At 68.2% G+C, this 57047-nt stretch carries 50 protein-coding genes (2 of these 50 only partly in view); 28 read left to right on the top strand and 22 right to left on the bottom strand.

Annotated features, from left to right (window positions below; translation table 11 throughout):
• Both IPF36_RS07690 and IPF36_RS07685 read right to left on the bottom strand, forming a co-directional pair.
• Window positions 1-1787, bottom strand: the 5' portion of a protein-coding gene (locus tag IPF36_RS07690) for a monovalent cation/H+ antiporter subunit A (RefSeq protein WP_135705265.1). It extends 1018 nt beyond the left edge of the window; 1787 of the gene's 2805 nt are visible here — the first part of the coding sequence; the start codon lies at window positions 1785-1787; the stop codon falls past the left edge of the window.
• Between the two features lie 10 nt (window positions 1788-1797).
• On the bottom strand, window positions 1798-1977 hold the full coding sequence (locus IPF36_RS07685) for a hypothetical protein (protein WP_135705266.1): 180 nt from the start codon (window positions 1975-1977) through the stop codon (window positions 1798-1800).
• Window positions 1978-2247: 270 nt separating this feature from the next.
• On the opposite strand from IPF36_RS07685, the gene IPF36_RS07680 reads away from it, so the two are divergent.
• Window positions 2248-3045: a crotonase/enoyl-CoA hydratase family protein gene (locus IPF36_RS07680; protein WP_135705267.1), complete on the top strand. Its 798-nt coding sequence runs from the start codon at window positions 2248-2250 to the stop codon at window positions 3043-3045.
• Window positions 3046-3069: 24 nt separating this feature from the next.
• Here the strand turns inward: IPF36_RS07680 and IPF36_RS07675 are convergent, their stop codons facing one another.
• The 3 genes from IPF36_RS07675 to IPF36_RS07665 form a co-directional block, all read right to left on the bottom strand.
• Window positions 3070-4557: an acyl-CoA-binding protein gene (locus IPF36_RS07675; RefSeq protein ID WP_195427682.1), complete on the bottom strand. Its 1488-nt coding sequence runs from the start codon at window positions 4555-4557 to the stop codon at window positions 3070-3072.
• On the bottom strand, window positions 4550-5824 hold the full coding sequence (locus tag IPF36_RS07670; RefSeq protein WP_195427681.1) for an MASE1 domain-containing protein: 1275 nt from the start codon (window positions 5822-5824) through the stop codon (window positions 4550-4552). The genes IPF36_RS07675 and IPF36_RS07670 overlap by 8 nt, the downstream gene beginning before the upstream one ends.
• Before the next feature lie 119 nt (window positions 5825-5943).
• A complete protein-coding gene (locus IPF36_RS07665; RefSeq protein WP_195427680.1) occupies window positions 5944-6759 on the bottom strand; it encodes an IclR family transcriptional regulator in 816 nt (271 codons plus the stop codon).
• A 226-nt stretch (window positions 6760-6985) separates the two neighbouring features.
• Here IPF36_RS07665 and IPF36_RS07660 point away from each other — a divergent pair, with 226 nt between their 5' ends.
• The 4 genes from IPF36_RS07660 to IPF36_RS07645 all read left to right on the top strand — a co-directional run bounded on the left by IPF36_RS07660 (window position 6986) and on the right by IPF36_RS07645 (window position 11290).
• Window positions 6986-8164, top strand: coding sequence for a thiolase family protein (locus IPF36_RS07660; RefSeq protein WP_133096166.1), 1179 nt, complete (start codon window positions 6986-6988; stop codon window positions 8162-8164).
• Window positions 8165-8222: 58 nt separating this feature from the next.
• Window positions 8223-8987, top strand: coding sequence for an SDR family NAD(P)-dependent oxidoreductase (locus IPF36_RS07655; protein WP_133096167.1), 765 nt, complete (start codon window positions 8223-8225; stop codon window positions 8985-8987).
• A 40-nt stretch (window positions 8988-9027) separates the two neighbouring features.
• A complete protein-coding gene (locus IPF36_RS07650) occupies window positions 9028-9792 on the top strand; it encodes a crotonase/enoyl-CoA hydratase family protein (RefSeq protein ID WP_135705273.1) in 765 nt (254 codons plus the stop codon).
• 253 nt (window positions 9793-10045) lie between these two features.
• Window positions 10046-11290 (top strand): MFS transporter, encoded by a 1245-nt coding sequence (locus tag IPF36_RS07645; protein WP_195427679.1) that lies wholly within the window; start codon window positions 10046-10048, stop codon window positions 11288-11290.
• A 257-nt stretch (window positions 11291-11547) separates the two neighbouring features.
• Here the strand turns inward: IPF36_RS07645 and IPF36_RS07640 are convergent, their stop codons facing one another.
• Complete coding sequence (locus tag IPF36_RS07640) at window positions 11548-12528, bottom strand: SDR family oxidoreductase (protein ID WP_195427678.1); 981 nt, start codon at window positions 12526-12528, stop codon at window positions 11548-11550.
• A 172-nt stretch (window positions 12529-12700) separates the two neighbouring features.
• Here IPF36_RS07640 and IPF36_RS07635 point away from each other — a divergent pair, with 172 nt between their 5' ends.
• Window positions 12701-13180, top strand: coding sequence for a hypothetical protein (locus IPF36_RS07635; RefSeq protein ID WP_133096172.1), 480 nt, complete (start codon window positions 12701-12703; stop codon window positions 13178-13180).
• A 72-nt stretch (window positions 13181-13252) separates the two neighbouring features.
• Window positions 13253-14458: a formate-dependent phosphoribosylglycinamide formyltransferase gene (gene purT, locus IPF36_RS07630; protein WP_133096173.1), complete on the top strand. Its 1206-nt coding sequence runs from the start codon at window positions 13253-13255 to the stop codon at window positions 14456-14458.
• Between the two features lie 21 nt (window positions 14459-14479).
• On the opposite strand, the gene IPF36_RS07625 is transcribed toward purT, so the two are convergent.
• Together IPF36_RS07625 and IPF36_RS07620 are read right to left on the bottom strand one after the other, a co-directional pair.
• Window positions 14480-15805: a mechanosensitive ion channel family protein gene (locus tag IPF36_RS07625; RefSeq protein WP_133096174.1), complete on the bottom strand. Its 1326-nt coding sequence runs from the start codon at window positions 15803-15805 to the stop codon at window positions 14480-14482.
• 130 nt (window positions 15806-15935) lie between these two features.
• Complete coding sequence (locus tag IPF36_RS07620; protein WP_029045934.1) at window positions 15936-16253, bottom strand: multidrug efflux SMR transporter; 318 nt, start codon at window positions 16251-16253, stop codon at window positions 15936-15938.
• 116 nt (window positions 16254-16369) lie between these two features.
• Between IPF36_RS07620 and IPF36_RS07615 the strand changes: the two genes are divergently transcribed.
• Window positions 16370-17287 carry a LysR family transcriptional regulator gene (locus IPF36_RS07615; protein WP_195427677.1) on the top strand — a complete coding sequence of 306 codons (918 nt, stop codon included), beginning with the start codon at window positions 16370-16372 and terminating at the stop codon, window positions 17285-17287.
• Here the strand turns inward: IPF36_RS07615 and IPF36_RS07610 are convergent.
• Window positions 17282-18505 (bottom strand): HD-GYP domain-containing protein, encoded by a 1224-nt coding sequence (locus tag IPF36_RS07610; RefSeq protein ID WP_133096176.1) that lies wholly within the window; start codon window positions 18503-18505, stop codon window positions 17282-17284. The genes IPF36_RS07615 and IPF36_RS07610 overlap by 6 nt on opposite strands.
• Before the next feature lie 223 nt (window positions 18506-18728).
• On the opposite strand from IPF36_RS07610, the gene IPF36_RS07605 reads away from it, so the two are divergent.
• Both IPF36_RS07605 and IPF36_RS07600 read left to right on the top strand, forming a co-directional pair.
• Window positions 18729-19022 carry a putative quinol monooxygenase gene (locus tag IPF36_RS07605; RefSeq protein ID WP_133096177.1) on the top strand — a complete coding sequence of 98 codons (294 nt, stop codon included), beginning with the start codon at window positions 18729-18731 and terminating at the stop codon, window positions 19020-19022.
• A 185-nt stretch (window positions 19023-19207) separates the two neighbouring features.
• On the top strand, window positions 19208-20209 hold the full coding sequence (locus IPF36_RS07600) for a cysteine synthase A (protein ID WP_133096178.1): 1002 nt from the start codon (window positions 19208-19210) through the stop codon (window positions 20207-20209).
• 13 nt (window positions 20210-20222) lie between these two features.
• On the opposite strand, the gene prpR is transcribed toward IPF36_RS07600, so the two are convergent.
• Window positions 20223-22202 (bottom strand): propionate catabolism operon regulatory protein PrpR, encoded by a 1980-nt coding sequence (gene prpR / locus IPF36_RS07595; protein WP_135705278.1) that lies wholly within the window; start codon window positions 22200-22202, stop codon window positions 20223-20225.
• A gap of 285 nt (window positions 22203-22487) precedes the next feature.
• Here prpR and prpB point away from each other — a divergent pair, with 285 nt between their 5' ends.
• The 6 genes from prpB (at window position 22488) to IPF36_RS07565 (ending at window position 31520) form a co-directional block, all read left to right on the top strand.
• Complete coding sequence (prpB, locus tag IPF36_RS07590; protein WP_135705279.1) at window positions 22488-23396, top strand: methylisocitrate lyase; 909 nt, start codon at window positions 22488-22490, stop codon at window positions 23394-23396.
• Between the two features lie 101 nt (window positions 23397-23497).
• Window positions 23498-24655: a 2-methylcitrate synthase gene (gene prpC, locus IPF36_RS07585; protein ID WP_195427676.1), complete on the top strand. Its 1158-nt coding sequence runs from the start codon at window positions 23498-23500 to the stop codon at window positions 24653-24655.
• Window positions 24656-24778: 123 nt separating this feature from the next.
• On the top strand, window positions 24779-27391 hold the full coding sequence (gene acnD, locus IPF36_RS07580; protein WP_195427675.1) for a Fe/S-dependent 2-methylisocitrate dehydratase AcnD: 2613 nt from the start codon (window positions 24779-24781) through the stop codon (window positions 27389-27391).
• 131 nt (window positions 27392-27522) lie between these two features.
• Window positions 27523-28713: a 2-methylaconitate cis-trans isomerase PrpF gene (prpF, locus tag IPF36_RS07575; protein WP_135705282.1), complete on the top strand. Its 1191-nt coding sequence runs from the start codon at window positions 27523-27525 to the stop codon at window positions 28711-28713.
• Between the two features lie 26 nt (window positions 28714-28739).
• Window positions 28740-30194 carry a bifunctional 2-methylcitrate dehydratase/aconitate hydratase gene (locus IPF36_RS07570; RefSeq protein WP_195427674.1) on the top strand — a complete coding sequence of 485 codons (1455 nt, stop codon included), beginning with the start codon at window positions 28740-28742 and terminating at the stop codon, window positions 30192-30194.
• Between the two features lie 213 nt (window positions 30195-30407).
• Entirely contained in the window at window positions 30408-31520 is a 1113-nt protein-coding gene (locus IPF36_RS07565; RefSeq protein ID WP_135705284.1) for an asparaginase, read from the top strand.
• Between the two features lie 232 nt (window positions 31521-31752).
• Here IPF36_RS07565 and IPF36_RS07560 read toward each other — a convergent pair whose 3' ends face one another.
• Window positions 31753-32220 carry a PaaI family thioesterase gene (locus IPF36_RS07560; protein WP_133096186.1) on the bottom strand — a complete coding sequence of 156 codons (468 nt, stop codon included), beginning with the start codon at window positions 32218-32220 and terminating at the stop codon, window positions 31753-31755.
• 328 nt (window positions 32221-32548) lie between these two features.
• On the opposite strand from IPF36_RS07560, the gene IPF36_RS07555 reads away from it, so the two are divergent.
• Window positions 32549-33475 carry a transcriptional regulator GcvA gene (locus tag IPF36_RS07555; protein WP_133096187.1) on the top strand — a complete coding sequence of 309 codons (927 nt, stop codon included), beginning with the start codon at window positions 32549-32551 and terminating at the stop codon, window positions 33473-33475.
• Between the two features lie 52 nt (window positions 33476-33527).
• Here the strand turns inward: IPF36_RS07555 and IPF36_RS07550 are convergent, their stop codons facing one another.
• The 5 genes from IPF36_RS07550 to IPF36_RS07530 form a co-directional block, all read right to left on the bottom strand.
• A complete protein-coding gene (locus tag IPF36_RS07550) occupies window positions 33528-33938 on the bottom strand; it encodes a thioesterase family protein (RefSeq protein WP_195427673.1) in 411 nt (136 codons plus the stop codon).
• Between the two features lie 85 nt (window positions 33939-34023).
• Complete coding sequence (locus IPF36_RS07545) at window positions 34024-34950, bottom strand: amidohydrolase (protein WP_195427672.1); 927 nt, start codon at window positions 34948-34950, stop codon at window positions 34024-34026.
• Window positions 34951-34954: 4 nt separating this feature from the next.
• A complete protein-coding gene (locus IPF36_RS07540) occupies window positions 34955-35944 on the bottom strand; it encodes a tripartite tricarboxylate transporter substrate binding protein (protein WP_135705287.1) in 990 nt (329 codons plus the stop codon).
• Window positions 35945-36003: 59 nt separating this feature from the next.
• Complete coding sequence (locus IPF36_RS07535) at window positions 36004-37236, bottom strand: CaiB/BaiF CoA-transferase family protein (protein WP_133096191.1); 1233 nt, start codon at window positions 37234-37236, stop codon at window positions 36004-36006.
• A 69-nt stretch (window positions 37237-37305) separates the two neighbouring features.
• On the bottom strand, window positions 37306-38085 hold the full coding sequence (locus tag IPF36_RS07530; protein ID WP_133096192.1) for an enoyl-CoA hydratase-related protein: 780 nt from the start codon (window positions 38083-38085) through the stop codon (window positions 37306-37308).
• 275 nt (window positions 38086-38360) lie between these two features.
• Here IPF36_RS07530 and IPF36_RS07525 point away from each other — a divergent pair, with 275 nt between their 5' ends.
• The 10 genes from IPF36_RS07525 (at window position 38361) to IPF36_RS07480 (ending at window position 47757) form a co-directional block, all read left to right on the top strand.
• Entirely contained in the window at window positions 38361-39500 is a 1140-nt protein-coding gene (locus IPF36_RS07525) for an iron-containing alcohol dehydrogenase (RefSeq protein WP_135705289.1), read from the top strand.
• A 46-nt stretch (window positions 39501-39546) separates the two neighbouring features.
• Window positions 39547-40512 carry a tripartite tricarboxylate transporter substrate binding protein gene (locus IPF36_RS07520; RefSeq protein WP_195427671.1) on the top strand — a complete coding sequence of 322 codons (966 nt, stop codon included), beginning with the start codon at window positions 39547-39549 and terminating at the stop codon, window positions 40510-40512.
• A 1-nt stretch (window position 40513) separates the two neighbouring features.
• On the top strand, window positions 40514-41704 hold the full coding sequence (locus IPF36_RS07515; protein ID WP_195427670.1) for a fumarylacetoacetate hydrolase family protein: 1191 nt from the start codon (window positions 40514-40516) through the stop codon (window positions 41702-41704).
• Between the two features lie 90 nt (window positions 41705-41794).
• On the top strand, window positions 41795-42787 hold the full coding sequence (locus IPF36_RS07510; protein WP_133096196.1) for a DctP family TRAP transporter solute-binding subunit: 993 nt from the start codon (window positions 41795-41797) through the stop codon (window positions 42785-42787).
• Window positions 42788-42797: 10 nt separating this feature from the next.
• Window positions 42798-43730, top strand: a complete 933-nt coding sequence (locus tag IPF36_RS07505; RefSeq protein WP_195427669.1) for an amidohydrolase — start codon at window positions 42798-42800, stop codon at window positions 43728-43730.
• Between the two features lie 27 nt (window positions 43731-43757).
• Complete coding sequence (locus IPF36_RS07500; RefSeq protein WP_116312639.1) at window positions 43758-44258, top strand: TRAP transporter small permease; 501 nt, start codon at window positions 43758-43760, stop codon at window positions 44256-44258.
• Window positions 44259-44274: 16 nt separating this feature from the next.
• Window positions 44275-45552 carry a TRAP transporter large permease gene (locus tag IPF36_RS07495; RefSeq protein ID WP_135705293.1) on the top strand — a complete coding sequence of 426 codons (1278 nt, stop codon included), beginning with the start codon at window positions 44275-44277 and terminating at the stop codon, window positions 45550-45552.
• 40 nt (window positions 45553-45592) lie between these two features.
• Complete coding sequence (locus IPF36_RS07490) at window positions 45593-46750, top strand: alpha-hydroxy acid oxidase (RefSeq protein ID WP_195427668.1); 1158 nt, start codon at window positions 45593-45595, stop codon at window positions 46748-46750.
• Between the two features lie 58 nt (window positions 46751-46808).
• Entirely contained in the window at window positions 46809-47417 is a 609-nt protein-coding gene (locus IPF36_RS07485) for a PPC domain-containing DNA-binding protein (protein ID WP_195427710.1), read from the top strand.
• A gap of 88 nt (window positions 47418-47505) precedes the next feature.
• The gene (locus tag IPF36_RS07480) at window positions 47506-47757 is read left to right on the top strand and encodes a DUF1289 domain-containing protein (RefSeq protein ID WP_255519699.1); all 252 of its coding nucleotides are present in this window, start codon (window positions 47506-47508) and stop codon (window positions 47755-47757) included.
• An 89-nt stretch (window positions 47758-47846) separates the two neighbouring features.
• Here IPF36_RS07480 and IPF36_RS07475 read toward each other — a convergent pair whose 3' ends face one another.
• From IPF36_RS07475 to IPF36_RS07465, 3 genes are all read right to left on the bottom strand, one after another.
• Window positions 47847-48554: a glutamine amidotransferase gene (locus IPF36_RS07475; protein ID WP_133096201.1), complete on the bottom strand. Its 708-nt coding sequence runs from the start codon at window positions 48552-48554 to the stop codon at window positions 47847-47849.
• 122 nt (window positions 48555-48676) lie between these two features.
• A complete protein-coding gene (locus IPF36_RS07470) occupies window positions 48677-51124 on the bottom strand; it encodes a penicillin acylase family protein (protein ID WP_135705298.1) in 2448 nt (815 codons plus the stop codon).
• A 93-nt stretch (window positions 51125-51217) separates the two neighbouring features.
• Window positions 51218-52648, bottom strand: coding sequence for an aldehyde dehydrogenase family protein (locus IPF36_RS07465; protein WP_133096203.1), 1431 nt, complete (start codon window positions 52646-52648; stop codon window positions 51218-51220).
• 215 nt (window positions 52649-52863) lie between these two features.
• Between IPF36_RS07465 and IPF36_RS07460 the strand changes: the two genes are divergently transcribed.
• Window positions 52864-53478, top strand: a complete 615-nt coding sequence (locus IPF36_RS07460; protein ID WP_195427667.1) for a hypothetical protein — start codon at window positions 52864-52866, stop codon at window positions 53476-53478.
• 73 nt (window positions 53479-53551) lie between these two features.
• Here the strand turns inward: IPF36_RS07460 and IPF36_RS07455 are convergent, their stop codons facing one another.
• The 3 genes from IPF36_RS07455 to tadA form a co-directional block, all read right to left on the bottom strand.
• On the bottom strand, window positions 53552-55174 hold the full coding sequence (locus IPF36_RS07455; RefSeq protein WP_195427666.1) for an ABC-F family ATPase: 1623 nt from the start codon (window positions 55172-55174) through the stop codon (window positions 53552-53554).
• 302 nt (window positions 55175-55476) lie between these two features.
• Window positions 55477-56436 (bottom strand): muramoyltetrapeptide carboxypeptidase, encoded by a 960-nt coding sequence (gene ldcA / locus IPF36_RS07450; RefSeq protein ID WP_195427665.1) that lies wholly within the window; start codon window positions 56434-56436, stop codon window positions 55477-55479.
• Window positions 56433-57047, bottom strand: the 3' portion of a protein-coding gene (gene tadA, locus IPF36_RS07445; protein WP_195427664.1) for a tRNA adenosine(34) deaminase TadA. It continues 48 nt past the right edge of the window; 615 of the gene's 663 nt are visible here — the last part of the coding sequence; its start codon lies off the right edge, out of view; its stop codon occupies window positions 56433-56435. Before tadA ends, ldcA begins: the two co-directional genes overlap by 4 nt.

Genomic DNA, 57047 nt, shown 5'->3' with positions numbered 1-57047 from the left:
CCGGCGAGCGTGTCGAGATCGGCCAGGAACCACGCCGGAATCGCCAGCAGCGCCAGCAGCATCCAGGCGATATAGCCCGGCAACGAGCCGCTCTCCAGCGCGCGCGTGATCGCGGTGGCAATGCGCTCCAGCGCGCGCATGCCGCTCTCGAACGAGCGGCGCGCGTTCAGGTGCTCGAGCGACTGCTGCCAGCGGCGCAGCGCATCGCGGCGCAGGAAGAACAGCGCCGCGCCGCCGGTCATGGACAGCAGGCTCATCAGCAGCGGCAGGTTGACGCCATGCCACAGGTTCAGGCTGTACGGCGGCAGCGGCGCGCGCAGCGTGGCCAGCGACGCCGCCGCCAGCAGGGTGCCTACCGTGTAGGCCGGCACCAGTCCCACCACCAGGCAGATCACGACCAGGAACTCCACCGGCACCTTCATGAAGCGCGGCGGCTCGTGCGGCGGATAGTTGGGAACGTCGGGCTGCCTGCCGCCAAAGAACACGCCGTAGATAAAGCGCAGCGAATACGCCATCGTCAGCGCGCCGGCCATGGTCGCCGCCGCCGGGATGACCCAGTTGAATTCGCCCAGCAGGCCCTGCGCCAGCGTCTCGCCAAAGAACATTTCCTTGCTGAGGAAGCCGTTGAACAGCGGCACGCCCGCCATTGACAGCGACGCCACGATCGCCAGCACCGCCGTATGCGGCATGTAGCGCGCCAGCCCGTGCAGCCGTTCCAGGTCGCGCGTGCCGGTCTCGTGGTCGATGATGCCGGCGGCCATGAACAGCGACGCCTTGAACACCGCGTGGTTGATGATGTGGAAGATCGCCGCCACCGTGCTCAGCTGGGTATCGAGCCCGAACAGCAGCGTGATCAGTCCCAGGTGGCTGATGGTGGAATACGCCAGCAGCCCCTTGAGGTCGCGCTGCAGCAGCGCCATCGCCGCGCCGAAGATCAGTGTGGCCAGCCCCGTCATGCTGACCAGGTAGAACCAGCCGTTGGTCCCGTCCAGCACCGGGTACAGCCGCGCCAGCAGGAACACGCCGGCCTTGACCATGGTGGCGGAGTGCAGGTACGCGGATACCGGCGTGGGCGCGGCCATCGCCTGCGGCAGCCAGAAGCTGAACGGGAACTGCGCCGACTTGGTAAAGACCGCCAGCAGGATCAGCACCAGCATCGGCATGTAGAGCGGGTGGCGCTGCACGTTGCCTGCCTGCGCCAGCACCACCGACAGTTCGAAGCTGCCGCAGATATGGCCCAGCAGCAGCACCGCGGCCAGCAGCGCCAGCCCGCCGCCGCCGGTGACGGCCAGCGCCATGCGGGCGCCCTGGCGGGCATCGCCGCGCCACGACCAGAAGCCGATCAGCAGGAACGACAGGATGCTGGTCAGCTCCCAGAACACCACCAGCAACAGCAGGTTGCCGGCCAGCACCACGCCCAGCATGGCCGCCATGAACAGCAGCAGCAGGCAGAAGAAGCGCACCGCCGATTCATTGCGCGCCAGATAGTAGCGCGCGTACAGGATCACCAGCAGGCCCACGCCGACCACCAGCAGCGCAAACAGGTAGGCCAGGCCGTCCAGGCGCAGCGACAGGTCGAGTCCCAGCGCGGGCAGCCAGCCCACGCGCCAGGCAAGGCCGTCCTCTGGCTGGTCGAAGACCGCGCCGCGCAGCTGCAGCAGCAGTACCAGCGCGACCAGCGGCAGGCCGACGATGACGGGCGCCACCAGCCGCGGCGCGCGCATGCCGATCACCCAGGTCAGTCCGGCGGCCAGCAGCGGCAGCGCGAGCAGCAGCGGCAGTTCCATGGGCGCCGCCTCAGGCCCGGGCCGGCGCGCGCGCCTGCGCGGCCCGGGACAGGCCGGGGCTGCCCGGCACCGGCGAGACATGGGCAACATGCACGGACAAGGGCCCGGCCAGCAGCGGGCGGCTGGCCAGGCGGCGGGCGGCGGCAACGCTGTCGGGCGATCCGTCCATCGCGAGTACGACGACTGTCATGGGCAGGGATCCAGGATTAACAAGGCAGCGGGCAGGCTGCCCCCTACTTTCCGGATTCTGGGGGTATTGCGCAAGTCATGCGTGGCCTGCTACCGGCTGCACGAAAGAATTCATCGCCCTGCATAACATACTGAAGTCCCGAGAATCGCCCCGGCAATCGATACATGCCCGCTATCGCCCGCCAACAAATGAATATTGGACGCGGCCGCCCCGGCTGACTTAGCCTTGGCGGCAGCAACTGAACCCGATGCCCCCCCGGAGACACCCACCATGAGCAACTTCCTCCTCTACGCACAGGACGGCCACATCGTCACGCTGACGATGAACGAGCCCGAGCGCCGCAACCCGCTGACCGGCAACACCGCGGTGGCTGAGTTCCTGGCCGCGATCGAGCGCATCCATGCCGACCGCAGCGTGCGCGCCGTGGTCATCACCGGCGCCGGCACGGCGTTCTCGTCGGGCGGCAACATCAAGGACATGGAACGCCAGGCCTCGGGCCAGGTGCCGGGCATGGAGATCCGGCAGGACTACCGCTGCGGCATCCAGCGCCTGCCGCTGGCGCTGTTCAACCTGGAAGTGCCGGTGATCGCCGCCGTCAACGGCGCCGCCATGGGCGCGGGCCTGGACCTGACCTGCATGTGCGATATCCGCATCGCTTCGGAGCGCGCGCAGTTCGCCGAATCCTTCGTCAAGCTGGGCATCATCCCCGGCGATGGCGGCGCCTGGCTGCTGCCGCGCGTGATCGGGCTGTCGCGTGCCGCCGAGATGACCTTTACCGGGCAGGCGATCGACGCGCAGACCGCGCTGGAATGGAACCTGGTGTCGCGCGTGGTGGCGCCCGAGGCGCTGCTGCCGACCGCATACGAGCTGGCCGGCCGCATCGCTGCCAACCCGCCGCACGCGGTGCGGCTGGCCAAGCGGCTGATGCGCGAGGCCATGCACACCCGCCTCGACACGCTGCTGGAATTGTCGGCCGGCTTCCAGGCCCTGTCGCACCAGACTGCGGACCACCGCGAGGCGGTGCAGGCTTTCCTGGACAAGCGCACGCCGGTGTTCAGCGGAAACTGATCGCGGCAGCTACGCAACCCGGCTTCAGGCGGATTGCGTTTCCGCCGCCTTGAGCTGGTTGACCAGCGCCACATAGTCGCGCATGGCCTGCTCGCGCTGCAAGCCGCGCCGGGCGGCCCAGGCGTCGTACTTGGCGCGCCCGACCATGTCCATCATGCCCGGGCGGTCGCCGCTGACGTCGCCGACGCTGCCCTGCTTGTAGAGCGCATAGAGCGACAGCAGGGTGTCGTTGTCGGGCGCCTGGCGCAGCGTCTTCGACAACGCGGCGGCAGCCTCGAAGGCCTTTTCGGCCGGGCTTGGCCCTTGCAGCGCCGGCGTGCCGCCGAAGTACGCACCTTCCAGCACCACTTCGTCCGGGAACCACCGTCCCTCCAGCAGCTTGCCGTCGCGCAGCGCAAACGCCAGCACGCCCTGCGAGGCCAGCGTGCCGCTGCGCAAGGTCGCAGCCACCACGGCCATGCCGGTGTTGAGCACCGGCGCGCCGAACGCGGTGAACGCCAGCCCCGCATCCGCCCACTCGCGCAGCCGCGCCAGGCCACGATCGCCACGATAGACCCCGCTGGTCCGGTTGGCGCCCGGCTGGAACCACGCAAAATCGCCCTTGCCGCGCGCATACAGCGCGGCCAGGTCGCCCTGCTCCAGGTCCGCGCGCGCCGCCGCCAGCAGCCCGGTCATCTGGTCCGGCGTCATGCGCGCATCGTCGCGCTCCGCACCCGCCATGCCAAGCGACGTGCCCACGCTGGCCTCGAAGAATTCCAGCACGTTGCGCGCCACCAGCTCGCGGTCATTGTCGACGCAGACCATGTGGTAGCTGTCTTCCAGCACCAGCATGCGCGCCTGCCCGGCACGCTTGCCCTGCCCGATCTGCTCGACCAGGAAGTTGGCGGAGCGCAGGCTGGTCAGCTCGTCCAGCCGCGCGTGGACCACCAGCGTGGGGCAGGCAATGCGCTGCAGCCCCTTGCGCACGTAGCCGCGCAAGCGATCGACTTCGCGGATGCACGCCAGCGGCACCCACTGGTAGTGGAAGTTCTCGCCGCGCGCGAACTTGGCCTTGACGATCTCGCGCAGCTGTTCGTTCTTGATGCCGAACGGCTCTTCCTCTTCCACCTTCATCCGGTTGGGAACGCCTGGAATCCGGTACAGCAGCGGACGCAGGCCGCGATACCACGGCGTGGCCCAGCCGTCGATATAGACCGGCGGCGCCAGCGCCACCAGCCGGCCCCTGGTGTGCTGCTCGCGCTTGACCGTTTCCACCGCCAGGAGCGCGCCCATGCACATGCCCATCACGTGCAGCGTTTCATGCTGGTCGATGATCTCGCGGTATTTGGCGCGCACCGCCTCGAGCCAGTCCTCGGCGCGCACGCCGCACAGGTCTTCGGGTTGCGTGCCGTGTCCCGGCAGCGTCAGGGAGTGCGTGACAAAGCCGGCGCGCTTGAGGCGCTTGTGCATCGAGCCCAGGTCATACTGCGTGCCGCCCAGGCCGTGGATCAGGAACACGCCCGGGTCAGACATGCGCGGGCTCCGCGCCGGCGCGGCGCAGCAGTGCCGCCACCTGCTCTACCTTGCCGTCCGCGCCGCGGATGCCGGCCAGCCGCTCATGCACGTGCAGGCGGCCGCTGCCCGGCAGCGTCACGGCGTATTCCTGCACGCTGTCGGGCGCATCGCCGCGCGCCACGGCGGACCAGGTGGCCTGCACCAGCCCGCGGTCGGTGGCGTCGATATGGTCCAGCCATTCGTCGACGCTGTTGACGTCGCGGATCGTGTCGCCGAGCAACGCCGCCGCGCCCTCGCTCCATGTAGCGCGGCCGGTGACCGCGTCATACTCGACGCTGGCCACGCCCACCGCCTGCAGCGTGCGCGCATAGCGCAGGCGCCAGGCACGCGCTTCCTCCAGCGCGGTGCGGCGGCCCTCGGACAATGCGCGGCCGAGCAGCATCACCAGCGCCCAGACAATGACAAAGCCTTGCACCTCGACCACCGCTTCGCCCGGAAAGCCTTCGATGACGTTGAACGGGCCGGCGCCGGCCGCGGTGCGGTGGATGATCAGCAGGCAGCCCAGCAGCGTGGCAATGGCACCGCCGCGCTGTCCCCACAGCAGCGCGGTGGCAAGCAGCAGCGGCATCGGCACGTAGGCCAGCGTGGGCGCAAGGCCGCCGAAGCGCTGCGCGGCGTTGTCCGAAAACACCGCCAGCACCGCCACGATAAAGACCACGAAGGCCAGCCCGCCGGCCGCGAACTGCTGCATCGGCATGCCGCCCGAGCGCCGCACGCGGAAGCCGCGGAACGCCACCGCCAGCGGCCCCACCAGCAGCAGCCCGGCCGCGGTGGAAAAGGCCCAGGCGCGCCATTCGACCGGCAGGTCCAGACCGGGCCGCTGCCAGCGCCACAGCTCGACCGCCAGCGAAGCGCCCAGCGCCGAGCCGACCAGCGCCCCCGCGATCAGCAGCGTGGCTCCCGGCGGGCTTTGCGGATCGCGCCGGCCATAGGTGGCGATCCAGCCGGCGGTGCCCAGGCTGATGACCTCGATCAGGCCGAAGGCGACCGCTCCGCGCAGCGGCAGGCCGTGCGTGGCCATGCCCCACCCTGCCAGCGCCAGCCCGGCCCCGGCCAGCACCGCTGGCCATGACCAGCGCGCACAGACCAGCAGCGCGGCAAACGTGACGCCGCTGCCGAGCCAGACCGGCACGGCCTCGGTCGACGCATGCGCCAGCGAGCGCGACACCACGCCGGCGACGAGTACCAGCACGGCGACGATTGCCGCCAGGCGTATCTGCTGCATGGCACACCCCCAGGAGGCTGGCTGCGACGGGTTCCCGACGTCCTTGTTTGTGACTCAGGATAGTCGCCAGCCCGCCCGGGGCCAAGACAAGTCACCCCGCCTGGCGGGGCGCCGGAACGTCAGCCTGACACCCCGATGGCCCCCTCCACGTTGCGCACCAGGCTGACCAGCCGCGGGCCGATGTCTTCCTCGATCTGCTTGCTCTGCGGGCTGAACACCGGCACCGACGCGGCAAAGATCCACGCTTCGCCATCGCGCCGTGCGCGCATCGGCACGGCAACGGATTCCACCTCGCGATGCAGGTCGCGATGGCCGCGGCAGAAGCCGTGCTCCTGGAGGTCGCGCGCGGCATCCTTTAGGCGCTGCTGCAGCCAGTCAGCGCGGGCCGGATCGGCGGCGCGCAGCTGGGCCAGATACGCCTCGCGCTCGGGCTCGGGCATCAGCAACAGGTAGCCGCGGCCCGAACCGGTGCGCGAGATCGAGACCCGGGTACCGACCTCGGGCCGGAACACATGGCTGCCCACGCCCTGGGCGATCTCGACGTAGGTCATGGCGTTGCCGTTGCCGACGATCAGCTCGACCTGTCCGGCGATGTGGTCGGCCAGCTCCTGCATGGCCGGCCGCGCCAGCTGGCGCACCGTCATTCGCGCCAGCGCGGGCGCGGCCAGGTTGACCAGCCCGACCCCCGGCACGTAGCGCGACAGGCGCTCCGAATAGTGCAGCAGGCCCAGTTCGCACAGGGTGTCGAGCAGGCGGAACAGCGTCGGCTTGGCCAGCCCGGTGCGCTCCATCAGCTCGCGGCTGCTCAGCTCCTGCACCGTTGGCGAGAAGCAGTTGAGGATCGAAACGCCCCGCGCCAGCGCGCTGACGAGGCGCGACTCGCCATCGGCATCGGCGGCCGGCGGGGTCAGGGAGGCATGTGCTTCATTGGTCATAACCGGGCCTTCGTCTGGATTTTTTTGATACCAGCGTCTCAAAACCTGGATGTTGCCCTTCGTTGATTCCGAAGTCAAACACAGGATTTTGAGTTTACATGGCGAATTTCCGACGCGAGAATTCCGATTCATCGTATTGGACGATCACTTTTTGAAACCGACGTCTCAATATCCCAACTCAACGATTCATCAACGACTCGCAACCGCTGCACCAGGAGACACCCTCATGCAACAAGCCGTCATCGTCGACGCCATCCGCAGCCCGATGGGCCGCTCCAAGCCGGGATCGGCCTTTACCGAGCTGCATGCCACCGAACTGCTGGCCCAGGTGCTCAGGGGCCTGGTCGAACGCAACCAGCTCGATCCCGGCCTGGTGGACGACGTCATCACCGGTTGCGTGACGCAGGCGGGCGAGCAGTCAGCCGGGCCGGGCCGCGTGGCCTGGCTGGCGGCCGGCTTCCCCGACCACGTGCCTGCCACCACCATCGACCGCAAGTGCGGTTCGAGCCAGCAGGCGGTGCACTTTGCCGCGCAGGGCATCATGGCCGGCGCCTACGACATCGTCATCGCCTGCGGCATCGAGTCGATGAGCCGGGTGCCGATGGGCTCGGCGCGCATCGGCCAGAACCCATATGGCCCGTCGATGGAAGCGCGCTACGCGCCGGGTCTGGTGTCGCAGGGCGTTGCTGCGGAGCTGGTCGCGGCCAAGTACGAGCTGTCGCGCCAGGACATGGACAGCTACTCGGCCCGCTCGCACGAACTGGCTGCCGCGGCCCGCGAGAGCGGCGCCTTCCGCCGCGAGATCCTGCCGATCAGCACGCCCAACGGCGTGGTCGAGCATGACGAAACCATCCGCCCCGGCACCTCGGTGGAAAAACTCGGCACGCTGCAGGCCTCGTTCCGCAACGACGAACTGAGCGAGCGCTTCCCGCAGATCGGCTGGAATGTCACCGCGGGCAATGCCTCGCAGATCAGTGACGGCGCCTCGGCCATGCTGCTGATGAGCGAAGCCATGGCGCAGCGCCTGGGCCTGAAGCCGCGCGCGCGCTTTGTCGCGTTCGACGTCTGCGGCGACGATCCGGTGATGATGCTGACTGCCCCGATCGCGGCCAGCCAGCGCGCCATCAGGAAGAGCGGCCTGGCGCTGGACCAGATCGACCACTACGAAATCAACGAAGCCTTCGCCTGCGTGCCGCTCGCCTGGCAGAAGGCGCTGGGCGCCGACCCGGCGCGCCTGAACCCGCGCGGTGGCGCGATCGCGCTGGGCCATCCGCTGGGTGCGTCGGGCGTGCGCCTGATGACCACCATGCTGCATGCGCTGGAAGACAGCGGCCAGCGCTACGGCCTGCAGTCGATGTGCGAGGCAGGCGGCATGGCCAACGCCACCATCATCGAACGCCTGTAACCGCCTGCGTCGTTCCCGCGCAGGCGGGAACCCAGTGACTTTTTCCTAGGAGACACCCATGAAACTCGAAAACATGTCCGCCGTCGTCACCGGCGGTGCTTCCGGCCTGGGCCTGGCCTGCACCCGCCGCCTGGTGGAGCGCGGCGTCGGCGTGGTCATCGCCGACCTGAACGAAGAGCGCGGCAACGCGGTGGTGGACGAGTTCGGCGGCAAGGTCCGCTTCGTCAAGGCCGACGTCACCGACACAGAGCAGATGAACGCGGTCTACGACGCCGCCGAGGCCATCGCCCCGCTGCGCGCGCTGATCCACTGCGCCGGCCTGGGCGCGCCGGTGCGCGTGGTCGAAAAGGACGGCTCGCCGGGCTCGCTGGAAAAGTACGAGTCGGTGGTGCGCATCAACCTGATCGGCACCTTCAACGCGCTGCGTTTGGGTGCCGCGCGCATGGCAAAGAACGAAATGGTGGACGGCGAACGCGGCGCCTGCGTGCTGACCGCCTCGGTGGCCGCCTATGAAGGCCAGATCGGCCAGATCCCCTACAGCTCGGCCAAGGCCGGCATCGTCGGCATGACGCTGGTGGCCGCGCGCGACCTGGCGCAGCGCGCCATCCGCGTCTGCACCATCGCCCCGGGCCTGTTCGACACGCCACTGCTGGCGAAGCTGCCGGAGAACGTGCGCACCTCGCTGGGCGCGATGGTGCCGCACCCGGCACGCCTGGGCGCGCCGGACGAGTACGCCTCGACCGCGCTGCACATCCTGGAGAACCCGATGCTCAACGGCGAGACCATCCGCCTGGACGGCGCCATCCGCATGGCCCCGCGCTGAGCGCCTCGATCAAATCCAGCACTCCGACAAGGACATCTGCATGAGCGACACGCTGCAACTAGAGACCCGCGGCAATACGCTGCTGATCACCATGAACCGGCCCCAGGCGCGCAACGCCATGGACTTCGAGACCGCGACCGCGCTGGCCGCCGCGATCGACCAACTGGAAAGCCGTGACGACCTCGCCGTCGCCATCCTGACCGGCGCCGGCGGCACCTTCTGCTCGGGCATGGACCTGAAGGGCTTCCTGGAAGGCAAGCGCCCCAGCCTGCCCGGCCGGGGCTTCGGCGGGCTGACCGAGAAGCCGCCGCGCAAGGTGCTGATCGCCGCGGTGGAGGGCTATGCGCTCGCCGGCGGCTTCGAACTGGCGCTGGCCTGCGACCTGATCGTCTCGTCGAAGGCGGCCAAATTCGGCCTGCCCGAAGTCAAGCGCGGCCTGGTTGCCGGTGCCGGCGGCCTGATGCGCCTGCCACGCCGCGTGCCGTACCACATCGCCATGGAATATGCGCTGACCGGCAACATGCTGGGCGCCGAGCAGGCGCATGCCTACGGCCTGATCAACCGCCTGACCGAACCGGGCGAAGCGCTGCAGGGCGCGCTGGCGCTGGCCGGGGAAATCGGGGCCAACGGCCCGCTGGCGGTGGCGGTGAGCAAGCAGATCGTGGCCGAGTCGGCGGACTGGAGCAACGAGGAGATGTTCGAGCGCCAGCGCCCGCTGATGGCGCCGGTGTTCACCTCGGCCGATGCGCGCGAAGGCGCCGCGGCCTTTGCGGAGAAGCGCAAGCCGGTGTGGACCGGCAAGTAAGGTGGGAGCAAGCCATGCCGTCGTCGCGCCTTTCGCCTGGACGGCCGGCCGCAAGCCGGCGGGTCAGCCTGGACTAGCGCGGCGCCGGGCCGCCTTCGGCAAAGCGGAAGGCGGCCCGGCCCAAAGCCAAATTGACACGGTGCAGGCTGCCGCTTACTCTCGGCCTACCCTGCGGTATATTCAGCGCATGCTTAACATGCCAGGCGCCGCCGCGGGCACATAACGACAACGACAATCCCGCGAGACGACCATCGTGCCTGCCTCCACCGCGCCTTCCCGCCTGGAAAGCCTCCGCCCGGCCCTGCCGATCCTGCTTGGCGCCTCCCTGATGCTCAGTCTGGCCATGGGCCTGCGCCAGAGCCTGGGCATCTTCATGCCGCCGCTGACGCGGGACATCGGCATCTCGGTCTCCGACTTCACGGTCGCCATCGCCGTGCAGAACCTGGCCTGGGGCCTGCTGCAGCCGCTGGCTGGCGCATGGGCCACGCGGATCGGCTTCCGGCCCCTGATGCTGGCCGGCTCGCTGTCGTATGTGGCCGGGCTGGTGCTGCTGGCGACCGCGCAAGGCATGATCGGCGTCACGCTGGGCGCGGGCGTGGCGATCGGCGCTTCGATGGCCTGCACCGGCAGCGCGCTGGCGATGGCGGTGGCGGCACGGCCGGTGCCGGCGGCGCTGCGCAGCACGGTGCTGGGGCTGGTGTCGGGGGCCGGCTCGCTCGGCGCGCTGCTGGCCGCGCCGATCGGGCAAATGGTGACGCAGGCTTACGGCTGGCGCGCCGGGCTGGCCGCGTTCGTGCTGCTGGCGCTGGTGATGCTGCCGGCGGCCTGGATGGCGGGGCGCGTGGACAAGCTGCCGTTGCCCGCGTTCGGCGGCGCCGACCAGAGCAATGCGCGGCAGGCGCTGGGCACGGCGCTGCGGCACGCGCCGTTCATCGTCATGGCGCTGGCGTATTTCGTCTGCGGCATGCAACTGGTCTTCCTGACCACACACCTGCCGTCGTACCTGGACATCTGCGGCATGGACCCGATGCTTAGCGCGCAGGCGCTGGGCGTGATCGGCGGCTTCAACGTGCTCGGCAGCATCTTCTTCGGCTGGGCCGGCGGGCGCTTCAACAAGCTGATGCTGCTGGGCGGCATCTATACCGTGCGCTCGCTGGCGCTGACCTGGTATTTCTCGTCGGCGCCCACGCCGGGCAGCACGCTGGTGTTTGCCGCGGTGATGGGCTTCCTGTGGCTGGGCGTGGCGCCGCTGGTGTCGGGCTGGATCGCCGAGACCTTCGGCCTGCGCTGGCAGGCGATGCTGGGCGGCGTGGCCTTCTTCAGCCACCAGATCGGCAGCTTTACCGGTGCCTTCGGCGGCGGGTTGGTCTATGACGCGCTGGGCTCGTACACCGTTGCCTGGCAGGCGGGCGTGGCGATGGGGCTGGCGGCCGGGATCGCGCAGATCGTGTTTGCGGTGGCGACGCAGCGTCGGCCACCTTTGATGGCGACGTCCTGAGGGCACCGCTCCGTCCGCCGCCGTATCGAGGCGGGATCACGCACGAATGCGGCCTGCACCCCGAACGGGGGATGTGCAGCCGCTGCCGGGCAATTAGGATAAATACCGAGCGGTCCTCTAGCGGATCCTCAGGCCTTTGCGGCCCGCGTTCGCGCGGGCCTTTTTCTATATGGGCCGGCAGCCGCACGCGGCGCAGGTAAGAATCGCCCGCGGTTGTAAATCTGCCTGCCAGTCTGCCTGTCAGTGCCTGCCGGCACTCAGCGGGCGTGGCGGCGCCAATGCCACAGCGCGAGGCCGGCCAGTCCGGCCGCCACCGCCGCGCCGGCAATGCGAAGCTGGCGCATCTGTTCCGGCGAGGTCCAGCCGCCCTGGACGTCCATATGTCCCAGCGAGGCATGGAACAGGTTGCCGTCGGTGACCGGTATCTCGTGCGCCCCGCTGAAATGCCGATGCAGGATGCGGCCGTACGCCCGTTGCAGCAGGCCTGGCGCCAGCAGGTTGGCAACGCGCGCCAGCCTTGCGACCACGCCTACCGTCACCGCCTGCGAGGCCGGCGCCGCGACCGCGCGCAGCACCGCACGCGCGACCGCGCCGGCGTCGACCAGCGGCCGCGGCGGACGCAGTGCCTTGCCGGTGTAGTTGGCACTGTGGCGCATGCCCGGCGTGTCGGCGGTGGCCGGGAAGATGTCGCAGATGCGGATCTGCGGATAGTCGACCAGCTCCGCGCGCAACGCCTCCGAAAAGCCGCGCAGCCCGAACTTGCTTGCCGTATACGACACGCCATATGGCGACGGCGCCCATGCGCCCAGCGACACGATATTGACCAGCACGCCCTTGCGCGCCGCCTTGAAGAACGGCAGCACCGCATGCGCGCCGTGCAGGTAGCCCAGCAGGTTGATGCGTACCACCTGCTCATGCGCGGCCACCGGTGTTTCGTCGAACAGCCCAACCGCGCCGACACCGGCATTGTTGACCCAGACATCGATGCCGCCGTCGCCGAACTCCGCCGCACGCTCGGCCAGCCGGTGCATGGCCGCCGGCTGCGTGACGTCGCCCGGGACGGCCAGTGCCCGCGCGCCCAGTTCGCGGCACGCCGCGGCGGCGCGCGCCAGCGGCGCCTCGCCGCGCGCGCACAGCACCACGCGCGCCTGGGCACGCGCGAACGCCAGCGCGGTGGCCAGCCCGATGCCGCTGGAAGCGCCGGTGATGACAACAGTAAGCGGTCGGGTCGGGGGCATGGCGAACCTCTTTTTGAGTTAACGGCGTATTCCCGCAGGAGCAGCAGGTTCCGTTCCAGCGCGGCGGCGCTGGAATGCAACTTGCCTGTCTGCCTGGGGACCGACCACACGGCCGGCCCGCGCGGCCGGTATGGCGTGCCGGCCCCCTGGAACCTGCACAAGGAGCCCTGCCATGATCTCGACCGAACAGGAAATCCTGGTGTGCGGCCCGGAAAACGGCCGCTGGCACCTCGAAATGCGCACCGGCAACGCCGCACCGGAGCGGCTCGCCGGCGAGTTCGATTCGCCCGACATGGCCATCGCCGGCGCCCAGCAGGTCTATCCGTCGATTCCGGTGCGCGTGACCGATATCTCCGGGGCGCCGGCACCGTCGGCCCCCGCGCATGGAGGATCGCTGACCGACTATCACTACGGCGGCCACAGCGCGACCCAGGACGAGAAGCTGACCGGCCGCGCGCATCCGTCGAGCGACACCTCGCAGCCGCCGCCGGGTCCGCACCCTTACCAGGCCACTGATCTCGGCAACCTGCCGGAAGGCACGCCGCGCCACGGCATGTACGGGGTCGCGTCCACTCCGGCAGAGGCGGAGGCGGCCGACCGCAAGGACGAGGCGACACGGCGCCACCCCGGCTCGCGCGACGCCGAAGACTAGGCCAGGGCGACGCCACGGCGGGCGGCACCACGTACAATCCTGGTTTTCCCTTCGCCCCGCCGCCCTGCTGCCATGACCACCCTCGGAACGCCCCTTTCCCCCTCTGCAACCAAAGTGATGCTGCTCGGCTCCGGCGAGCTGGGCAAGGAAGTGCTGATCGCACTGCAGCGCCTGGGCGTCGAGACCATCGCCGTCGACCGCTATGACAATGCGCCGGGCCAGCAGGTGGCCCACCACGCGCGCACCATTGCCATGAGCGACCCGGACCAGCTCAGGGCGCTGATCGAAGCCGAGAAGCCTCACCTGGTGGTGCCCGAGATCGAAGCCATCGCCACCCCCATGCTGGAAACGCTGGAAGCCGCCGGCACCGTGCGCGTGATCCCCACCGCGCGCGCCGCGCGCCTGACCATGGACCGCGAAGGCATCCGGCGCCTCGCCGCCGAGTCGCTCGGCCTGCCCACCAGCCCGTACAAGTTCTGCGATTCGCTGGAAGAACTGCAGGCCGCCATCGATGGCGGCATCGGCTATCCGTGCGTGGTCAAGCCGGTGATGAGCAGCTCCGGCAAGGGCCAGAGCAAGATCGACGGCCCCGAGGGCGTGCAGGCCGCGTGGGACTACGCCATGGCCGGCGGCCGCGTCAGCCACGGCCGCATCATCGTGGAAGGCTTTATCGACTTCGACTACGAGATCACGCTACTGACGGTGCGCGCCATCGGCGCCAGCGGCCAGGTCGAGACGCAGTTCTGCGCGCCGATCGGGCACGTCCAGGTCAGCGGCGACTACGTGGAAAGCTGGCAGCCGCAGCCGATGCACCCCGCCGCGCTGCAGAAGGCCCAGCAGATCGCGCAGGCCGTCACCGCCGACCTGGGCGGCATGGGCCTGTTCGGCGTGGAACTGTTCGTCAAGGGCGAGCAGGTCTGGTTCAGCGAGGTCAGCCCGCGCCCGCACGATACCGGCATGGTGACCATGGCCACGCAGCACCAGAACGAATTCGAGTTGCATGCGCGTGCCATCCTTGGCCTGCCGGTCGATACCTCGCTGCGCAGCCCCGGCGCCAGCGCGGTGATCTACGGCGGCGTGGACGCGCAGGGCGTGGTGTTCGACGGCGTGGACCAGGCGCTGAGCGTGCCGCAGACCGAGGTGCGCCTGTTCGGCAAGCCCGAGAGCTTTACCAAGCGCCGCATGGGCGTGGCGCTGGCCTATGCGGACGATGTTGACACCGCCCGCACCCGCGCCAAGGAAGCCGCAAGCCGCGTGCGTCCGCGCGCGGTGGGCTGATACCTGAAGGAGCGGAAGGCGTTACAGCACGTGACTGCCCGCGGCGGCATGGGCGGGCGGGTGCGGTGCCGCCACCTGCGCGGCAGCGTGCGCCGCGGCCAGCACCGGCGCCATGCGCACGCCGCTCAGGTCGGCACCGGACGGGGCCTGGTACAGCCGCAGGCCCAGTTCCGGCAGGATCGCCAGCAGGTGGTCGAACACATCGCCCTGGATGCGCTCGTAGTCCATCCACGCCGTCAGCGCGGTAAAGCAATAGATTTCCACCGGGATGCCCTGCGAATCGGGCTCCATCATGCGCACGTTGAGCAGCAGGTCGTGGTGGATTTCGGGATGCGCCTTCAGGTAGGCGATGCCATACGCGCGGAAGGTGCCGACATTGGTCAGCCGCCGCCGGTTCACCGGGTCATTGCCGGCGGCGATCAGCAGCCGGTTGGCCTCGTCGACCTTGGCCTGCTTCTCGGCCAGGTAGTCGTGCAGCAACTGGTAGCGCATCAGCGCATGCACTTCGTCGTCTTCCAGGAAGCGCACGCTGCTCGCGTCGATGCGCAACGTCCGCTTGATACGGCGCGCGCCGGACTCGAACATCTGGCGGTAGTTGCGGTAGCTCTCCGAAAACAGCTTGTAGGTCGGCACCGTGGTCACGGTGTTGTCCCAGTTCTGCACCTTGACCGTATGCAGCGCGATGTCCTTGACGTAGCCATCGGCATTGCATTGCGGCATTTCGATCCAGTCGCCGATGCGCAGCATGTCGTTCGAGGTCAGCTGCGTGCTGGCCACCAGCGACAGCAGCGTGTCCTTGAACACCAGCAGCAGCACCGCCGACAACGCCCCCAGGCCGGACAGCATCCACAGCGGCGAACGGTTGATCAGGATCGACAGCACCAGCACCGCGCACACCAGCCCCAGCCCGAGCCGCCCCACCTGGATATAACCCTTGATCGAGCGCGTCTGCGCGCGGCGGCTGCCGGCGTAAACGTCCTGCCACGCGCCCAGCACGCCGCCCAGCATCAGGAAGAAGCAGACCCACAGGCTGGAATGGGCCAGGCGCTCCACCAGCAGCGCATAGCGGCCCATGTGCGGCACCTCGCCGATGCCGACGGTGATCACCGCAAAACCCACCGCATAGCCGAAGCGCCGGTACGCGCGATGGCGCGTCAGCGCCTTGCTCCAGGGCCCCTTGCCCCAGACCGTCAGCACGCGATGGGCGATGCGCGACATCACATGGCCGAACAGCCATTGCGCGACCAGCGCGATCAGCACCAGCACCACCAGGTACAGCGTGATCTGCGCCCAGGGATGGGCCGGAATACGTTGCTGGAACAGCTCCAGCAGGGCATCGAAACTCATAAGGGGCGAAGTCAAGCCAGTGGTTCGGCCGGATAGTGTACAAAACGTGCACGCCCCTTCGTAAAACTGCGATCCCAGGACCCACCAGGACCCACCAGGGCCCCCCTGTGTCCCGCGGCCCTGCCCTCGCTCAGGCAGGCAGCAGCTTCAGCCCCCCGATCCCGACAAAAATCAGCGCGATCAGCGCCAGGCGCATCGGCGCCGCGCTCTCCCCAAGGAACAGGATCCCGATCACGGTGACCCCGATCGCCCCGATCCCGGTCCATACCGCGTACGCCGTTCCCACCGGCAGGTGCCGCAAGGCCGCACTGAGCAGGAAGATGCTGGCCAGGGCGGCCCCGATCCCCAGCACCGTCGGCCCCGGCCGCGTCCATCCGTCCGTGTACTTCAAGGCAAGCGCCATCACGATCTCGATCAGCCCCGCCAGCACCAGCAGCATCCACGCCATTGCCTTTTCCTGTTCCCTGATTGCCGCCCGGCGACCATTGCCGGGCCCGCCAGGCCAATGTAGGCTGTGCGAATCGGCACGAGAACTGGCTATTTTCGCAAAGGGGCTATGCAAACATGCAGGAAGCGGACTGGGACGACCTGAAGTACTTCCTTGCCGTCAGCCAGTCAGGCTCGCTGGCCGGCGCTGCCCGGACGCTGCACGTCAACCACTCCACCGTGCTGCGCCGGCTCGCCCGGCTGGAAGAGGTGCTCGGCACCCTGCTCTTCGAGCGCCATCCGACGGGCTACGCCCTCACCACAGCGGGCGAAGCGCTGGCCCAGCGGCTTGCCGGCGTCGGCGAACAGATCGATGCCGCGCAACGCCAGTTGTCCGGCCTGGACAGCCAGCTGAGCGGGCCGCTGCGGGTCACCACTACGGACACGCTGCTGGCCGGGCTGCTGATGCCGCTGTTCGCGGAATTTCGCGCGCTGCATCCGCGGATCCAGTTGCAGATCGTGGTCAACAATAGCTTCCTGAGCCTGAGCCGGCGCGAGGCGGATGTGGCGGTACGTCCGGCCAGCGCGCCGCCGGAATACCTGGTCGGGCGCCAGGTCGGGATGCTGGAAACTGCGCCGTACGCATCGCGCGACTACCTGGCGCAAACCGGCAACGCCCCGGCCCGTGGAACCGCAGCGCCTGACTGGGCCGGCCACGACTGGGTGGTCCCGGACGACGCGCTCGCGCATCTCGCGCAGGCTCGCTGGGTGGCCGAGCACGTGCCGCCGGCGCGCCGGCTGGTGAGCGTAGACAGCCTGGTGGCCATGGTCGATGCCGTCAGGCATGGCATGGGTATCGGCATGCTGCTGTGCCTGCTGGCCGAGCACGACGCAGGCCTGGTCCGTCTGGCCCGGCCCGACCCCGCGCTCGGCACGCCGCTGTGGATCCTGACCCATCCCGACCTGCGCCATAGCGCGCGGGTCCGGGCGTTCAACGACTTTCTCTACGCCAGGCTCAGTGCGTCGCCCTGGCTGAAGCCGGCGCCGGCGCTATGAAGCTTTCGTATTCGTATACATCGCCATCAGTTGCTCGTCCGTGTAACCCCATTCGGCGGCATTCTCGAACGCCACCACCGTCTCCTCGCTGTGCCGCAGGTCGATCAGTTCCGTCGGTACCGGGCGTGACTGCGACACCGAATAGAACGCCATCACCAGCGGCCGCAAGGGGTCGGCTTCGTTCTGGCCGCAAACCACCGCCAGCCGGTTGGAGCGCAGCCGCAGCACGGTGCCCAGCGGGTAGATGCCGACGGTGCGCGTGAAGGCCTTGAACACCCGGCGGTCGAACAGCGTGTCGACGCGCACGGCCATGTATTCCATGGCGCGCGCCGGCGACCATTGCTGGTGGCCCGGACGGTCCGAGGTCAGCGCATCGTAGGCATCGCAGATCGCGGCAATCCTGGCGTGGATGCTCAGTTCGTGGCCGGCCAGCCCGAACGGGTAGCCGCGGCCATCCACGCGTTCGTGGTGGTGGACACAGACATCGAGCGGGATATTGGAGACCAGCCGCGCCTCGTTGAGGATGCGGTAGCCCGCCGACGGATGGCGGCGGTAGCTTTCCTCTTCCTCGGGCGTGCGTGCGACGGCCTTGTGCTGCACGGATTCGGGCAACGTCAGCTTGCCGATGTCGTGCACCAGGCCGGCGAGGCCGAGTTCGCGCACCTCGTCCTCCGGCAGGCTCAGCGTCCGCCCGACCGCGATCATCAGCGCGCAGACGGCAAAGGCGTGCAGGTAGCTGTAGTCGTCGCGCGCCTTGAGCCGCGCCAGCGCCAGCAGCGCCTGCCCGTGGCGCGACAGCGAGCGCGACGCGGCGTCGACCAGCGGCAGCGCGCGTCCGACCTCCAGCGCGCGGCCCATGCGGATGTCGGCGAACATGGAGCCGATCACCGCCTTGCCGGACTGGAGCAGGTCGCGCGCCCGGCCGAGCTCGGCTTCGAGCGAAGCGACCGGCTGCTCGGCCGCAGGCTCCCACGCCGGTGGCTCGGCCTCGGCAACCGGCACTGGCGGCGCCTCGGGCACGGCTGGTGCGGGCAGGTTGCGCCCCTTGAGGATATCGATCCAGACTTCGCGGACGCCCGCGGACTGGATCTGCCGAATCTGGTCTTCGTGGCTGACCAGAAACTTCGCGCGCCAGAACGGGTGGCTGATCCACGGCCCACCCAGCCTGGCGACAAACATCCCGACCTGCAATTGTTCCGACCCGATTCGTCTCAGCATGAGATGTCCCCCGGACGCTGGTTTTTTTCTTGTCGGAATGGCTATCGGCAGGCCGGCGCCAGACTTGAGGCCTGTTTTTTGCCCGCCGGAACCGCGCCGGGGTTGTCAAGGGGGCGCCAAATGCCCGGACGGCGCCGTCAGGCATTCCAGGCGGCCCCGGCGCCGGCGCTACAATGGCGCGCCCAGAGCTCACCAGACGCCAGCCAGTCGCCCCCGTTCAACCATGTCCGGAACGTACACGCTAGTCGGCATCGCCCGTGCCAAGTCCCATCGCCGCGAGGCGCTGGTATCCCAGCTCACCACGCTGCAAACGCGCGGGCTGAAGGAGCCCGGCTGCCTGGACTACCATGTCGGGCAGGATGCCGAGGACGCTCAGGTCTTCGTGATCTATATGGTCTGGGACTCGAAGAACGCGCTGGAATCGCACCTGAACCGGCCGTATATGCGCGATTTCCACGCGTCGCGGCGGGAATTCGTCGAAGGCGACTTCAGTTTCCGCTGGCTGAATGCGGCCTGACACGGCCTGACACGGCCTGAAACGGCCTGAAACGGCCTGAAACGGCCAGCCACGGCGCCAGGCGTTACCGGAGCCACTTCCCCGGCCCCACGGCCTTCTTCCCCCCGCTTGTCATTCCCGCCGCCCCGGTCTATCAATCAGATTGACCCTCATCTCGGGCCGCCGCGGCCTGGCAGGAGTGCATCATGGAAGTCAGGGACGGATTTGCCGGCACCATCGGACACACCCCGCTGATCCGGTTGGCGGGGCTGAGCGCCGAGACGGGCTGCGATATCTACGGCAAGGCCGAATTCCTGAACCCGGGCGGCTCGGTCAAGGACCGCGCCGCGCTCTACATCATCCGCGACGCCGAGCGCCGCGGCGTGCTGAAGCCCGGCGGCACCGTGATCGAAGGCACGGCGGGCAATACCGGCATCGGCCTGGCCCACCTGTGCGCGGCGCGCGGCTATCGCTGCATCGTGGTGATCCCCGACACGCAGTCGCCGGAGAAGATGGAACGGCTGCGCATGCTCGGCGCCGAGGTGCGGCCGGTTCCCGCCAAGCCTTATGCCGATCCCGGCAACTACCAGAAGATCGCTTGCCGGCTGGCCGAGGAAACCGATAATTCGATCTGGGCCAACCAATTCGACAACCTCGCCAACCGGCAGGCCCACTACGAAACCACCGGCCCCGAGATCTGGCACGCCACGGCTGGCCGCATCGATGCCTTCACCTGCTCCACCGGCACCGGCGGGTCGCTGGCGGGCATCGCGCGTTGCCTGAAGGAGCACAAGCCGGCCGTGCGCATCGTGCTGGCCGACCCGCACGGCAGCGCCCTCTATAACTTCGTCAAGCACCGCGAACTCAAGGCCGAGGGCAGTTCGATCACCGAAGGCATCGGCACCAGCCGCGTCACCGCCAACCTGCAGGACACGCCGATCGACGATGCGGTGCAGGTCGACGACCAGACCTGCGTCGACATGGTCTACCGGATGCTGCGCGAGGAAGGGCTGTTCCTGGGTGGCTCTTCAGGAATCAATGTCGGCGCCGCCGTGGCGCTGGCGCGCGAGATGGGACCGGGCCACACCATCGTGACCCTGCTCTGCGACCGTGGCGACCTGTACATGGGCCGGCTCTTCAACGAGGCGTGGCTGGCCGGCAAGAACCTGCAGCCGATTCCGTTCCGGCGCGTCGGCCCGGGGGTATAGGCACGGCCGGCGGCTACGCCGCCTTCAGCCGCCGCCACAGCGTGGTCGGGCTGATGCCCAGGATGTGGCACGCGGCGGTCCGGTCGCCGCCGCATTCGGCGAGCACGCGGCGGATATGCTCGACTTCGCTCGACTGCTTGACGCGCGCCAGCGAATGGCCGGGCCTGCCGGCCGTTGCAGCGCGCGCGGCCGGTTCCGTTGGGGCTTCCGCCACGGCCATCGCCACGCCCTCGCCGCCAAAAAGTTCCGGCACGGCGGCCTGCAGTTCTCGGAGCAGTGCATCGGCTTCCAGCTTGCGGCCGGCCACCAGCACCGCGATGCGCTCCGTGACATTTTCCAGCTCGCGGATATTGCCCGGCCATGCGTAGCGCGCCAGGCGCGAGCGCGCCACGGCCGGCAAGCGCTGCGCACGCTCGGTGCCCAGGCGCTCCTGCGCGCGGCGGTACAGCAGCTCGGCGAGCTCGGCCAGGTCTTCGGCGCGCTCGCGCAACGGCGGCATCTCGATGCGCAGGATATTGAGGCGGTAGTACAGGTCCTGGCGGAAGCCGCCGTCGCGCACCATCGCGGGCAGGTCGCGGTGGGTGGCCGCGATCACGCGCACGTTGACGGGCACGGCGTCGAGGCCGCCGATCGGCAGCACCTGTTTTTCCTGCAGCACGCGCAGCAGGCGCGTCTGCAGCGTCGGCGGCATGTCGCCCACTTCGTCGAGGAACAGTGTCCCGTTGTGCGCCGACTCGAACAGGCCGGCCTTGCCCCCGCGGCGCGCGCCGGTGAAGGCGCCCTCTTCGTAGCCGAACAGCTCGCTCTCCAGCAGCGCTTCCGGAAACGCGGCGCAGTTGACCGCCACGAACGGGAACGCGCGGCGCGGGCTGGCGTCGTGCATGCCCTGCGCCAGCACTTCCTTGCCGGTGCCGCTCTCGCCGCCGATCAGCACGGTGGAATCGACCACGGCGTAGCGCCGCGCCAGCGTGCGCAGTTCGGTCATCACCGCGGAGGTGCCGGCGAGGTCGTCGAGGCTGTAGCGCACGCCCGCGGGCCGGGCGCGGCTGCGCGAGCGCAGGTTGCGGTCGACGCGCTGGATCGCGCTGGCGTCCTGGATGGTGAGCACCGCGCCGAGGGTGCCGGCTTCGCTGGCGATCGGGATGCGGTTGACCACCACCATCTTGTCGCCGAGCTTGTGGATCGCTTCCAGCTCCTTGTCGCCGCTCTGCATCACGCCTTCAAGCGACAGGTTGGGCGCCAGCGTCTGCAGCTTGCGGCCCACAGCGGCCGCGGCCGAGGTACCGAGGAATCGCTCCATGGCCGGATTGAACGACTGGATCCGCCCTTCCGCATCGACGGCGGCCACGCCCTCGTTCAGGTGCGCCAGGATAGTGTTGACATAGTCGCGCCGGGTCGATTCAATGCGGCGCAGCCGTGCGGCCTCGATCGCGTCTTCCAGCGCCATGCGCACCGAGTTGCCTGAATACAGGAACACGCCGGTCAGGCCGTAGCGGTCGGCCAGGTCGGTGACCAGCCCTGGGCCGACCACCACCTGGATGCCCTCCTGCTTGAGCGCCTTGACCCGCGCCACGGCATCGTCCTCGGTCAGGTAGGTATAGGCCGGGATCGCCAGCGAGAACGCGCGCACGAATTCATCGACCTCGGCATAGGTGGAGGCATGCGTGACCAGCGCGACCCGGGGCGAGATGCGGCGCGCGGTGGCGAGTGCGCTCATGACGTCGAAGCCCGTCACCTTGACCAGCACCACCGGCACGTCCACATGCTGCCGCAGGTAGGCGCCGTTGGAGCCGCCGGCGACCACCACATCGAGCCGGCCTTCGCGCACTTCACGCGATACCGCGCTGGCGGCGGCCTCGAAGCCCTTGCCGACGATGCGGAATTCCGCGCGCGCGGCATAGGACGGGATCAGGTCGGCAAAGGCACGTGCCAGGCGGCTGATGCCGATGGCCCAGATGCGCGGGCGGGCGGGCGTGGAGGCGGGAGGACTCATGGTGCGGTGCGGCGTGGGGAGCGGGTGAAACCCCGTCGGGACAGGCGTACAGTGCTGGCACATTGTCCGTCATGCCCGCCCCGATTTCAACTTTGAATTCGCGATTTGCGAATGTGAAATTCAAATGTGCTGAAATGAGGACATCCGGCATCGGCAAGATTTCACGCTGCTGCCCGCGAGGCCAGTCCTGACAAGGCTTTACGGCGATTCCAGCGACGTGCCCGCAAAGGCTGGCACACCCCTTGCGCTTATGGCTCCGTCTTGTTCACCTCAAACGCAAACGCCATGACCTACTCCGCTTCCGACCTCGCGCGCTCCGCAGGCGCCCGTTTCCGCCAGGCGCTTGCCGAAGAGCATCCGCTTCAGGTGGTCGGCACCATCAACGCCAACCACGCCCTGCTGGCCAAGCGTGCCGGCTACCGGGCCATCTACCTGTCCGGCGGCGGTGTCGCGGCCGGCTCGCTGGGCCTGCCCGACCTGGGCATCTCCAGCCTGGACGACGTCCTGACCGATATCCGCCGCATCACCGACGTGTGCGACACGCCGCTGCTGGTGGACGTCGACACCGGTTTCGGCGCTTCGGCCTTCAACGTGGCCCGCACCACCAAGTCGCTGATCAAGTTCGGCGCCGCGGCCATGCATATCGAGGACCAGGTCGGCGCCAAGCGCTGCGGCCACCGCCCCAACAAGGAAATCGTCACCCAGGGTGAAATGGTCGACCGCATCAAGGCCGCCGTCGACGCCCGCACCGACGAGAACTTCGTCATCATGGCCCGCACCGACGCGCTGGCCGTGGAAGGCCTGGACAGCGCCATCGAGCGCGCCGTGGCCTGCGTGGAAGCCGGCGCCGACGCCATCTTCCCGGAAGCCATGACCGACCTCGGCATGTATCGCAAGTTTGTCGACGCGGTGAAGGTGCCGGTGCTGGCCAACATCACCGAGTTCGGCGCCACGCCGCTGTTCACCACCGACGAACTGGGCGGTGCCGGCGTGTCGATGGTGCTGTACCCGCTGTCGGCCTTCCGCGCCATGAACAAGGCCGCGGAGAACGTGTACGCGGCCATCCGCCGCGACGGCACGCAGAAGAACGTGGTCGATACCATGCAGACCCGCTCGGAGCTCTACGAGAGCATCGGCTACCATGACTTCGAGCAGAAGCTCGACGCCCTGTTCGCACAAGGCAAGGGCAAGTAAGACACCATAGAGGCAGGCGCGGCCGGGCCGGGGCAGATCCCCTCCCGGCCGTTCGCCTGACAAAGACAGGCAACACCAGGCATCACACCAAGGAGACCCAGATGTCCGAAGCGCAACCGCTCGTCACTCCCAAGCCCAAGAAATCCGTCGCGCTGTCCGGCGTTGCCGCCGGCAATACCGCGCTGTGCACCGTTGGCCGTACCGGCAACGACCTGCACTACCGCGGCTATGACATCCTCGATATCGCCGAGACCTGCGAATTCGAAGAAATCGCCCACCTGCTGGTGCACGGCAAGCTGCCGACCAAATCCGAACTGGCCGCCTACAAGGCCAAGCTGAAGTCGCTGCGCGGCCTGCCCGCCAACGTCAAGGCCGCGCTGGAGTGGGTCCCCGCCAGCGCCCACCCGATGGACGTGATGCGCACCGGCGTGTCGGTGCTGGGCACCGTGCTGCCGGAAAAGGACGACCACAACACCCCGGGCGCGCGCGATATCGCCGACCGCCTGATGGCCAGCCTCGGTTCGATGCTGCTGTACTGGTACCACTACAGCCACAACGGCAAGCGCATCGAAGTGGAAACCGACGATGACTCCATCGGCGGCCACTTCCTGCACCTGCTGCACGGCGAAAAGCCGTCGGCGCTGTGGGTAAGCGCCATGAACACGTCGCTCAACCTGTACGCCGAGCACGAATTCAACGCCTCGACCTTCACCGCGCGCGTGATCGCCGGCACGGGCTCGGACATGTACTCGTCGATCGCCGGCGCGATCGGTGCGCTGCGCGGCCCCAAGCACGGCGGCGCCAACGAAGTCGCCTTTGAAATCCAGAAGCGCTACGACAACGCCGACGAGGCCCAGGCCGACATCACCCGCCGCGTCGAGAACAAGGAAGTCGTGATCGGCTTTGGCCACCCGGTGTACACCATCAGCGACCCGCGCAACCAGGTGATCAAGGAAGTGGCGAAGAAGCTGTCGAAGGATGCCGGCTCGATGAAGATGTTCGACATCGCCGAGCGCCTGGAAACCGTGATGTGGGACATCAAGAAGATGTTCCCGAACCTGGACTGGTTCAGCGCGGTGAGCTACCACATGATGGGCGTGCCGACGGCAATGTTCACGCCGCTGTTCGTGATCGCGCGTACGTCCGGCTGGGCCGCGCATATCATCGAGCAACGCATCGACAACAAGATCATCCGCCCGAGCGCCAACTACACCGGCCCGGAGAACCTGAAGTTCGTGCCGATCAAGGACCGCAAGTAAGACCGGCTGCCGGTTTGCCCTGCGTCGGGTTGCATTGATCCGGGCCTGCGGGCAAAGGGGGTAGTTGGTCGCTGACACGGGACCACTACCCCTTTTTCATACTTATATAGATTTCCCTACACCATGAATTCTGCAAACCGCAAACCGCTACCGGGCACCAAGCTGGATTACTTCGACGCGCGCGCCGCGGTCGAGGCCATCCAGCCGGGTGCCTACGACAAGCTGCCGTACACGTCGCGCGTGCTGGCAGAAAACCTGGTGCGCCGCTGCGATCCCGCCACGCTGACGGATTCGCTCAAGCAACTGATCGAGCGCAAGCGCGACCTCGACTTCCCGTGGTTCCCGGCGCGCGTGGTGTGCCACGACATCCTGGGCCAGACCGCGCTGGTGGACCTGGCCGGCCTGCGCGACGCCATTGCCGACCAGGGCGGCGACCCCGCCAAGGTCAACCCGGTGGTTCCGGTGCAGCTGATCGTCGACCACTCGCTGGCGGTGGAATGCGGTGGCTTCGACCCGCAGGCGTTCGAGAAGAACCGCGCCATCGAAGACCGCCGCAACGAAGACCGCTTCCATTTCATCGACTGGACCAAGAAGGCGTTCAAGAACGTCGATGTGATCCCGCCGGGCAACGGCATCATGCACCAGATCAACCTGGAGAAGATGTCGCCGGTGATCCACGCTGACAATGGCGTGGCCTATCCGGATACCTGCGTCGGCACCGACAGCCACACCCCGCACGTCGATGCGCTGGGCGTGATCGCCATTGGCGTGGGCGGCCTGGAAGCCGAGAACGTGATGCTCGGCCGCGCCTCGTGGATGCGCCTGCCGGATATCGTCGGCGTCGAGCTGACCGGCAAGCGCCAGCCCGGCATCACCGCCACCGACATCGTGCTGGCCCTGACCGAATTCCTGCGCAAGGAAAAGGTGGTCGGCGCCTACCTGGAATTCCGCGGCGAAGGCGCCTCCAGCCTGACGCTCGGCGACCGCGCCACCATCTCCAACATGGCGCCGGAATACGGCGCCACCGCGGCGATGTTCTTCATCGACGAGCAGACCATCGAATACCTGCGCCTGACCGGCCGCACCGACGAGCAGCTCAAGCTGGTCGAAACGTACGCCAGGGCCGCGGGCCTGTGGGCGGATTCGCTGCAGAACGCCGAATACGAGCGCGTGCTGAAGTTCGACCTGTCGAGCGTGGTGCGCAACATGGCCGGCCCGTCCAACCCGCACAAGCGCCTGCCGACCTCGGCGCTGGCCGAGCGCGGCATCGCCGTGGACCTGGACAAGGCCCGCGCGCAGGAAGCCGAAGGGCTGATGCCCGATGGCGCGGTGATCATCGCCGCCATCACCAGCTGCACCAACACCAGCAACCCGCGCAACGTGATCGCCGCCGCGCTGCTGGCACGTAACGCCAACGCGCGCGGCCTGACGCGCAAGCCGTGGGTCAAGTCGTCGCTGGCGCCTGGCTCCAAGGCGGTCGAGCTGTACCTGGAAGAAGCCAACCTGCTGCCTGACCTGGAAAAGCTCGGCTTCGGCATCGTCGCCTTTGCCTGCACCACCTGTAACGGCATGTCCGGCGCGCTCGACCCGAAGATCCAGCAGGAAATCATCGACCGCGACCTGTATGCCACCGCGGTGCTGTCCGGCAACCGCAACTTCGACGGCCGCATCCACCCGTACGCCAAGCAGGCCTTCCTGGCCTCGCCGCCGCTGGTGGTCGCCTACGCCATCGCCGGCACCATCCGCTTCGATATCGAAAAGGATGTGCTGGGCACGGACCAGGACGGCAAGCCGGTCTACCTGAAGGACATCTGGCCGACCGACGAAGAGATCGACGCCATCGTCAGGCAGAGCGTGAAGCCCGAGCAGTTCCGCAAGGTCTACGAGCCGATGTTCGCGCTGACCGCGGAAACCGGCGAGAGCGCCGCGCCGCTGTACGACTGGCGCCCGCAGAGCACCTATATCCGCCGCCCGCCGTACTGGGAAGGCGCGCTGGCCGGCGAGCGCACGCTGCAGGGCCTGCGTCCGCTGGCGGTGCTGGGCGACAACATCACCACCGACCACCTGTCGCCGTCGAACGCGATCCTGCTGAACAGCGCGGCTGGCGAGTACCTGGCAAAGATGGGCCTGCCGGAAGAGGACTTCAACTCGTACGCGACGCACCGCGGCGACCACCTGACCGCGCAGCGCGCCACCTTCGCCAACCCGACGCTGATCAATGAAATGGCCGTGGTCGATGGCCAGGTCAAGAAGGGTTCGCTGGCGCGCATCGAGCCGGAAGGCAAGGTCGTGCGCATGTGGGAAGCCATTGAGACCTACATGGACCGCAAGCAGCCGCTGATCATCATCGCCGGCGCGGACTATGGCCAGGGCTCGTCGCGCGACTGGGCCGCCAAGGGCGTGCGCCTGGCCGGCGTGGAAGTGATCGTGGCCGAGGGCTTCGAGCGCATCCACCGCACCAACCTGATCGGCATGGGCGTGCTGCCGCTGGAGTTCAAGCCGGGCGTGAACCGCCTGACGCTGGGGCTGGACGGCACCGAGACCTATGACGTTATCGGCGAACGCCAGCCGCGCGCCACGCTGACGCTGGTGGTGCATCGCAAGAATGGCGAGCGCATCGAAGTGCCGGTGACGTGCCGTCTCGACAGCGACGAGGAAGTATCGATCTATGAGGCTGGCGGTGTGCTGCAGCGGTTTGCGCAGGACTTTTTGGAGTCGAGCAAGGCGGCGGCGTAAACCACTGCTGCCGGTTTTCTCCCCTCTCCCGCTTGCGGGAGAGGGGAGAAAACAAGCGCTACGCTTTGCTTCCCCGCATTCGATTCGTAAGCTGTGCAAAGGCCCCCGGCCTAACCAGGACTAAAGACTCCATGGCCCACGTACCCCAGATCAAGATCCCCGCCACCTACATCCGTGGCGGCACCAGCAAGGGCGTGTTCTTCCGCCTGCAAGACCTGCCCGAGACCGCGCAGGTCCCCGGCCCTGCCCGCGACGCGCTGCTGATGCGCGTGATCGGCAGCCCCGACCCGTACGGCAAGCAGATCGACGGCATGGGCGGTGCCACCTCCAGCACCAGCAAGACCGTGATCGTGTCGAAGAGCACGCGCCCGGACCACGATGTCGACTACCTGTTCGGCCAGGTCTCGATCGACCAGTCCTTCGTCGACTGGAGCGGCAACTGCGGCAACCTGTCCGCAGCGGTCGGCCCGTTCGCCATCAGCGCCGGCCTGGTCGACCCCAGCCGCATCCCGCAGAATGGCATCGCTGTCGTGCGCATCTGGCAAGCCAATATCGGCAAGACCATCATCGGCCACGTGCCCATCACCAACGGTGAAGTGCAGGAAACCGGTGACTTCGAGCTCGACGGCGTGACCTTCCCCGCCGCCGAAGTGCAGCTCGAGTTCATGGACCCCGCCGCCGAGGAAGAAGGCGCCGGCGGCGCGATGTTCCCGACCGGCAACGTGGTCGACGACCTGGAGGTGCCGGGCGTCGGCACGCTCAAGGCGACCATGATCAACGCCGGCATCCCGACCATCTTCGTCAATGCGGAGAGCATCGGCTATACGGGCACCGAACTGCAGGACGCCATCAACAGCGATACCAGGGCGCTGGCGATGTTCGAGACCATCCGTGCCTACGGCGCGCTGCGCATGGGCCTGATCAAGGACGTGGACGAGGCCGCCAAGCGCCAGCACACGCCCAAGGTGGCCTTCGTGGCCAGGCCGGTGGACTACACCGCCTCCAGCGGCAAGAAGGTGGCAGCGGCCGACGTGGACCTGCTGGTGCGCGCGCTCTCTATGGGCAAGCTGCACCACGCAATGATGGGCACGGCAGCCGTTGCCATCGGCACCGCGGCGGCCATCCCCGGCACGCTGGTCAACCTGGCTGCCGGCGGTGGCGAACGCAACGCGGTGCGTTTCGGGCACCCGTCCGGCACGCTGCGCGTGGGCGCCGAGGCGCAGCAGGCCGATGGCGAATGGGTCGTAAAGAAGGCCATCATGAGCCGCAGCGCGCGCGTGCTGATGGAAGGCTGGGTGCGCGTGCCGGGCGACGCGTTCTGAGCTGAGCCCCTCCCGCGAGGCCGTTCATGTCCACCGGCACGCCATCCGCGCAACGCCCCGATCCGGACCAGGTGCTGGTCGACATCGCCGACTATGTCACCCGCTACGAGATCAAGAGCGGCCTCGCCTACGATACCGCCCGCAACTGCCTGATCGACACGCTCGGTTGCGGGCTCGAAGCCCTGTCCTACCCGGCCTGCACCAAGCTGCTCGGCCCCATCGTCCCGGGCACGATCGTGCCCAACGGCGCGCGCGTGCCCGGCACCCAGTTCCAGCTCGACCCGGTCCAGGCCGCGTTCAACCTCGGCACGATGATCCGCTGGCTGGATTTCAACGACACCTGGCTGGCGGCCGAATGGGGCCATCCGTCCGACAACCTCGGCGGCATCCTGGCCACCGCCGACTGGATCTCGCGCAATAACCTCGCCGCCGGCCGCAAGCCGCTGACGATGAAGGCCGTGCTCACGGCCATGATCAAGGCGCATGAGATCCAGGGCTGCATCGCGCTGGAGAACTCGTTCAACCAAGTGGGGCTGGACCACGTGGTGCTGGTCAAGGTGGCCTCCACTGCCGTGGTCGCGCAGATGCTGGGGCTGACGCGCGACGAGATCATCAATGCGGTCTCGCTGGCCTGGGTCGATGGCCAGAGCCTGCGCACCTATCGCCATGCGCCCAATACCGGCAGCCGCAAGAGCTGGGCCGCGGGCGATGCCACCAGCCGCGCGGTGCGTCTGGCGCTGATCGCGCGCACCGGGGAAATGGGCTACCCGTCGGCGCTGACGGCAAAGACCTGGGGCTTCTATGACGTGCTGTTCAAGGGCCAGCCGTTCAGGTTCCAGCGGCCCTACGGCTCGTACGTGATGGAGAACGTGCTGTTCAAGATCTCGTTCCCCGCCGAGTTTCATGCACAGACGGCGGTGGAAGCCGCCATGCAGCTGCATGGGGCGCTCGCGCGCGCAGGGCGCTCGGCGGCGGATATTGCAGCCATCACCATCCGCACCCACGAGGCCTGCCTGCGCATCATCGACAAGAAGGGCCCGCTCAGCAATCCCGCCGACCGCGACCATTGCATCCAGTACATGGTGGCGGTGCCATTGCTGTTCGGCCGCCTGACCGCCGCGGACTATGAGGATGACGTCGCGGCCGATCCGCGCATCGACGCGCTGCGCGGCAGGATCGCCTGCCGGGAAGACCCCGCGCTGACGCACGACTACCACGACCCGGACAAGCGCTCGATCGCCAATGCACTGACCCTCACGCTGAACGACGGCACCGTGCTGGACGAAGTGCTGGTCGAATATCCCCTCGGGCACAAGCGCCGGCGCGCCGAAGGCATCCCGCTGCTGGTGGAGAAATTCCGCACCAACCTGGCGCGGCGTTTCCCGCCGAAGCAGCAGCAGGCGATCCTGGCGGTATCGCTGGACCAGGCTCGCTTGGAGGCGATAGCCGTGAACGACTACCTCGATATGTATGCGATTTAGGTTATCGGGTACGGTGTTTCATGCCGAATCGGCATAACCCCTGAAGATTCTCCTAACGTATAGTCTCAGCCGCTGCCCGCCCGGCGCTCTCGCGCCCGCGGCGGCAAGCCGTCGAAGGAAGACGGACCGCACCGCACCACCCACAAGGTCTGCCGTGCCGTTCCGATCGTGCCTGTACGTGCCTACACGTCCGTATAACATCCGAGGAGAACCATGAAGAACTTTGCCCGCGCCACTACGCTGGCCGCTGCCCTGCTTTCCGCCAGCCTGATCACCGCTACGGCCCATGCACAGCCGGCAACGGCCGCCGCGCCGGCCACGGCCCAGGCCGAAGCCCGCAAGGCCAATATCGTCATCATCGGTACCGGCGGCACCATTGCCGGCGCCGGCGCCTCGGCCATCAATACCGCGGCCTACCAGTCCGCCGTGGTGCCGGTCGACAAGATCATCGCCTCGGTCCCGGAAGTCTCCAAGGTCGCCAACGTCAAGGGCGAGCAGATCTTCCAGATCGGCTCGGAAAGCTTCAACAACGAACGCCTGCTGAAGCTGGGCAAGCGCGTGTCGGAGCTGCTCAAGCAGCCTGACGTCGACGGCATCGTCATCACGCACGGCACCGATACCATCGAGGAAACCGCGTACTTCCTCAACCTGACGCTGAAGAGCGACAAGCCGGTGGTGGTGGTCGGCTCGATGCGCCCGGGTACGGCGTTGGGCGCGGACGGCGCGCTCAACCTGTATGACGCGGTGCTGGTGGCCTCCAATCCGGCATCGAAGGGCAAGGGCACGCTGGTGGTGCTGAACGACGAGATCCACACGGGCCGCGACGTCACCAAGAGCAATACCTTCAAGGCCGAGACGTTCCGCTCGCAGTTCGGCCCGCTGGGCTACGTGGTGGAAGGCCGCTCGCTGTTCTACCGCCTGCCGGCGCGCCCGCACACGCTGCAGACCGAGTGGGATATCGACAAGATCGACAAGCTGCCTGAAGTGGCCGTGGTCTACGCCTACGGCAACGTCAACCCGGCCAGCATCGATGCCGCGGTGAAGAACGGCGCCAAGGCCATCGTCTACGCCGCCACCGGCAACGGCAGCGTCGGCGACTACATGGTCGAGCCGCTCAAGGCGGCGCGCGCCAAGGGCGTGCAGATCGTGCGTGCCTCCCGCACCGGCAGCGGCGTGGTGGTCCGCAATGCGGAGCAGCCGGACGACAAGTACGACTGGATCGTCACCGACGACCAGCTGCCGCAGAAGGCGCGCATCCTGATGGCGCTGGCGCTGACCAAGACTAACGACGCGAAGGCGCTGCAGCAGATTTTCTGGAAGTATTGATGGCGGCGTGGGCGTGGCCGGGTCGATACCCTACGCGCCCCGCCCTCTCCGGCGAGCCCTTTCCTGCTTGCGGGACAGGGCCTTGCTCTGCAGCGATTCCTCCACAAGCCGCCCGCTTTTGATGGAAGCGGATCGCGCCAGCGCACTGGCGCGCCTTGGTGTGGAGTAGTAGTTCTGGCGGTTAATTGCGTTTTTGAAGGAGACGCCAGCGCTCTTGCGCTGGCCCGGCGACTCAGAACATGGCGCTGCTCATCAACGCTTTAGCCACCAGCACGCCTTCGTCAGCGGCCTCGGCGTAGACCGACACCTCTGTCGCCACCTGCCGCCGGCCGCGCCGCACCACGGTTGCCACGGCGCGCAATGCCGCCCCCTGCGCCGGCGCAAGGTACTGGATCGACAGCGAACTGGTCGCCCCACCCTTCACTTCGTCGGCACTGGCGCCGGACGCTGCCGCCGCCGCGCCGGCAATATCGATCAGCGTGGCGATCACCCCGCCGTGCACGGTGCTGCCATGGGTCACGTTGGTCGGCAAGAACGGCATCTCCAGCTCGACGTGTTCAGGCGCCAGGCTCGCCAGCCGCACGCCCAGCGCCCGCGCGACCGGAGAGCCAAGCAGGATGTTGTCGATCATCGCGTGCATGCGGGGGTCGACGATGGCATCGCGGCGCGACGGTGCGAGAGTGGCGATGGCTTGCGGCATGGGGCGCTCCTTCAGGTGGTCAGTGATCGAGGCTATGCCAGCCAGCGTAGGGGAATGCTGCGAGCGGCTCAATTACGTCGCACATAGTTGTGCGGCAGTGGCGCCGCCGATGCGCAGCATGGCTCATATCGCGCACATCACGGAGCGACCAGATCCGGGCATTTGCCCCGCTACGCGGCCGGATGAAAACGCAGCGGCTGTGAATACACCTACACGGGGACAGGCCCCTATTCCCATGCCCGGGCACGAATGCTATCGTGCAGCGGCTTGCCGGTGCCTCAGCACCCCGCCTGCCGGCAAGGCATCTACAGGATTGCGTACCCCCGCTATGTCGAGACAGATTCCCCCACTCAACCCGCTCAGGGCGTTCGAAGTGGCTGCCCGGCATCTGAGCTTCACGCGGGCCGCGGAGGAATTGTTCGTCACACCGTCGGCGGTCAGCCACCAGATCAAGGCACTGGAAGAAAGCCTGGGCGTGCAGCTGTTTATCCGCGAGGCCAAGGCGCTGGTGCTGACACCGGCCGGCAACGCCTACCTGCCCAGCGTGCAGCTGGCCTTCAAGCAACTCGCCGACGCCACGCACCGCCTGCACAGCAAGGACCGCCCGGCGCTGAAGGTCAACATGCCGCCCACGTTCGCGGTCAAATGGCTGATCCCGCGCATGGACCGCTTCATGAAGGCGCACCCGGACATCGACCTGAAGGTGTCCACCTCGAACCATCGCATCGACTTCGAGCGCGACGATTTCGACATGGCGATCCGCTATGGCCGCGGCGATTACCCCGGCCTGCACTGCGAGCTGTGCATGGCGGTCGAAGTCATTCCCGTGTGCAGTCCGGCGCTGCTGCAAGGTTCGCAGCCGCTCGAGACACCGTCCGACCTGAAGCACCATACGCTGCTGCACGACGACAGCACGTATACGGACGTGAGCAACCCTGACTGGGCGATGTGGCTGGAGCATGCCGGCGTGACCGATGTCGACGCCAGCCGCGGGCCATCGTTCTGGCCGAGCCACCTGGTCATCAACGCCGCGCTCAATGGCCTGGGCGTGGCGCTGGTGAAGAAGAACTGGATCGAGCAGGACCTGGCTGAAGGCCGCCTGGTGCGCCTGTTCGAATCGATCCGGCTGCCGGTCGAGTTCTCTTACTTCGTGGTGTTCCCGAAGGAGCGGCTGGAGGATCGCCGCATCCGCAGCTTCACCGACTGGATCCGCGCGGAAGTGTCGGCGGACCAGCAGCAGCCGGCCCCCGTCTGAGCACAGCTTGCGGGGCGCGTCCCGCAAGCTGCACGCGCCTGGCCGCGCGAGGTCAGGCCGCGGCGGGCATCGATGCCGCCTTCTTCTGCACGCGTGCGCGCAAGCGCTCGACATCGACCACGAAGCGGCGATGCGTGCCGCTGCAAACCCGCTCCACCGCATCGTCGGCGGTCACGCTGAAGGTGACACTGCGGCCATCGATGGCCGTGATCTCGGCGTGGATGCGCACCTCGCCGCCCAGCGGCGTGGCCCCGGTGTGTTGCACCGACACTTCCGCGCCCACCGAGCTTTCGCCGTCATCGAGAAAGCCTTGCAGGAAATCGAGGCAAGTCTGTTCGATATCGCGTACCAGCTCGGGCGTGGCGTAGATGCGCAGGCTTTCGCCGAGGAAATCGATGGTGCGCTGGCGGTCGACCGTCAGCGTGCGCGCGCAGGTCGCGCCCGGTTCCAATCCGTTTTTCATAAGTGGTCCTTTCATGTGTAGGGACGAATCCGCCCGCGCCGCCAAGGCGCAAGCCGGGCGGGTGGCGGATCCTTGCACTGCATGGCTACAGGCGATAGCAGCGCGCGGCGTTGTCGTGCCACAGCGCGCGCTGCTGTTCGGGCGGATAGATGGCGATGGCGGCGCGGAAGCCTGCCACGATGGTGTCGTAGCTCGCTACCAGGCTGTCCACCGGATAGTTGCTGGCGAACATGCAGCGTTGCGCGCCGAAGATGGCGATGGCGTCGCGGATCACCGGCACATTGTCGGCCTGCGTCCAGGGTTTTCCCGGCAATCCCAGGCCCGAGATCTTCACGGCGACATTGGGCTGCCCGGCCAGCTCGGCCATCGCGGCACGCCAGCCGGCCAGGCCGGCCTCACTGCGGTCGGCCGGCAGCCCGGTATGGTTCAGGATCAGCACCGTGCCCGGGAAATCCCGTGCCAGCGCAGCCGCCTGATCCAGGTTCCACCACGGCGCCTGCAGGTCGAAGGACATGCCATGCCGGGCCAGCAACGCATAGCCACGCCGCCAGCGCTCATCGTCCATCGAGCCCGGCACGCCGCGCCGCGCATCCTCGCGCCGCGCCGCGGTCACCGGCTTGTTGCGGATGCCGCGCATCATCGCGCAGGCGGCATGGCCTGCCAGCACTTCCTCGACATCGCCGCGGTCAAGCTGGGCATGGCCGACGATCACCGTTGGCCGTCCCGTCTGCGCGGCGAGCTGCGTCAGCCAGGCGGTCTCGTCGACGGGATTGGCGCGCGCCCATTCGGCTTCGACATGCACCGTCTTCACCGGCGCGCAGCCAGCCGTATCGCGGGCGAGATCCTCGGGAAGGTAGCTCCTGCGCAGCGCCGAATAGTCGCCATAGCGGAAGTTCGGCACCGTTTCGCCCTGCAGCCACGGGTACGGGTTGATCGCCAGGTTCCAGAAATGCTGGTGCGCGTCGATAAAGGGCTCGACGGACGCCGCGCCCGCCGCGGGTGTGTCGCGCATGGGCCTACTCCTTGACGCTGATGCGGCTGGCGAGCTGCTTGAACTGCGCCGACTCCTTCACCATGGCCGCCTGCAGCGTCACGTCATCGGCATAGGTATCGGTGCTGAAATGCAGCTTCTCCAGCGTCTGGCGCATCACCGGCTCCTGCACGGATTTCGCGATCGCCGTCTTCAGTACCGCGATCACCTCCGGCGGCGTGCCCTTCGGTGCCGAGATGCCGCGCCAGATCCCCATCGACAGGTCGATATTGCGCTCCTTCAGCGTGGGCACGTTCTCGAAGCCGCTGACCCGCTTGTCGGCCATCACCGCCAGCACCTTGAGCTTGCCCGCGGCGACATGCGTGAAGACCTCCGCCGTGCTGACCGTGACCGCGTCGATATGCCCGCCCAGCAGCGCGAGCGTGGCGGGAGCACCGCCGGCATAGGGGATATGGTTGAACTTCGCGCCGGTCTTGTCTGCCAGCGCGGCGGCTGCCATATGCCATGCGGAGCCCTGCCCGGCATTACCCACGCGGATATTGGCGTCCGGCTTGCGCGCATCGGCGACAAACTGCTCGATCGTGCTCCACGGCGCCTCGGCCCGGACCGCCACGGCGGCCGGGTCCGCGTTCAGGCGTGCGATGGGGACCAGGTCCTGGTAAGTGAACTTGGCCAGCCCGAGGTAGTTCAGGAAGGTCAGCTCGCTGGACGACAGCACCAGCTTGTAGCCGTCCGGCTTCGCGTGGACCACTTCGCCCAGGCCTACCGAGCCGGTAGCACCCGGCTTGTTGATGACGACGATCGGCTGCGGCAGGTGTTTCGCGGCCGCGGCGGACAGCGCGCGCGCTACCACGTCCGCCCCGCCGCCTGCCTGCCACGGCACGATCAGCTCGATGCGCCGGCTGGGGTAGGTTTCCGCACTCGCCGTGGCCGCGCCGCCCAACAGGGCCGGCAGCCCCAGCACCACGGCCACGGGCATCGCCCAGCGCCGCATCAGCGAACGTGAAATCGTCATGGTTGTCTCCTGTCTTTTATCGGTATAGATGATCGGTATGGATGATGGCCGCGGTGCGCTCAGGCGGCGCCGCGTTCCAGTTCCTGTGCGCGGGCCGGTGCGCCGAACGCCCCCTGCGCCCGCAGCCGCGTGACGGTGGCGGCGTCCAGGCCGAACTCCCCCAGCACTTCATCGGTATGCTGGCCCAGCAGCGGCGCCGGATAGCGCACCTGCTGCGGCGTGCCGCTCAGCTTGACCGGAAAGCCCAGCGCCTTGACCCGCCCTTCGACCGGGTGGTCGATCTCCAGCACCATGTCCCGCGCCACCGCCTGTTCGCTGGCCAGCGCTTCGTCGTAGGTGAAGATCGGCGCCGCCGGCACACCGGCCGCGAGCAGCGCATCGACCCACTGCGCCGCCGGCTTGCGCGCGAATTCTGCCTCAATTTCAGGGATCAGCGCGGCGCGGTTGCGGATGCGGGCGGCGTTGTCGGTAAAGCGCGGGTCGGCAAGCAGGTCGGGCCGCTCGATCACCTCGCACAGCGCGGCCCACAGCTTGGGATTGGCCGCGCCGATGACAAAATGCCGGTCGGCGGCCCGCACCGCCTGGTACGGCGCGCTCATGCGGTTGGCGCTGCCGATCGGCACCGGCACGTCGCCGGTGCCCCAGAACTCGGCCGACTCCCACACCGACAGCCCCAGCGCCGTCTCGAACAGCGATGCATCCACGTATTGCCCCTGCCCGGTATGCTCGCGCCCCATCAGCGCGCTGAGGACGCCATAGGCGGTGAACAGCCCGGCCCCCAGGTCGGCGATCGGCACGCTGGCCTTGACCGGCGGCGCGTCCGGGTGGCCCATCACGCTCATCACGCCGGACATGGCCTGCGCGATCAGGTCCAGCCCCGGGCGCCGCGACCACGGCCCGGTCTGGCCGAAGCCGGAGATGCTGGCATAGACCAGGCGCGGGTTGATCTCGCGCAGCACCGCATAGTCGATCTTCAGGCGAGCGGCCACGCCCGGACGGTTGTTCTCCACCAGCACGTCGGCGCCGCGCACCAGTTCATAGAAGGCCTCGAGGCCGGCCGGGTTCTTCAGGTCGATCTCGACACTGCGCTTGTTGCGGTTCAGCGCCAGGAAGCCGCCGCTGTCGTCGCCCTTGAGCCGGAAGCCCATCGACTTGCGGGTCTGGTCGCCGGCGCCCGGCGCTTCGACCTTGATGACGTCGGCGCCCATGTCGCCCAGCAGCATGCAGCAGAACGGACCCGCCATGATCTGGCTGACGTCCAGGACCTTGATTTTCGATAACGGCAAATTCATGGATACCACCTGAGGTTGGAGCGGCCGCATGGAAATGGCGGCGCCGCGGTGCTTGGAGTGAAGGTGTTTTCAACGGCCCACGAACTGCGGCCGGGTCTTGTCGATGAAGGCGCGGTGGCCGATGCGGAAATCCTCGGTATCGAAGCAGGCATAGGACTCGGCATGCTCTTCCGGACGCAGCGGCGTGGGGTCGAGCAGCCTGCGCACGAACTGCTTGTGCCAGCGCGCCACCAGCGGCGCGCCGGCGGCAATGCGCCGTGCCGCCGCGTAGGCTTCGTCCGGCACGGCCTCGTCTGCCACCACGCGGTTGACCAGGCGCTTGTGCAGGGCCTCGTCGGCATCGAATACGCGGCCCTCCAGGACGATTTCCAGCGCGGTCGCCGGTCCCGCCAGCGCCACCAGCCCGCCGAGTTCGCCATACGACATCACCAGCCCGAGCCGGTTGACCGGCACGCCGAAGCGGCTCGACCTGCCGCAGATGCGCAGGTCGCACATCGACGCGATTTCCAGCCCGCCGCCGACGCAGGCGCCCTGGATCAGCGCGATGGTCGGGTGCCGGCATTCGGCGATGGCGCGCATGGTGGCGTTGGTGATCACGCCGTACTGCTGCGCCTGCGCGGCGTTGGCGCGCATGGTGTCGAACTCGGCGATGTCGGCGCCGGCGGCGAAGGCCTTGTCGCCGGCGCCGCGCAGCACCACGCAGCGCAGCGTGTCGTCGGCCGACAGGCCCTGGATGGCTTGAGTCAGGCCCTGCCACATGGACAGGTCCATGGCATTGAGCTTGTCCGGATTGTTCAGCGTGATGGTGGCGACCTGCGCGTCGCGCTCGATCAGGATGGGTTGTCTCATGGTTGTCGTTGGTGTGGAGGAGGCCCGTCGGGTGCGGGCGGTGGTCCGGAATCCGGCTGGTCTGCGCCAGTCTAGGGCCCGCGCCGCGCGCCGCAAAACGAGAAAATCTCAGCGCCGCTTCAAGAAAAACTAGGCGTCCGGTGCTGTGAGTTTTTCTTGGGGTTGCTTCAAGTAAATCCACGTTGTGACCCGCGCCCCTTGTTCCTAGACTTCGTCACCAATGCAGCCGGCCCGCCCCGCAGCGTCCGGCCCACCCCACACAGCATGGAGACAAGATGGCCCTGATCCACTACATCACCCAGATCCAGATCGACTTCGGCGCGATCGGGCTGCTGGCCCAGGAATGCGAACGCATCGGCATCACGCGCCCGCTGGTGGTCACCGACGCCGGCGTCAAGGCCGCCGGCATCGTGCAGCGCGTGCTGGAGCAGCTGCGCCCCGGCTGCGAGGCGGTGATCTACGACGGCACGCCGTCCAACCCGACCGAAGCCGCCATGCGCGAGGCCATGCGCCTCTATGGCGAGTACCGTTGCGACGGCATCATCGCGGTGGGCGGCGGCTCGCCGATCGACCTGGCCAAGGGAGTGGCGGTCTGCGCCACCCACGACGGCCCGCTGCGCCAGTTCGCCGCGATCGAGGGCGGCGTGGCGCGGATCACGGCGTCCACCGCACCGGTGATCGCGATCCCCACCACGGCCGGCACCGGCAGCGAAGTCGGCCGCGGCGCCGTGCTGATCCTCGACGACGGACGCAAGGTCGGCGTGCTGTCGCCCTACCTGGTGCCGCGCGTGGCGATCTGCGACCCGGAACTGACGCTGGGCCTGCCGCCGATGCTGACGGCGGCCACCGGCATGGATGCCATTGCGCATTGCCTGGAAACGTTCATGGCGCCGGCCTTCAACCCGCCCGCCGACGGCATCGCGCTCGATGGCCTGCGCCGCGCCTGGCTGCATATCGAGCGCGCGCGCCGCGATCCGCAGGACCGTGCCGCGCGCCTGGCCATGATGAGCGCATCGATGCAGGGCGCGCTCGCGTTCCAGAAGGGGCTGGGCTGCGTGCACAGCCTGAGCCATGCGCTGGGCGGGCTGATGCCGACGCTGCACCACGGCACCCTGAACGCCGTACTCCTGCCGGCGGTGATCCGCTTCAACGCCGACGCGCCGTCGATGCAGGCCGATGACAAGCTTGGGCGCATCGCGCAGGCCATGGGACTCCCCGATGCCAGCGCCGTCGCCCCGGCCATCACCGGCATGAACCGGCGCCTGGGCCTGCCCGCGGGCCTGCGCGAGATGGGCGTCGATGCGGCGCTGTTCCCGCGCGTCATCGACTACGCGCTGGCCGACCACTGCCACAAGACCAACCCGCGCGAGGCCAGCGCCCAGGACTACCTGGCGCTGCTGCAGGCGTCCTTGTAAGGCGCCGGCACTTCCCTACACCAACAACAACATCAGGAGACAACGCATGCGACGTCGCACATTGCTGTGCGCGGGCGCGGCCGCCTTGGCCACGCCGCTGGCAGCCTGGTCCCAGGCACTGCCGACCGGCCCGATCCGCATCATCGTGGGATTCCCGCCCGGCGGCGGCACCGACGTGATGGCGCGCGTGATCGCGCAGCAGCTCTCGGCGCTGTGGCGGGTGCCGGTCATCGTCGAGAACCGGCCAGGCGCCGCCGGCGTGGTCGCCGCCGAGTACACCGCGCGCCAGGCGCCGGACGGCACCACGCTGCTGATGACCAATATCAGCAACCATGCCATCGCACCCAGCCTGTACCCGAAGCTGGGCTACTCGGTGGAGAAGGACTTCACGCCGGTCATGCTGGTCGGCGTCACGCCCAACCTGCTGATCTGCCATACCGGCGGGCGCGCGCGCTCGGTGGCCGACGTGGTCGCGCTGTGCCGCAGCCAGCCGGGCAAGATCACCTTTGGCTCGTCCGGCGCCGGCGCGGCGCAGCACCTGGCGCTGGAGATGTTCAAGCTGCGCGCCGGCGTGGATGCGCTGCACGTGCCGTATCGCGGCTCGGCGCCGATGCTGACCGACCTGATCGGCGGCCAGATCGACTTCAGCTTCGAGACCATGACTTCCGCCACGCCGCAGATCCAGGGCGGCAAGGTGGTGGCGATCGCGCAGACGCGCACGCGCCGCGCGGCCAGTTATCCCAATGTGCCGACGCTGGCGGAATCGGGCTTTCCCGGCTTCGATGCCGGCACCTGGTACGGGCTGGTCGGCCCCGCCGGGCTGCCCGCGGCCATGGTCCAGCGCATGAACGCGGACCTGAACAAGGTGCTGGCGATGCCCGACGTGGCGGGCAAGCTCGCCGGCTTCGGTGCCGAGGACGGCGGCGGCAGCGCGGCGCGCTTCGCGCAGTTCATCGCCACGGAGCGCGCCAAGTGGGCGCGCGTGGTCAAGGACGCCAACGTGAAGGTGTGACATGACACGACGCATCTCGGTTGAGGAAACCCTGCCGCGCGACGCGGACCACGCCTTGCTGGTGGGACGCGCGTGGCTGCCCGGCCCGCGCGGGGGCCCCGTGACGGTAGTCGTGCGCGGCGCGGAATTGTTCGATATCACGGCCACCGCGCCCACGATTGCCGGCCTGCTGGCGCTGCCTGACTGCGCCGAACGCGTGCGGCAGGCCACCGGGCCTTCGCTGGGGCTGCTGCAGGACTGGCTCTACTCGACCTGCGCGCACGGGCCGGACCCGGAGCATCGCCACCTGCTGGCGCCGAACGACCTGCAGGTGGTCAAGGCCGCCGGCGTGACCTTTGCCGCCAGCCTGGTCGAGCGCGTGATCGAGGAGCGCGCGCGCGGCGACGCGGCCAGCGCCGCCGCGGTGCGCGAGAGCGTCAGCGCCATCATCGGCACGGGCCTTGCCGCCATTCGCCCGGGTTCGCCCGAAGCCATGCGCATCAAGGATGTGCTGGTCGCGCAGGGGTTGTGGTCGCAATACCTGGAAGTCGGCATCGGCCCGGACGCGGAGATCTTCACCAAGGCCGCGCCGCTGTCATCGGTGGGCACCGGCGTGGATGTGGGCCTGCATCCGGCATCGACCTGGAACAACCCCGAGCCGGAGGTGGTGCTGGCGGTCTCGCCGCGCGGCGAGATCGTCGGCGCGGCGCTGGGCAACGACGTCAACCTGCGCGACTTCGAAGGCCGCAGCGCACTGCTGCTGGGCAAGGCCAAGGACAACAACGCGTCCTGCGGCATCGGCCCGTGGATCCGGCTGTGCGATGCGCATTTCGGCATCGACGAGATCGCGCGGACCGAGATCGGCCTGACCATCGAAGGCGAGGATGGCTTCGTGCTGCATGGCGCCAGCGCGATGACGCAGATCAGCCGTTCGCCGCAGGAACTGGTGGCGCATGCGATGGGCGCGCACCACCAATACCCCGACGGCATGATGCTGTTCTGCGGCACGCTGTTCGCGCCGGTGCAGGATCGCGACGCAGCTGGCGCCGGCTTTACCCATCACCCGGGCGACCGCGTCAGCATTTCGGCGGCGCACTTCGGCGGCCTGGTGAACTGGGTCCGCACCAGCGACGCGCTGCCGCCGTGGACCTTCGGCATCGGCGCGCTGATGGACAGCCTCGCCCGGCGTGGCCTGCTGCATCCGCCGCCCTGATCGCCTCCCGCCCCTGATCCGCCCCTGTATGGGGGCACCGAGAGCCCGGCGCACATCGACCAGGCCGCATCACAAAACCCAGGAGACACCATGAAACACGTTATCCCGCATATCGTGCTGGCAGCGCTATTGTCCGTTGCCGGCGTGGCACAGGCACACGCACAGACACCGGCACCGGTAAAGCTGCGCTTCGCCCATACCGTTCCGGAAACCGATTCGCAGCACCTGGCCGCACTCGCCTTCAGCAAGAAGGTCAGGGAGCGCACCCAGGGCGGCGTCGAGATCCAGGTCTTTGCCAACAGCCAGCTCGGCAACGACACCACCCTGGTCACCGGCGTGCGCAGCGGCACCATCGATATCGGCGCCACCGGCAATCCCTTTGTCACCGGCCTGGCGCCACGCCTGAACGTGCTCGACCTGCCCTACCAGTTCGAGGACGGCCCCTCGGCCTACAAGGTGCTGGACGGCCCGGTCGGCCGTTCATTGCTGGAAGAACTGGGCGCCCACCGCATCAAGGGCCTGGCCTTCTGGGAGATCGGCTTCCGCAGCCTGGGCAACAACAAGCGACCGGTCAGCAAGGCCGAGGACATCCGCGGCCTGAAGATCCGCACCACGCCCAACCCGTCGCATATCAAGGCCTTCCAGCTGCTGGGCGCGAGCCCGCAGCCGATGCCGTTCGCCGAGGTCTTCGGCGCGCTGGAATCCGGCGCGGTCGACGGCCAGGAGAATCCGCCCACGCTGATGGTCTCGGCCAAGATGTACGAGGTGCAGAAGTACGTGTCGATGACGCGCCACGCCTATACCGCGCTGGTGGTGCTGATGAACAAGGCGAAGTTCGACGGGCTCAGGCCCGAGTACCAGAAGGTGCTGCTGGAAGAGGCCGCTGCCGCCGCCACCTACCAGCGCAAGCTCAACGCCGACAACGAGGCTGCGGCTATCGCCACGCTGCGTGCCAGGGGCGTGCAGGTCAACGAGCATCCCGACAACGCCGGCATCCGCAAGGTGGTGCGCGAGGAGACGCGCCAGCTGTTCGTGCAGAAGAACGGCGACGCCGTGCTGCGCGCCATGGACGCCCAGCGCTAGGAGGCCGGCCATGTCCGCATTGCCAGCTGCCATCGTCGACGCCCACCATCACCTTTGGCGGCTCGGCCCGGCACGCTATCCCTGGCTGCAGGAGCGGTACGACGCCGCAGCGTTTTTTCTTGGCGACTACGCCGCGCTGCGGCAGGACTTCGATCCGGCCGACTACCTGCGCCAGTGGGACGGCCTGCCCCTGGCCGCCAGCGTCCACGTGGAAGCCGAGCGGCATGCCGACGAATCGGTGGCCGAGACCGCGTGGCTGCATCAGGTCCACGCGCGCCACGGCTTTCCCAATGCGGTAGTCGCGCATGCCGACTTCAACAGCGACACGCTGGCGGCACAGCTGCGCGCGCACCAGGCCTTCCCGCTGGTGCGGGGCGTGCGGTGCAAGCCGCGCACCAGCCAGTCAGCGGATGCCAGCGTGCGCGGCCAGCCCGGCACGCTGCAGGACCCGCGCTGGCTCTCCGGGCTGCAGCGGCTGGCCGGGCATGGCCTGGCGTGGGACCTGCGGGTGCCGTGGTGGCATCTGGAGGAAGCCGCCGAGGCGATCGCCGCGGTGCCGGGGCTTGCCGTGGTGGTGGAACACACCGGCCTGCCGTGGGACCGCACTGAAGCGGGCCTGTCCGGCTGGCGCCGCGGGCTGGCGGCGCTGGCCAGCCTGCCCGGGGTGCACCTGAAGCTGTCCGAGTTCGGCTTGCCGGGCGCGTCGTGGGATCGCGCCGGCAATGTCGGCGTCATCCGCCAGGCGCTGGAGATCTTCGGCTGGCAGCGCTGCATGTTCGCCAGCAACCTGCCCGTGTCGGGGCTGCGCGCATCGCTGCATGAAATCGTCAATACCGTCGCGGCGGCGCTGGAAGGCCTGCCCGACGCCGCCGCGCAGGCGGTTTGGCACGACAACGCCATGCGCTTTTACCGGATCGGGGCAACCGCGCGACGCCTGCGCTGACCCCCGTCCACCCAGGAGTCCTCAATCATGAACCGAATTACGCTGCGCCTGATCCAGGGCGCGATGGTCGCCATGATGGCCGCCATGATCGTGCTGGTCTTTGGCAACGTGGTGCTGCGCTACGTCTTCAATTCCGGCATTGCCTTCTCCGAGGAAGCCTCGCGCTTCATCTTCATGTGGCTGACGCTGACCGGCGCCCTGCTGGTGATGCATGACAAGGCCCACCTGGGGATGTCCACCGTGGTATCGCGGCTGGGCGAGACCGGGCAGCGTGCCTGCCGCCTTCTCGCCGACGCGGGCGCGCTGGGCTGCTGCCTGCTGCTGGCCCATGGCGCCTGGCAGCTGGTGGCGATCGGCATGGACGACCGCGCACCCGTCACCGGCGTGCCGCTGGGCGTGGTCTATGCCTGCCTGCTGGTGTGCAGCGTCGGCATGGCGGCGATGCTGCTGCACGGGCTGTGGCGCCTCGCCAGCGGCCGCATGGCGCAGCATGAACTGGTGCCGCAGTCCGGCGCCTCCGGCGAATAAGCGCAAGGAGCCTGCCATGACCATCTTTGTCTTTGTCGGCTCGCTGCTGGGCGCAATGTCGCTCGGCATGCCCATCTGTTTTGCGCTGCTGGCTTCCGGGGTCGCGCTGATGCTGCACCTGGGTAACTTCGATACGCAGATCCTCGCGCAGAACATGCTCGAGGGCGTCAACAACTATCCGCTGATGGCGGTGCCGTTCTTCATGCTGGCGGGCGAGCTGATGAACGCCGGCGGCCTGTCGCGGCGCATCGTGCGCGTCGCCGACGCGGCGGTCGGGCACGTCCGTGGCGGGCTGGGCTACGTGGCGATCATCGCGGCGACGGTGGTGGCCAGCATCTCCGGCTCGGCCGTGGCCGATACCGCCGCGGTCGCCGCGCTGCTGATCCCGATGATGCGCAACGCCGGCTACAACGTGCCGCGCGCGGCGGGACTGATCGCGGCGGGTGGCATCATCGCGCCGGTGATCCCGCCGTCGATCGCCATCGTGGTGTTTGGCGTGGTCGCGCAGGTGTCGATCACCAAGCTGTTCCTCGCCGGCATCGCGCCGGGCGCGATGATGGCCCTGACCCTCGCCGTCACCTGGCACTTCTGTGCGCGCAAGGAAAAGCTCGCGCCCACCGAGCCCTTCAATGCCCGCCGCCTGGCCAGGGCCGCGCTCGACGGCATCTGGGCCCTGGTGCTGCCGGTGGTGATCATCGGCGGCATGAAGATCGGCGCGTTCACGCCGACCGAAGCGGCGGTGGTCGCCGTGGTCTACGCCATGGTGGTCGGCCGCTTCGTCTACGGCGAACTGAAGCTGCGCGCGCTGCCGGAACTGATCGTCACCGCGGCCAAGACCTCCGCCACGGTGCTGTTCCTGGTGGCCTGCGCGCTGGTGTCGGCATGGCTGATCACCATCGCCAATATCCCGGCGCAGGTGACCGACCTGCTCGAACCCTTCATCGACAACAAGATCCTGCTGATGTTCGTCATCATGATCCTGGTGATCGTGGTGGGCACCGCGCTCGACCTGATGCCGACGGTGCTGATCATGACCCCGATCCTGATGCCGGTGATTACCAAGGCAGGCATCGACCCGGTGTACTTCGGCGTGATGTTCGTGCTCAACAACGCCATCGGCCTGCTGACGCCGCCGGTGGGTACGGTGCTCAACGTGGTGGCGGGCACTTCGCGCTGCAGCCTGGACAGCGTGATCGGCGGCGTCTGGCCGTTCCTGCTGAGCCTGACCGCGCTGATGTTCCTGTTCGTGCTGTTCCCGCAGCTGATCCTGGTGCCGGCCGCATGGCTGCACTGAGGCCAGGCGCGCTCCATCTTTCTTCCTTGCAGGACACAAGATGCCATCCATCAACGAGATCGAGGACCTGCGCCGGCTCGCCCGGCAGCGGGTGCCGCGCATGTTCTATGAATACGCCGACTCCGGTTCGTGGACCGAGTCCACGTACCGCGCCAACCAGCGCGAGTTCGGCAACATCCTGCTGCGCCAGCGCGTGGCCGTGGATATCGGCGAGCGCCGCGTCGCCACACGCATGCTGGACCAGGACGTCGCCATGCCGGTGGCGATCGCCCCGACCGGGCTGGCCGGCATGCAGCACGCCGACGGCGAGATCCTGGCCGCCCGCGCCGCGCGCGATTTCGGCGTGCCGTTCACGCTGTCCACGGTCAGCATCTGTTCGATCGAAGACGTGGCCGAGGCCACCGGCGGGCATCCGTTCTGGTTCCAGCTCTATGTGATGCGCGACCGCGCCTTCGTCGAACGCCTGATGGACCGCGCCCGCGCCGCGGGCTGCCCGGCGCTGGTGCTGACGCTGGACCTGCCGGTCAGCGCGCAACGCCACAAGGACCTGCGCAACGGCCTGTCGGCGCCGCCGCGCCTGACGCCGTGGAACCTGCTCGACATGATGGGCAAGCCGCGCTGGTGCCTGGGCATGCTGGGCACGCGCCGCCGCAGCTTCGGCAACATCATCGGCCATGTGCAGGGCGTCGACGACATGACCTCGCTGGCCGACTGGTCGAGCCGCCAGTACGACCCGACGCTGGACTGGGACGACGTGGCGTGGATCCGCCGCCGCTGGCCCGGCAAGCTGGTGCTCAAGGGCATCCAGGATGTCGAGGATGCGCGGCTCGCGTGCCAGTCGGGCGCGGACGCGCTGATCGTGTCAAACCACGGCGGCCGGCAGCTCGACGGCGCGCCGGCATCGATCCGCGCCCTGCCCGCCATCGCGCAAGCCGTGGGCGAGCGCATCGAAGTCCATATGGACGGCGGCATCCGCTCCGGGCAGGACGTGCTGAAGGCGGTCGCGCTCGGCGCCCGGGGCGTCTATATCGGCCGGCCGATGCTGTATGGGCTGGGCGCCATGGGACAGGCCGGCGTGACGCGGGCGCTGGAGATCATCCGCAAGGAACTCGACCTGACCATGGCCTTCTGCGGCCACACCGACATCCGCGCGGTCGGCACGGACATCCTGCTGCCGCCGCATCCGCCCGCCTCGTAGTTTTCTTGCCGTAGCCACAAACCCAGACGCAATCAAACCAGACAGGAGACAACAGATGATGAGCCTTCGCAAAACCCTGCGCGCCCGCCAGGCGCTCGCCACGTTTGCAGCAGCCACCGCCGTCGGCGCCGTCGCCCTGATGCCCGCGGCAGCCGCGGCGCAGCCCGCGCCATCCGCCGAATGCAAGGCGGCACTGGACGCCCGTGCCCAGAACCCCAACTACCCCCGCGACAGCGTGCCGCGCTACATCAAGACCCCCACCGGCTACCTGCTGGTGCTGCGCATGGGCGACAACGTGTTCGAGCAGATCGAAGCCTTTGCCATCTGCGAGAAGGTGCCCAGCGCGAGCCTGTCCGCGATCGGCTTCGCCAATGTCACGTTCGGCTTCTGGGATGCCGCGAAGAAGCAGTTCAACCCGCGCACCTTCCGCAACGTGGAGATGGCCAGCATCGTCGGCAGCCTGGCGTGGAAGGAAGGCAAGCCGTCGATCCATGCGCATGGCGTGGCCGGTGACAGCAGCTTCGACACGTACGGCGGCCATATCCTGTCGATGGAGGTCGGCACCGGATCACTGGAAGTGACGGTGACGGCCTATCCGCAACAACTGGAACGCGGCATCGACCCGAAGATCGGCGCGAACGTGCTGGGACTGCGCGATAGCCACTGACGGGCTGCGGGATTGGACGGTGGGACCGGTGGCGGCCGGTCCCACCCCGTATAATGTCCCCCCGTTTGAGCCCAACCCGCCCGTTAACATGCCGCAGTCTCCCGAATCCGCCCCGTTCCGCCCCCAACCGGACACCGGCGCCACGGATTCCACGTTGTCCGACCGCCCGGACAGCCCATGCATCGGCATCTGCTCCACGCTGTTCGACGAGATCTGCCAGGGCTGCGGGCGCACCGCGGCCGAGGTCAGCAACTGGGTTTTCTTCAGCGATGAGGAAAAGCAGGTGGTGTGGGAGCGCATCACGCGCGAGAGCACGGCCCGCCGCTTCCGGCAGGGCTGAAACGTACCTCCCCGGGGCGGCCGCGCTTCGCGACAAGCACTGCGCCGATCACGGCCGGCACACAGGCGGCACCGGCAATGCTGCCGTGCTCATAGTCCCGCCTGCTCCAGCCAGCGGGCAAACATCCGTTCGCCCGCCGCCGCCACCTTTGCGCCGACTTCCGCCGTTCGCGCACGGATGGTGCGCGGGTCGATGCCGGCCTTGCCGAGTTCGACGGTATGGCCGACCAGCCAGGCCTCGATGTCCGCCGGCATCACTTCGGGATGGAACTGCAGCGCCAGCACCTGGTTGCCGATGGCATACGCCTGGTTAGTTACCGCGGCGGTGGACGCCAGCAGTTCGGCGCCGGGCGGCAGGTCGAAGGTATCGCCGTGCCAGTGCAGCACTTCCCAGTTGGCCCCAACCAGTTCGCCAAGCGCCGAATCCCGTCCGGCCGGCGTCGGCACGATCGGCGCCCAGCCGATTTCGCGCGTGCCGGGATACACGCGCGCACCGGCGGCACGCGCAATCAGCTGCGCTCCCAGGCAAACCCCGATCATCTTGCCGCCGGCGGCCAGCCGCTGGCGGATCAGCGCGATTTCGCCTTCCAGCCACGGATAGGCGTCGGTCTCATAGACGCCGATCGGGCCGCCCAGGATCAGCAGCAGGTCGGCCGGGTCATCGACGATGGGGCGCAGGTCGTCGACGCCCGCCTGGAATGCCCGCAGCGCATGGCCGCGCGCGCGCAGCGCGTTGCCGATCACGCCCGCATGCTCGAACGCTAGGTGCTGGATTACATGGGTGGTGCGCGTGGCCATGGGCGGCTCCTGCCGATCGAAAAGGGCCCCCATGGTAGCGCCAATGGCTACGCCGCGAGAAATCCACGGCGGCTTACTGCCTGTCGGGGCGGCATCCCGGCACGGCATGCCGCCACCGTGCGCTAATTTGTCGCAGCCGGGACCAGTGTCAGGGCGCCGGCCTGCGCGGGTGCCAGGGGCATGGTCACGTACTCCACCGCCGCCCATTTGCCGGTCCAGTCGCGGTAGCGCGGCAGCAACGCGTTGCCGGACTGCCCGGTCGAATCCATGAAGCGCGATCCCGGCAGGTCGGCCAGGTCGTATAGCGCCCGCACGCTGGCGGCATGGGTATTCTCGAACGGCGCCTTCTCGTCGCGCAGGTTGTGGCGGCCGACATTGACGGTATACGTGTCGCCGCCGGTCGGCACGCGCAGGTTGAACAGCGGCGACAGGTACGCAACCTTGCCGAACGGCTTGTGCTCGGAGCGGGCCGTATGCGCTTCGCCCCAGCGCCAGCGTTTCGGGTCCTCGCCATAGCGGCGCGACAGGTCGGCCATCGCCTGGGTCCAGGCATCGGCAATCGCGTCGTTGCAGCTTTCCGCGGGGCCCGTATGCGGACGGTCGCACCAGAACGCCCCGAGTTTGCCGGGATCGCGCAGGATATTCATCATCGGCTGTTGCACGTTGCGCTGGTCCCACAGCCGGACAAAGATCGCTTCGCCGACCTTTTCCTCGAACAGCCGCCGCGACAGCTCGCGCAGCCATGCGGTGACCACCAGCGGCTCGGCGCGATCGGCGTCCATGGTGCCGTCCCACTTGCGCAGCGCATCGAGCAGCGCGCGCTCGCGCTCCGGCCGTGCGCCGTCGTGGCTGACCGGTGCGGCCAGCAGCAGCGGCAAGACGTCGCGCACCGCCAGCGACAGCACGTCTTTCTGGATCCCGGCGAAGGTGTCGAACGTGTGCCTGGGCGTGGCCGCCAGCAACGCCTGGATGCGGTCATGGCGGTACGGCACCGTCCATTCGCTGGTGATGAAGTAGGGGTAGTCCGGCGGCACGATGCGCTGGTTGGCGGTCACGATCACGCCTTCCGCCGGGTTGTAGCGCTGCGGCAGCGACTCGAACGGGATAAAACCGGCCCAGTCATAGCGAGCATCCCAGCCCGGCGCGGGCGCCAGGCCCTTCAGGTCGTTGTCGGCGCGGCGCAGCGGCACCCGGCCCGGCGCGAAAAAGCCGATATTGCCGTCGACATCGGCGTAGACGATGTTCTGCTGCGGAGAATGGAAGTCGCGCAGCGCGGCGGTGAAGCTGGCCCAGTCGCGCGCCTCGTTCATCTTCATGCCGGCCTGGAAGGTGCGGTCGTCCGGACGCAGCGCGGTCCACTGGAACGCAACCACGTATTGCGCGCCAAGCGGCCCGGCCGCGGCGGACAGCGGCTCGGCCACGTCCGAGATGACCGGCCCGTGGCGCGTGCTGCGGACCTTCAGCGTCACGTCGGGCGCGCCCTTGACGCGGATGGTCTCGGTGCGGGTCTCGAAGGTGGCCCAGCCGTCCGGCGTCTGGTACTGGGTTTCGCTGCCGGGGCGCAGCCGTTCGATAAACAGGTCCTGCACGTCCGGCGCGGTATTGGTCAGGCCCCAGGCGATGCGGTCGTTGTGCCCGAGCACGACCACCGGGATGCCGGGCAGCGTGGCGCCGGCCACGTCGAGCCCCGGGGCGGTCATGCGGGCGAAGTACCACAGCGCCGGCGCCTGCAAGCCGAGGTGCGGATCGTTGGCCAGCATCGGCTTGCCTGATTGCGTGTGAGCGCCGGAGACCACCCAGTTGTTCGAGCCCATGCCCTCGACATAGCCCGGCGGCGCCTTGTCGCCGACGCTGGCCATGGCATTCGCCAGCGGCGCCAGTTGCTTGTACAGGTGGCCGTAGTCCATGGTGCGCACCGGCTGCTCGTCCGGGTACGGCGCCAGCAGCTCGCTGATGCGCGCCACCGGCAGCACCTGCGCCAGTCGCATGCGCAGCGTCTCCTGGTTCCAGTTGCCGCCCAGGTCCCAGGCCATCATGGTCTGCCAGCCGAGCGTATCGGCCGGCTCCCATTGCTCCGGCTGCGTGCGCAGCAACAGGAATTCAGGCGGCAGCGGTCCCTGCCGATGGTCGATCCACGCATTGACGCCGTCGGCGTACGCCTGCAGTGCCGCCCGCGTCTCCGGCGAGGCCTGCGCAAGGATCGCTTCGGCATTGCGCCTCACGCCCAGCGTGCGCAGGAACCTGTCGGTATCGAGCGCGGAGGGCCCCAGGATCTCGGCGAGCCGGCCGGCCACCACGCGCTTGTTCATCTGCATCTGCCACAGCCGGTCCTGCGCGTGGACATAGCCCAGCGCGAACCATGCGTCGGCCTTGCTGGCGGCACGGATCTGCGGCACGCCGTTGCCATCGCGCACCACCGTGACCTGGCCACGCAGGCCGGGCAGCGCGACCGTGCCGGATGCGGGCGGCTGGGCCGCCTGGCGATACCAGATGAAGGCCCCCGCCGTGCCGGCTAGCGCCAGCACCAGCAGCCATCCCACAAGCCTGGCCAGACGACCGAACCAGCGCATGTTGCTCCCCTCTTATCGTTATCGTTGCGTGACCCCGGCGGCAATGCAAAAAATGCCCGGACCGGCCGGGCATTTTCCCATGTCGCGCAGGCCTCAGGCCGGCTTCCTCAACTGCAGGGCCTTGTATTCGAGGAATTCCTCCAGCCCGTACTTGCCGGCTTCGCGCCCGTTGCCGGACTGCTTGTAGCCGCCGAACGGAGCGGCCATGTTGAACGGCCCGCCGTTGATGTCGACCTGGCCGGTGCGGATGCGCCGCGCCACGCGGATCGCACGCGCCTCGTCGCCGGACCAGACGCCGCCGCCCAGCCCATAGATGCTGTCGTTGGCAATGCGGACCGCGTCTTCCTCGGTGTCGTAGCAGATGATCGTCAGCACGGGCCCGAAGATCTCCTCCTGCGCCACGGTGGCACGCGGCTCGACATTGCCGAGCACGGTCGGCTTGACGAAGAAGCCCTGGTCCAGCCCTTCCGGCGCCTCGGGGCCGCCGGCCACCAGTTCGGCGCCCTCTTCCAGCCCGCGGCGGATATAGCCGGTGACGCGCTCCTTCTGCACGGCGGAGATCAGCGGTCCGAGCCTGGTGGTTTCCTGCAGCGGATCGCCCACGGTAAAGCCGGCCACCACCTTCTGCGCGATCGCTTTCACTTCGTCGTAGCGGGCGCGCGGTACCAGCATGCGGGTATGCGCCGAGCAGGTCTGGCCGGAGTTGAGGAAGCAGGCGCTGATCGTGCCCTTGACCGCCGCCGGCAGGTCGGCATCGTCCAGCACCACCGAGGCAGACTTGCCGCCCAGCTCCAGCGCAACGCGCTTGACCGTCTGCGACGCCAGCTCCGACACGCGCTTGCCGGCGCGGGTCGAACCGGTGAACGACACCATGTCGACCTCCGGATGGCTCGCCAGCACCTCGCCCACCACCGGGCCAAACCCCGTCACCAGGTTGAACACACCCGGCGGCAGGCCCGCGGCCTCGATCACCTCGGCCAGCACGAAGGCGTTCAGCGGCGCCACTTCCGACGGCTTGAGCACCACCGTGCAGCCCGCGGCCAGCGCCGGCGCAACCTTCAGCGTGATCTGGTTGAGCGGGTAGTTCCACGGCGTGATCGCCGCCACCACGCCCACCGGCTCGCGCACCACCAGCGAATTGCCGACTTCTTCCTCGAAGGGGAAGGTATCGAGCAGCTTGGCGGCCTGCCCCCAGTTGTAGACCGGGCCGCCCACCTGGATCGCGCGCGCCAGCTTGATCGGCATGCCGACTTCGCCGGCGATCATCTGGGCCAGTTCTTCGCTGCGCGCCTTCAGCCCTTCGGCGATTTTGGCGATATAGCCAGCGCGCACCGACGCGGGCGTCGACGCCCAGCCGTCAAAGGCAGCGCGCGCGGCCTGGATGGCGTCTTCCGCGTCGCGCGGCGAGCCTTCGGGAATGGTCCCCATCACCGCTTCGGTGCTGGAATGAATGACGTCGATGGTGCCGGTACCGTGGGGCACGACCCACTTGCCGTTGATAAACAGTTTGTCTCGTTGTTGCATGGCCACAGTTCTCGGTTGGTGCTGAGTTTGACGGATGAGCAACCGCAATTTTTTGTTACTTTTATGGTGCACGCACATTGTAGAGCGGTTTGGAGACTATGTTTCCAGCCCTGGCAGCCCCCGCGCCGGGCGCGTCTCTTCAAATGGCGATAATCGGCCGCACCCGGATACGGGATGCTCGCACGGACGGCCGGCATAACAAGGGAGCGAGACACATGGTCGATCCGATCTACCGCAAGACGGATGCGGGACAGGACGAGATCAGGACGCGCGCGCGCAAGCTGGACCACAAGCTGCGCGCGCTGCTGCTGATGGTCAACGGCGAGCGCCGCGGGCAGGACCTGCTGGCGCAGGTGGCAGGCATGGGGGTCGGGCCCGATGCCCTCGACATGCTGGCCGCCCAGGGGCTGGTCGAGCCAGTGCATGAGGCGGCACCGGCGCTAGCGGCTGCAGCTGCGGCGCCGGATGCCCCGGCACGCACTTCGGCCGCGGCGGCGGATACCAACCTGTTTTCGGTGTACGCCATGCGGCACGGGCCGGCAGCAACGCCCGACGCGGCACAGACGACCCAGCCGACGCACTCCTCCGCCGAGATCGACGCGTTCCAGCGCCTCTACCACTTCTATACCGACGTCATCGGCCAGCACCTGGGCCTGCGCGGCTACATGCTGCAGGTAAAGGTGGAAAAAGCGCAGGACCTGCCCGCGCTGCTGACCCTGCGCGAGCCGCTGCACGCGGCGCTGCTCAGGGCCAAAGGCGAAATCACGGCGCATGCGATCCTGCGTGAGCTGGACTCCATCGCACAGGACCTCCCGGCAGTGGCCGGATAAGCGGCGATCCCCGCGCCAGACAGCAAAAAGGCCGCCTCGGAAGGCGGCCCTTTTTCATCGGCATGAGGCAAACTCAGCCGTCGATCCCCTGCGACTGCAGGTACTCGTCATACGTGCCCAGGTAGTCGGTCAGCGTGCCGTCGGTGCGCACTTCGATCACGCGCGTCGCCAGGCCGCTCACGAACTCGCGGTCGTGCGACACGAAGATCAGCGTGCCCTGGAACTTGTCCAGCGCGATCTGCATCGACTCGATCGACTCCATGTCCATGTGGTTGGTCGGCTCGTCCAGCGCCAGCACGTTATGGCGGCCCAGCATCAGCTTGCCCCAGATCATGCGGCCCTTCTCGCCGCCGGACAGCACCTTGACGTTCTTCTTGATGTCGTCGGCAGAGAACAGCAGCCGGCCCAGCGTGCCGCGCAGCGAGGTTTCGTCATCGCCGGCCTGCGTCCACTGGCTCATCCAGTCCATCACGTCGCGATCCGCCGGGAATTCCTCGTACGTATCCTGCGGCATGTAGCCGACATTGGCGTTCTCGGCCCACTTGACCGAGCCGCGATCCACCTCGACGCCACGCTGCACGCCGGTCTGCACCGCGCCGTTGAGCAGGCTGCGCAGCAGCGTGGTCTTTCCCGCACCGTTTTCGCCGATGATCGCCACGCGCTCGCCGGCCTGGATCGCCATCGACAGGCTGTCGATGATCTTGCGGTCGTAGCTCTTGGTGACGTTCTCCACCTCGACCGCCAGGTTGTGCAGCTTCTTCTCGAACTCGAAGCGGATGAACGGGTTCTGGCGCGACGACGGCTTGATGTCCTCGACCTTGATCTTCTCGATCTGCTTGGCCCGCGAGGTGGCCTGGCGTGCCTTGGACTTGTTGGCCGAGAAGCGGCGCACGAAGTCCTGCAGTTCGGAGATGCGCTCCTTGGCGCGCGCGTTGGCGGCCATCTGGCGCTCGCGGGCCTGCATCGACGCTTCCATGTAGTCGTCGTAGTTGCCCGGGTAGACCTTGAGCGTGCCGTAGTCCATGTCGGCCATGTGCGTGCAGACCAAGTTCAGGAAGTGGCGATCGTGCGAGATGATGATCATGGTGGAGTTGCGCTCGTTGAGCACGGTCTCCAGCCAGCGGATCGTGTTGATGTCCAGGTTGTTGGTCGGTTCGTCCAGCAGCAGCACGTCCGGGTTCGAGAACAGTGCCTGCGCCAGCAGCACGCGCAGCTTCCAGCCCGGTGCGACGTCGCTCATCGGGCCCTGGTGCTGCGCGGTGGGGATGCCCACGCCCAGCAGCAGTTCGCCGGCGCGCGCCTCGGCGGTGTAGCCGTCGTACTCGGCGTACTTGGCTTCCAGCTCGGCGGCCTTCATGTAGTCTTCGTCGGTCGCTTCCGGGTTGGCGTAGATGGCGTCGCGCTCCTGCGCGGCGGCCCACATCTCGGTGTGGCCCATCATCACCACGTCCAGCACGCGCATGTCTTCATAGGCGAACTGGTCCTGGCGCAGCTTGCCCAGGCGGATGCCGGGCTCCAGCATGACGTTGCCCGACGACGGCTCGAGGTCGCCGCCCAGGATCTTCATGAAGGTGGACTTGCCGCAGCCGTTCGCGCCGATCAGGCCGTAGCGGTTGCCCTCGCCGAACTTGACCGAGATATTCTCGAACAACGGCTTGGGGCCGAACTGCATGGTGATGTTTGCGGTAGAAAGCACGTCTGGAACCTTGTCTGGAGAATGTGGCGCCGCGGCACTGGCCGCGTTGCGCAGGTTGTTGCACCGGGGTGCACCCCATGCCGTTCAGGGGCCGGCCCTGCCGGCAGGCATCGCGCCGTCCGGAGCATTCCGGAGCCATGGCTGGCGATGCGGCAGGGACCGCGCCCGGTTCTTGCGAGAACCCGGCAGGAAGTCAGGAAATAACCGCGTATTCTACCATCCGGATGCGTTCCTTGCATCCGTAGGCGGGGCGATGAACGCCTGGCGGCCTGCATGTGGCGGCCGCGCTTCGCGTGCAGCGCTCAGGCCGCCGGCGGCAGCACCGGATAGCCGGAAAACGCCATCGAAAACCCGTCGGCACGTGCGGCCAGCCGCACCTGCGCGCCCACCGGCAGCGTCAGCTTGCGCGCGCAATGGCCGAACGGCAGGCCGGTCAGCACCGGCATCGGCAGCTGGTCGCGCAGGTAGGCCACCACGGCGTCCATGTCGTAGCCGTTGTCGTAGTCGGTGACGCGATAGTTGGAGAAGTCGCCCAGCACGATGGCGCGCTGGGTGTCGAGCACGCCGGCCTGCTGCAACTGGAGCAGCATGCGTTCGACCCGGTACGGCGGCTCGTTGATGTCTTCCAGGAACAGCACCCCGCCCTCGACCCGCGGCATGAAGGGCGTGCCGAGCAGGCTGCACAGCATGGCCAGGTTGCCGCCCCACAGCGTGCCGGACACTTCGCCGCTGAACGGCTGCCCGCCGGCCTGCGGCGCCGCCACGTCGACCCGGTAGGCCGGATCGCGCAGGATGCCTTCGAAGTGCTCCCACATGTACGGATCGACGCTGTCCGCGCCAAAGTCCGCCAGCAGCATCGGTCCGGAAAAGCTGATGCCGCCGGCCGCGGCCAGGTAAGCGAGCTGGAACGCCGTGAAGTCGCTGTGCCCGACGATGGGCGTGGCGCTGGCGCGCGCCTGTTCGGCGATGCGCGCGAAGTCCACCTGCGCCAGCAGCCGGGCGATGCCGTAGCCGCCGCGCACCGCCAGCGTCAGCTCATGCGGCGCGCCGGTGCCGATGGCATGCAGGTCGGCCAGCCGCTCCGCGTCGGTGCCGCCGAAGCGCAGGTAGCGCCGGGCCAGCACGTCGGGGTTGGTGGTGTGGTAGCCGTGCTGCTTGAGCCAGGCAACGCCGCGCGCGGCAACGGCGACGTCGTGCGGATAGCCGGACGAGGCAATCAGTCGGACTTCGGTATGCGGCGGCCTGCTGTTCGGCGTGCTCATGCGTCGTTGGCTTTGTTCTGTGTATTCGGTTCGGGACGGGTCGGACAGGCGCAGGCTGCGTCGGTTCCGGCCTCGCTGCCTGCCTCGACATCGGCGCCGACACCGCCGGCAACACCGCGGGCAGCCCTCTGTGCGCGGCGCCTGGCCCCGAAGAAATCCTTCAGCATCTGCCCGCAGGTGTCGGCCAGCACGCCGCCGGTGATGGTGGTCTGGTGGTTGAGCTGCGCGTGCTCGAACAGGTTGAGCACGCTGCCGGCGGCACCGGTCTTCGGATCCGTGGCGCCGAATACCACGTGGCGCAGCCGCGCATGCAGGATCGCGCCGCTGCACATCGCGCACGGTTCCAGCGTCACGTATAGCTCGCACTCGGGCATGCGGTAGTTGCCGATCACCTGCGCGGCGGCGCGCAGCGCCTGCATTTCGGCATGCGCGGAAGGATCGACCGAGCGGATCGGCAGGTTGTGGCCGCGCGCGATGATGGTGTCGTTCCAGACCACCACCGCGCCGACCGGCACTTCGCCGGCGGCCTCGGCCAGGCGCGCCTCCTCCAGCGCGGCGCGCATGTAGCGGGCATCGCGCGCGGCAGCCTCGGCCGGATCGTCCGGCAGCGC

This window comes from Cupriavidus sp. IK-TO18 (assembly GCF_015549295.1).
GTDB lineage: Bacteria > Pseudomonadota > Gammaproteobacteria > Burkholderiales > Burkholderiaceae > Cupriavidus > Cupriavidus oxalaticus_A.
This window is presented reverse-complemented; position numbering and strand designations above follow the sequence as displayed.

Coding starts and splice junctions, on each gene's coding strand:
- IPF36_RS07685 (WP_135705266.1), bottom strand. CDS start 1,977: ATGACAGTCGTCGTACTCGCGATGGACGGATCGCCCGACAGCGTTGCC.
- IPF36_RS07680 (WP_135705267.1), top strand. CDS start 2,248: ATGAGCAACTTCCTCCTCTACGCACAGGACGGCCACATCGTCACGCTG.
- IPF36_RS07675 (WP_195427682.1), bottom strand. CDS start 4,557: ATGTCTGACCCGGGCGTGTTCCTGATCCACGGCCTGGGCGGCACGCAG.
- IPF36_RS07670 (WP_195427681.1), bottom strand. CDS start 5,824: ATGCAGCAGATACGCCTGGCGGCAATCGTCGCCGTGCTGGTACTCGTC.
- IPF36_RS07665 (WP_195427680.1), bottom strand. CDS start 6,759: ATGACCAATGAAGCACATGCCTCCCTGACCCCGCCGGCCGCCGATGCC.
- IPF36_RS07660 (WP_133096166.1), top strand. CDS start 6,986: ATGCAACAAGCCGTCATCGTCGACGCCATCCGCAGCCCGATGGGCCGC.
- IPF36_RS07655 (WP_133096167.1), top strand. CDS start 8,223: ATGAAACTCGAAAACATGTCCGCCGTCGTCACCGGCGGTGCTTCCGGC.
- IPF36_RS07650 (WP_135705273.1), top strand. CDS start 9,028: ATGAGCGACACGCTGCAACTAGAGACCCGCGGCAATACGCTGCTGATC.
- IPF36_RS07640 (WP_195427678.1), bottom strand. CDS start 12,528: ATGCCCCCGACCCGACCGCTTACTGTTGTCATCACCGGCGCTTCCAGC.
- IPF36_RS07635 (WP_133096172.1), top strand. CDS start 12,701: ATGATCTCGACCGAACAGGAAATCCTGGTGTGCGGCCCGGAAAACGGC.
- purT (WP_133096173.1), top strand. CDS start 13,253: ATGACCACCCTCGGAACGCCCCTTTCCCCCTCTGCAACCAAAGTGATG.
- IPF36_RS07625 (WP_133096174.1), bottom strand. CDS start 15,805: ATGAGTTTCGATGCCCTGCTGGAGCTGTTCCAGCAACGTATTCCGGCC.
- IPF36_RS07620 (WP_029045934.1), bottom strand. CDS start 16,253: ATGGCGTGGATGCTGCTGGTGCTGGCGGGGCTGATCGAGATCGTGATG.
- IPF36_RS07615 (WP_195427677.1), top strand. CDS start 16,370: ATGCAGGAAGCGGACTGGGACGACCTGAAGTACTTCCTTGCCGTCAGC.
- IPF36_RS07610 (WP_133096176.1), bottom strand. CDS start 18,505: ATGCTGAGACGAATCGGGTCGGAACAATTGCAGGTCGGGATGTTTGTC.
- IPF36_RS07605 (WP_133096177.1), top strand. CDS start 18,729: ATGTCCGGAACGTACACGCTAGTCGGCATCGCCCGTGCCAAGTCCCAT.
- IPF36_RS07600 (WP_133096178.1), top strand. CDS start 19,208: ATGGAAGTCAGGGACGGATTTGCCGGCACCATCGGACACACCCCGCTG.
- prpR (WP_135705278.1), bottom strand. CDS start 22,202: ATGAGTCCTCCCGCCTCCACGCCCGCCCGCCCGCGCATCTGGGCCATC.
- prpB (WP_135705279.1), top strand. CDS start 22,488: ATGACCTACTCCGCTTCCGACCTCGCGCGCTCCGCAGGCGCCCGTTTC.
- prpC (WP_195427676.1), top strand. CDS start 23,498: ATGTCCGAAGCGCAACCGCTCGTCACTCCCAAGCCCAAGAAATCCGTC.
- acnD (WP_195427675.1), top strand. CDS start 24,779: ATGAATTCTGCAAACCGCAAACCGCTACCGGGCACCAAGCTGGATTAC.
- prpF (WP_135705282.1), top strand. CDS start 27,523: ATGGCCCACGTACCCCAGATCAAGATCCCCGCCACCTACATCCGTGGC.
- IPF36_RS07570 (WP_195427674.1), top strand. CDS start 28,740: ATGTCCACCGGCACGCCATCCGCGCAACGCCCCGATCCGGACCAGGTG.
- IPF36_RS07565 (WP_135705284.1), top strand. CDS start 30,408: ATGAAGAACTTTGCCCGCGCCACTACGCTGGCCGCTGCCCTGCTTTCC.
- IPF36_RS07560 (WP_133096186.1), bottom strand. CDS start 32,220: ATGCCGCAAGCCATCGCCACTCTCGCACCGTCGCGCCGCGATGCCATC.
- IPF36_RS07555 (WP_133096187.1), top strand. CDS start 32,549: ATGTCGAGACAGATTCCCCCACTCAACCCGCTCAGGGCGTTCGAAGTG.
- IPF36_RS07550 (WP_195427673.1), bottom strand. CDS start 33,938: ATGAAAAACGGATTGGAACCGGGCGCGACCTGCGCGCGCACGCTGACG.
- IPF36_RS07545 (WP_195427672.1), bottom strand. CDS start 34,950: ATGCGCGACACACCCGCGGCGGGCGCGGCGTCCGTCGAGCCCTTTATC.
- IPF36_RS07540 (WP_135705287.1), bottom strand. CDS start 35,944: ATGACGATTTCACGTTCGCTGATGCGGCGCTGGGCGATGCCCGTGGCC.
- IPF36_RS07535 (WP_133096191.1), bottom strand. CDS start 37,236: ATGAATTTGCCGTTATCGAAAATCAAGGTCCTGGACGTCAGCCAGATC.
- IPF36_RS07530 (WP_133096192.1), bottom strand. CDS start 38,085: ATGAGACAACCCATCCTGATCGAGCGCGACGCGCAGGTCGCCACCATC.
- IPF36_RS07525 (WP_135705289.1), top strand. CDS start 38,361: ATGGCCCTGATCCACTACATCACCCAGATCCAGATCGACTTCGGCGCG.
- IPF36_RS07520 (WP_195427671.1), top strand. CDS start 39,547: ATGCGACGTCGCACATTGCTGTGCGCGGGCGCGGCCGCCTTGGCCACG.
- IPF36_RS07515 (WP_195427670.1), top strand. CDS start 40,514: ATGACACGACGCATCTCGGTTGAGGAAACCCTGCCGCGCGACGCGGAC.
- IPF36_RS07510 (WP_133096196.1), top strand. CDS start 41,795: ATGAAACACGTTATCCCGCATATCGTGCTGGCAGCGCTATTGTCCGTT.
- IPF36_RS07505 (WP_195427669.1), top strand. CDS start 42,798: ATGTCCGCATTGCCAGCTGCCATCGTCGACGCCCACCATCACCTTTGG.
- IPF36_RS07500 (WP_116312639.1), top strand. CDS start 43,758: ATGAACCGAATTACGCTGCGCCTGATCCAGGGCGCGATGGTCGCCATG.
- IPF36_RS07495 (WP_135705293.1), top strand. CDS start 44,275: ATGACCATCTTTGTCTTTGTCGGCTCGCTGCTGGGCGCAATGTCGCTC.
- IPF36_RS07490 (WP_195427668.1), top strand. CDS start 45,593: ATGCCATCCATCAACGAGATCGAGGACCTGCGCCGGCTCGCCCGGCAG.
- IPF36_RS07485 (WP_195427710.1), top strand. CDS start 46,809: ATGAGCCTTCGCAAAACCCTGCGCGCCCGCCAGGCGCTCGCCACGTTT.
- IPF36_RS07480 (WP_255519699.1), top strand. CDS start 47,506: ATGCCGCAGTCTCCCGAATCCGCCCCGTTCCGCCCCCAACCGGACACC.
- IPF36_RS07475 (WP_133096201.1), bottom strand. CDS start 48,554: ATGGCCACGCGCACCACCCATGTAATCCAGCACCTAGCGTTCGAGCAT.
- IPF36_RS07470 (WP_135705298.1), bottom strand. CDS start 51,124: ATGCGCTGGTTCGGTCGTCTGGCCAGGCTTGTGGGATGGCTGCTGGTG.
- IPF36_RS07465 (WP_133096203.1), bottom strand. CDS start 52,648: ATGCAACAACGAGACAAACTGTTTATCAACGGCAAGTGGGTCGTGCCC.
- IPF36_RS07460 (WP_195427667.1), top strand. CDS start 52,864: ATGGTCGATCCGATCTACCGCAAGACGGATGCGGGACAGGACGAGATC.
- ldcA (WP_195427665.1), bottom strand. CDS start 56,436: ATGAGCACGCCGAACAGCAGGCCGCCGCATACCGAAGTCCGACTGATT.